The following is a 57,671-nucleotide window of genomic DNA, read 5'->3' on the forward strand; positions in this document are numbered from 1 at the left end:
ATTTTAGTGGTTGTCGCGCGGCAGACCCTTGGTCTGGGCAATGCGCTGATATTTCACCGCAGGCTCGAGCACGGCACCACTTTCCATCTGACCAACAATGGCACGCTGGATTTCCTGCCATGGAGTCTGGTGAGCCGGGTATTCGTAACCGCCATCCTTCTCCAGAGCTTCGTAACGTGCAGCCAATTCTTCACCGGAGATTAGAATGTCAGCCTTGCCGCGACCCACGTCAACGCGAACGCGGTCACCGGTTCTCAGGATCGCAAGACCACCGCCAGCGGCGGCTTCCGGCGAAGCATTGAGGATCGATGGGCTGCCAGACGTACCAGACTGACGGCCGTCACCAATGCAAGGCAGCGAGTTGACGCCCTGCTTCAGCAGGTAGTCAGGTGCACGCATGTTCACAACTTCAGCTGCGCCCGGATAACCGATCGGGCCTGCCCCACGCATGAACAGGATGGTGTTGGCATCGATAGCCAGCGACGGATCGTCGATCCGGTGGTGGTAATCTTCCGGACCATCGAACACGACCGCACGGCCTTCGAAGGCTTCCGGATCGTTCGGGTTGGACAGGTAACGGTTGCGGAACTCTTCCGAGATAACGCTGGTCTTCATGATGGCAGACGAGAACAGGTTGCCACGCAGTACGCGGAAACCGGCACGTTCTTTCAAAGGCTGTTCGTAAGGACGGATAACCTTTTCGTCTTCAATGATCGCACCGCGACAGTTGTCGCCAATGGTCTTGCCATTGACCGTCATGGCGTCTTCCTTGATCAGACCCTGCGTCATGAGCTGGTTGACCACGGCTGGGACGCCACCGGCATGGTAATAATCTTCGCCGAGATATTCACCGGCTGGCTGCAGGTTCACCAGCAGCGGAACGTCTTCACCGTAGGTCTGCCAGTCATCAACCGTCAGTTCAACACCGACGTGACGTGCAAGACCGTTGAGGTGGATCGGTGCGTTGGTAGAACCACCGATTGCCGAATTGACGCGGATTGCGTTGATGAAAGCATCCTTGGTCATGATATCGGAAGGCTTCAGGTCTTCCTTGACCATTTCAACAATACGCAGACCGGTGAGATAGGAAACTTCCTGACGGTCACGGTAAGGAGCCGGAATAGCGGCAGAACCTGGCAGCTGCATGCCGAGTGCTTCAGCCAGCGAGTTCATGGTCGTGGCCGTACCCATGGTGTTGCAGTAACCGGTTGAAGGTGCAGAGGAAGCAACCAGCTTCACGAAGCCCTGATAGTCGATTTCGCCTTTGGCGAGAAGTTCGCGTGCCTTCCAGACGATGGTACCAGAACCGGTACGCTCACCGCGGAACCAGCCGTTCAGCATCGGGCCGACGGACAGTGCAATTGCCGGAATGTTGACGGTGGCCGCCGCCATAAGACAGGCAGGCGTGGTCTTGTCACAACCGATGGTCAGAACAACGCCGTCAAGCGGGTAACCGTACAGCACTTCAACGAGGCCGAGGTAAGCAAGGTTACGGTCGAGACCAGCGGTCGGGCGCTTGCCGGTTTCCTGGATCGGGTGGACAGGAAATTCGATAGCGATGCCGCCAGCTTCACGGATACCTTCGCGCAGGCGATTGGCCAACTCAAGGTGGTGACGGTTGCAAGGCGAAAGATCAGAACCGGTCTGGGCAATACCAATAATCGGACGGTCTGACTGCAATTCCGCCTGGCTCAAGCCGAAATTCATGTAACGCTCGAGATAAAGCGCCGTCATATCCGCGTTGGCCGGGTTATCGAACCAGGCGCGAGAACGCAGTTTTCCGGAAGTGGACGGAAGATTATCGGAATTTCCCATGGTGATTGCCTCAAAACAAAAATAAGACGACAGCCGCGTCAATGCTCTGTCTGGGAAGGTATCCGCACGCAGCTATGCCACTACGGTCCACGCTTCCGTTATTTGTATTACTATTTATCGAGGGGAACGCTTGTCAAGAGTCGTTGGCACCAAACACGGCACTCTCGTATAAAAGAGCTAAACAGCATTATTTTTAATACGCTAATTTACTACAAAGACACATATGTTTTTCATTGCAAAGCAAACATGAGTACAATAATCATACTATATGCTGAATCTTCATCGCCCTGTTGTGTCAGGAGACGACCAAGCTATTTCTCGCAAATGGCTGAATTTTGACGTACAGTTTTAACGAAATGCAGAAATGGGCCAACGCCAAGGAGATTTCGTGGGGCTGCTTGAAACGACGATCACAGGACGTAAAAGACGCAGTAGCCACGCACATGTTGTTGCGGAACTAGGCAGCGGAATAGTCTCGGGCAGCATTGCCGAGGGATCGATCCTGCCGGGAGATGCCGATCTGTCGCTGAGGTTTGGTGTTTCGCGCACCGTTCTGCGGGAAGCGATGAAGACATTGGCCGCAAAACGGCTGGTCGAACCCAAGGCGAAAGTTGGCACGCGCGTTCTGGGCAGTGAAAGCTGGAACTTTTTTGACGCTGATGTTCTTGGCTGGCGCTGCGACGCTGGACTAGATCAGGAATTTGTAGAACATCTGGCAACAATCCGCATGACGCTGGAACCGGCAGCCGCAGCGGCCGCCGCCACTCAGGCATCAAGCGACGATATTGCGGCGCTTTATGCAATTGCTGCCCGGTTTGATGACCTTAGCCACACACCGGAAACCATCGCCAAGGTGGACCTTGATTTCCATCTCGCAATTGCCCGCATGTCCGGCAATCCATTCATGCGTTCGGCAAGCGGTCTGATCGAAGCAGCGCTGGCAATCTCCTTCAAGCTGTCGTCACCAGCCGCTTCGCCAGAAACCATCGAGGAAATCGCAACCAACCATTTGCGTATTGCCCACGCCATTGCCCTGCGTGATCCAGAAAAGGCAACGGTTGCGATGCGCCATGTCATTGAAGCCGGGAAAGACCGTATTGCCGTTCACCTGACAAAATAGACAGCAATTTTGAAAACTGGCTTCAGGACAGAATGAAGCCTTTACCATCCTCAAGTTTGAGAACAGTCAAACGGTTGCTGTTAACAGCACCGGTATCAATTCCGATGCGGTTTGGGCCTGTTTCCGGCCGCTCATAAACCGTATGACCGTGCACCACCAGAAACGGCAGTTCCGGCCCGCGTGACAGAAACGGTTCGCGGATCCACAACAGATCGCGGTCATCCTGCTCCTCCAGTGCCACGCCCGGCCGCAAGCCGGCATGGACAAACACGTAAGACCCGATCCGGACATAACCGACCATATTTTTCAGCAGCTCCACGTGCTGTGAAGGAATGGTGTCAGCCAGCGCCCGCTTCAGATCATCAATGCCCTTTTTGCCACGCGTCAGCATGTAATCGGCATCGATGCCGTAGGACAGCAATGTCTGGCGGCCGCCAAAGTCCAGCCAGTTCATATGGCGTGCCGGGTCATCCAGAAATTGCAGAAACGCATCGTCATGATTGCCACAGACGATATAGCGCTGCAGGCCGTAAGCAGACGGTGCACAGAGATAGTTCATTACATCCGCGGAGTTTTTGCCACGATCGATGTAGTCACCCAAAAGAATGACGAGACCTGCCTGTCCGTTTGCAATCAGATCGCCTGCCACAAGGCTTTCGGCATGCTGCAGCAGATCTATACGACCGTGAACATCCCCGATGGCGTAGATAGGATAATGCGGGATTTGCGGACCAAGATCGATTCTCTGCCTTCTGGGCTCGGTCGCTGCCTGTGGTGCAGCCTTGTTCCCGAACAGTCTTTGCAATGACGGTATCATTCTATCGAAAAACTTTCCTGCACAGCATTCCAATTCATTTGGGGCTGCCAGCCGCGGCCCGCTCCAAAGGCGTTACAGCATTCTTTTCCAACAACATATCAGAAACGCTGCGTCCATTTATACGGCAATCGACGAGCCATGTCCTGAGTGCGATGGAAGTTCTACGACATTCCACAAACTTTCTGGCCAGAATATTCCGCAAAACAACCGATGCCTTTGCGCCACATGCATTTCTTTGGCCGCTCTTATCAATGCAAATTTTGCGTGAGGGTATTCCGACGACATTTTCCAGAAGGAAAATACCTTCGTCCGTCGAGAAGGACGCACTGTCGTGGATTTTCATGTTGAATTGTGCACGGAACTTGTAGGGAAATTCATCGATCAGGGGAATATCCGGCTCGCGGCGCTGTACTTTTACAGGTTCCGTCGTCCAAACAGCCCGCTGATCCGGTGAATACAGCCCCTTTTCAAGCAAATGTGATGATGCATCACTTTCTGGTGGCGCGACAATTTGTGCAACCACCATCATAGCCAGCATGAAAAAACCAACAGCGCAAAACAGACGGAAAACAAGTCTTGTGACTTCTTGCATTAATCATACCGAAAATTATTGTTTCATAGAACTGTTCAATAGTTTATGGGCGTCAATTCTATAACACCCACGTTATGACCTTAAAAAATTTCAGAAAATGCATTTGCCGTGCATGAGGTGCTGTCTTGAGTACGCTTTCCCTGCCAGTGAGCCTCGTCATAAGTAAAGCACGGAGCATTTGTTCAGTAATTTACTGGTTGATTATCTTGCTGTCGGTCGTTGATTACGGTGGCTCGGGTACAAAAACTGTTCCAATCCTCTGTCTTGGCATTTTTGCACTGCTGCCGATGATGCTGGCAACAACAGGTCTGCCGAAATATTCCCGTTCAGTTATAATCGGAACGGCCATTGTTTTGATAGCTATTTTGGGTTTTATCACGTTCCAGACCAGCCCGCTGCCCGGCCATATGCTGTCGCACCCCGCCTGGCAGGAAGTGGTCAAACTCAACCCTGATACCGTGCCGGTGATATCGTTGACCCCGGCGGACGACATAGGCGGTTTTCTGAAAATCGCGCTGTGTGCAGGCATCTTCATGCTTGGCCTGATGCTGTACGATACGGATGAGCGCGCACTGTCCGCACTCAAGATCATCGGCATCGGTGGCGGGATCATTGCCATATGGTCCATCCTGCAGTTTCTGCTTCTGCCCGGCACTCTCGGCTTTGGGCAGAAGAAATTTTATCTCGACAGCCTCACCAGCTTCTTCATTAACAGAAACACCGCAGGAACGTTCCTCGGCCTGTTGCTGCTAGCATTGTTTACGCTGGCATGGCGCACACTTGAGCCCTTGGAAATTCGCCATATCTGGGGACGCATCACCTATGGCACAGGCCTGACCGACAACCAGAAAAAACAACTTCTGCATACCGGCTTTTATACTCTGTTGCTGTTTGGGGCTTTTGTTGCATTGATGCTGACCCGCTCGCGTGGCGCAACCGCTGCAACGTTCATTTCCCTGATGATGCTTGCAGTCATGTTGGTGTTTGGATCGAAAAAATCATCCGCCACGAGTTTCGCCCGACCAACGCTGTGGACGCGGATCCGCCCCTTTGCCCTGACGGGCGCTGCAATGTTTATGGTGATGATCATGTTCTCGGCCTTTGCCGGACGTGCGTCCCTGCGCATCGAAGCCGCCGGCGGTGAAGACGGCCGTTTCTGCGTCATGCCGTTTATCAAATCTGCGGTTGCAGATCATTTGCCTTGGGGCAGCGGCCTATCCAGCTTCCAATCCGTCTATGCCGGATATCATGAAGCCACCTGCGGTATAGCCCGCGTATGGACCCGCGCCCATAATGTTTACATGGAAGGCCTGCTGACACTCGGCGTCGTGTTTGCCATTCTGGTTGCGATTTTTGTGGTCGCCTTCGCAACCATCTTCATACGAGGCATTTTCAAAAGAAAGAACTACGGTTTCGCACCCAAGCTTGGCCTAGCGGCTATCGTTCTTGTCGCCATTCACTCGGCAATCGATTTTTCCGTGCAGATACCGGGCATGGCAACAAGTTTCGCAGCGCTGCTCGCGCCGCTCGTCACCATAAGCCTGCGCCCCTCCGCCGGGAGACGGAAAAGGCAGAGCCGTTCCTCATAACAATTTGCGGAGCGGGCTGATGTGGCGGGTGTAATACCAGCCGGGAGATTGTGCCGTAATAAGGTTCTCATACATGGCACGAGGAACAGCGATTGTCCTTTGGCGACCATCGTGAAATGTCACGGACAGCATGCGTTTATCCTCGTCATATGAGGCAGATGCAATAAGTTTCGATTTCAAAGTCGAACTGTCCGTTATGTGCTCAGCCATTGCCTGTTTCCATTCGCGACGGTGTAACTTTTCGTTAATCTTGTGCGGCGCACAACAGAATGTCAACTCACCAAATCTCTTCGGTCAATTGTGCGGTATACAGCCAGAATGGCCTTGCTCGAATTGTTACGTGATAAGTTTAAGCCATCAGTTTGACGGACGTTTAAAATAAGCCTGAACCTTATTTACAAAATAAAAATATCCATACGTGTTGTCTGTGTTGGTATAACTATCAATGCGGCCAAAGTACGAAGGGTAGTAATCATTTCGCGCCCGAAAAGTTCCGCACATCCATACGCAGAACAAGCCAAAAACTAAAAAATCTTTTTATTACAAATAGATAAGTCGGAAAATATTGCTCCCGCAATAGCCCGCGGCAACGTAACCCGAATTGGTATCTATCAAAACATTCCCTTATCAGACACAGTTTGACCGTTGCCACAGGGCAGCACGGAAGCGTCGCAGAAATGCATTTGTGTTTGGCACGTAAGCAGCCCTTCCTTCTTAAACGACAATCATATGAACGCATGACTTGCAGCCAGCAACAGCTGCCAGAACGGATTTGTACGCCTTTGTATTTTGTAACGTGCAATCCCAAAAACCCGGCGCAACCGGACAATAAGGCCTGATCAACAGGTCGGGATGAACCGCAGATGAATTGTATTGATCACATCTGCCCAACTGTAACCGCTACGGAGCATGCACAGACGAAAAATCCCGTTTAGATGAAAGGGATGTCGAAAGCTGCTCCAATTTCTTTTGGAGGAAATGAAATGGGTGCTTACGATCACAAATCGCCAAGCGGCAGCGACGACGACATCACGAAAATCGGCGCGCTTTCAGACGGCTTTGCCAACACAGCGACCAATGACACCAGCGTAGACGACAGCAATGTCGGCGCAGCCAATGGTAACAACCGCAACAACGACAATAGCGACAACAGCACCAACACGGACATTGATGCGAAAGTCGACGTTGCCGTTGGCAATGGCGACAACCGCGACAATGAATACGACTGGAGCTATGACAGCAAAACTGTAAGCCTGTCGGACAATGACACCAACACCAAGACGACGACCATCACCGACACAGACACCAAAGTTGACTATGACTGGAGCTATGACAGCAAAACAGTCAGCATGTCGGACAACGACACCAACATCAAGACAACCACCGTTACCGATACCGACACGGACATCAAGAACATATCAGATGACGACACAACCAACACGTCAGGAAGCTTCAATTCTTCCGAAAGCTTCTACAAGTCGGACACCGACTTTGCCGTTCTTGATGATGTGAAGGACTTTGGCAATCTGGGTATTGCCGGTGGCGACCTCACATTCAACCTCGGTGACGACTTCTCGTTCACACTGGATGTCGACAATGTACTGAACAGCTCCCTCAACGGTGGCAGCCATAATACAGGCTTCAGCCTTGTGCAGGCCAACCACCTTGCTGATCAAGACGTCGCTTATGACGTCAAGATGAACAACGGCGGCGCTGAAAACCACCTCAAGGCAGATGCAGGCACAGCCTACGGTGCTGAAGGTGTGGATATGGACGGCAAGGGTTGGGACCTCAAGGCAGGCGACGACGTCGCAGGCACGAGCACAGCCGATGCATCTGCGATCCTGGCAAATTCCGGCTTCCACATGGAACTGGTACAGGGTGCCAACATGCTCAGCAATGCCGTTGATGTCAGCATCATCGGTGGCAACTCTCACATCACCGATGTGGGCGAAGATACCTCCAGTCACTGATGCTCCCTCGACAATGAAAAGGCTGCACCGGCACCCGCCGGTGCAGTTTGGCGGTTGTGAAAACCGGCAAAGGGCATCCGGTGGCAGCAGAAATCGCACGCTCCCAGTCTCCCCTGAAGTGACCAGCCTGCGATTTCTGTTCGTGATGCCGCTCTAAAAGGAGGGGTTCACCATGTATGTGTATGACGACAAAATTTCGGAAATGATCGCGCACTTCATCGGGCTGTTCGAGACCGAAACAGAAGAAGCACGCATGCGCCAGAAATTTCTCGACGGCAGAAGCACCCCGGACAAAGATCCTGCCCTGCAGACAGAGGAAACACAGGATCGGGATTTCGATTCCCGGCTTGCCTTGCAGGACTATGCACCCGGCGTCAATTACCACGCTCCCTATTATGACTGGAATTACCTCGGCTACAGACCAGCCGGAGATTTCAACGACGCTCTCGACCGACTGCACGCCGGCCATGCTCTCGGGTTGAGCGCACCGCGCATCCACCATCCGGGGGTCGGGCCGTTTTCGCAAGAACAGGAACTCGTCATCCACGGCGGCCCTGGCTCCACCATCGCGCACGCCGCGCAGGTCAATCTGCTTCAGGACGATGACTATCTGAACATGACTGACGGTGTGAACATTCCACGCGACACGACCTTTGTCACGGCACGCATGATGGAGTTTTACGACAAGGCCGAGGGTTATATTCCGTTCTCGGGCTTCACCCGCACGGATGAATACGCAAAACTCCAAGACATTGCCAAGGATGTCCATGACTACGTCGACAATGCCCGCGAAAATGACATTACCTCCCTAAATACCGGTGCAGAAGTCGATTTCGTTTTGGCTGCCCATCAAATTAATGGTGTCTACATCAATGGCGCGCTGTCCGCAGAGGCACCCGATGTCAATGATTTCATGCCGGAGCGCGGAATCGCCAAACCTGCTGAAGAACCAGAAAAAAGTGAAGTTTCACTGGAAAGCGACGCAGCACATCCCAATAGTGTGGATGTTGCAGCGGGCGCCAATATCGTCGCCAATATTACAACTCTAACCAATACCGGCGTCATGGCTCCAGTCATGGCTGTGATGGGCGATTACCATCAGATCGATGCGATAACCCAAGCCTTTGTTTATAGCGACCGCGACGAAATAGACAGCGCACTCACAACTTCAGAAAACCATTCTGCAACTGCGGCATACAATATCGCGACATTCGAAAGAGGCGCGTACGAATACTCGACGAACCCTTCTGCCGTTGATGAGCATGGAGACTTGGTATTCCCAACCGCCTGGCGCGTCAGCGTTGTTGATGGCGATGTCTGCTTTGTGAACTGGCTGGAACAATATCAGTTCATTTCCGACAACGACACGATGACCATCACGACCACCGGCTCCGAGGTCAGTGTGCTGACAGGCGGTAATGCCGCCATCAACCTGTTTTCGTTCCTAGGTATGAGCACGCAGTTCGATCTCATCATCGTTGGCGGCAATGTGCTTGACATGAGCATCATCAGTCAGATCGCCGTACTCTACGATAATGACTGGGTGCGCGCCGCGGCCGATTTGGGCGGCACCAATGGTGCCGTTGTCCAATCCGGCAACAACCTCATCTGGAACCAGGCATCTATCCACAATATTGGCAGCAACGATCGTTTCGAGGCAATGCCGGACCACATTGGCAAAGCGGTTGACGCCATCAATGAGCGCGATCCAAACCTTCCTGATGGCTTTGCGACCGACCCAACCTTTGCGGGCTACGCGGGACTGAATGTCCTCTACATCACGGGCAACCTCTTCGACGTCAACATCATCAAACAGGTTAGCATTCTAGGAGATTCCGACGATGTGACCCAGGCCATATCCAAGGTTCTTGAGAGCAATCACGATGCGACCGTGACTGTCGACACCGGAAGCAATGCCATCGTTAACATCGCCCAGATTGTTGACTACGACAGTTTCGGTTCCACAACCTACCTGGCAGGTAACCTCTATTCAGATGCGATCCTCATTCAAGGCGGCATCATCGAACATGATACCTCTCAGCCAACGCCCGTTGGAAGCGGCCTCGCAAACGAGGTCATAGCATTTCTCCATGATGACAACCCTGCGGTGGACGATACCGACGGCGTTATCAACGCCGGTCACGACCTGTCCTGGTCGTCGGCACATCCAGTCGACGTCATGCAATCCGTCGTCGCGTAAATAGCATTCCGAAGGAGAAGCAGATGAACCAGTTTTCGCGTAATCTAACTGCCGACGGAAAGGCAAAAACCGAAGACGAGGTAACCGAGGCATGCATTTCGGCCATCAATGATGCCGTTGAAAAATTTCGCACACTGTCCCAACCCGTTGAAGAGGTAAGAAGCAATGAAAAGGTGGAACTTACCGCTCCACCACCGGTCGAACCGACCCGGCCAACAACAACAATTTCCGCTCCAGAAGTGCCAGTCGCACCAACGCCTCAACCCATACCGCAGGAAACTGCACGTATAGCCCCTGAAGAACAGGTTCCTCCGCAACGGCCGATCGACCGTGAAACAAGCGAGCCAGAACCACAGTTGAAATCAGCACCAGAGGTTCCAGCCTTCACCAAAACAATCGATAGCAATGTCGGCCCTGTACGTGACAATGAACGCCGCGTGGCGACCGGCGGTGGCGGCAATGGCAAGGACCCGGAATTTCGTGGCGGTGGCGGCGGTGGTGGCGGCGGCGACAATACCGGCTTCCACAAACGCAGCGAACCGGTGAATTTTGCGGTCAGCCTGGCGAAGGGCATTGCGGCAATCCGGCGCAACATGATCATCGTGATGTTGTTCACAATCGCCATCAATGTACTGCTGCTTGCCATTCCTCTTTATCTTTTTCAAATTTCCGACCGCGTTTTGACCAGCCGCTCAATGGATACGCTGATCATGCTGTCCGTCGCAGTCCTTGGCGCGGTTCTATTGCAGGCGTTCCTCGATTCCATTCGCCGCTTCATCCTGATGCGCACGGCGGTTGAACTTGAGGTACGTCTGGGCGCCCCAATTCTTAGCGCCGCCGCGCGCGCATCGATGCATGGTAATGGCAAGGACTACCAGATTTTGCAGGACCTGCAGCAACTGCGGTCCTTTATCACCTCGGGCACGCTGATTGCGTTTCTCGACGCGCCATTGATGCCGTTTTTTGTTGTGGTCGTATATCTGGTGCATCCGCATCTGGGCATCATCATCATGGTCTGTTGTGCGGTCCTGTTTCTGATCGCATGGCTGAACCAAAAGTTCACAGCCCGTCAGTTTGCCGAAGCAAATGTCTATCTCAGCCGCGCCAACTTCCATCTCGACTCTATGTCGCGCAATTCGCAGATCATCAACGCCTTGGCGATGATCCCGGAAGCTGTGAAAATGTGGGGGCGTGAGACAGCCGGTTCGCTGCAGTCACATGTTGCAGCACAGGATCGCAACATTATCTTTTCCGGCATATCCAAAGCCTGCCGAATGATCACCCAGATCACCTTGCTCGGCTGGGGGGCCCATCTGTCCCTGACCGATCAGTTGACAGGCGGCATGGTCATTGCTGCGTCGATCATTTCCGGCCGCGCGCTGGCACCAATTGAAGGTGCTATCGAAGGTTGGCACCAGTTCAACAAGTCGGCCACGGCCTACGGACGCATCAAGGCGCTGCTGTTGAATTCACCGCTTAATTTCCCACGCCTGCGCTTGCCCAATCCTGAAGGGCGACTGGATGTAGAACGCCTGCTGTTTGTGCCACCACCACAGAAGAAGGTTATTCTCAACGGCATTTCCTTTTCTCTGCAAAAGGGTGAATCCCTTGCCATCATCGGCAATTCCGGTTCCGGCAAAACAACCCTTGGCAAGATGCTGGTCGGCTCGATCATGCCAACCTCAGGCAATGTGCGCCTCGACCTCATGGATCTCCGCAACTGGGACCAGCGGCAGTTCGGAGAAAGCATTGGCTATCTGCCACAGGACGTGCAGCTCTTCCCCGGCACCATAAAGGCTAACATCTGCCGCATGCGTGACGATGTCGAGGATCGCCAGATTTTTGAGGCTGCGGTGCTGGCGGATGTGCACGAATTGATCGCCGGTTTCCCGCAAGGATATGAAACCGTCGTGGCGGCCGATGGCGCACCACTCTCCGGCGGCCAGAAACAACGTATTGCCCTTGCCCGCGCTTTCTTCGGAGATCCGAAATTCGTGGTGCTGGATGAGCCGAATTCAAACCTTGATACGCAAGGCGAGGCTGCCCTGGCAAAAGCCATTATACACGCAAAGAAGCAGGGCATCACAACGGTCACGATTACCCAGCGCCCTGCTCTTCTGCAATGCGTCGACAAGATCATGGTCCTGAAAGACGGCACCGTGGCGATGTTCGGCGAGCGGATGGACGTCCTTAAAGCGCTGTCACGCGGCAACAAAAGCGAACAAAATGGCCCTGCTCCACGCATTGAGGGAGAACGCAAATGACTTTCCAGAAAAAAGACAAAAAGCAGGATATAAAAGAACAAGGCCAGCTTGAATGGTATAGCGAGGTGCCACGCTCGATACGTTTGCACAGCGTTGTTGGTCTGGCCGTGCTTTTCACCGCATTTGGCGGCTTTGGCTACTGGGCGGGAACCGCACCGCTGGCATCTGCCATCATCGCGCAAGGCAGTTTCGTTGCCACCGGCAACAATAAGATCATTCAACACCTGGAAGGCGGCATTATCAAGGATGTCGGCGTGAGTGAAGGTGATGTGGTGCATGAGGGAGATGTACTCCTCACCCTCGACAAGACCGCTGCTCTTTCGAACGAACGCATGCTGAAGCTGCGCCAACTGCGACTTGAAACGATCGTCACCAGACTGCGTGCCGAGGCGCAAGGCGAGAAAACTTTCAAAGTGCCGGATATCGTTTTGAAAGAAGCTGCCGACCCGGATATCAATGCGATCATTCAAAGCCAGAACGTTGTGTTTCACAGCAAACAGATCAAGCTAGAAGAACAACTGAACCTTATAGAGAAGAATATCAAATCTCTCGAATTCCGTTATGAGGGGTACAAGGGCCAAAAGGATTCATTTGATCGTCAGCTATCTTTGCTGACGCAGGAACGAGATTCAAAGGTGCGCCTCGCTAAGGAGGGCGTCATCCGCAAAACCGATATGCTTGCGCTGGAACGGGCCATAGCGGACGCTATGGGCGATATTGCCCGGCTGAGTGGCGAGATGAACCAGAGCGAGGCAGAGATTGCCAAGTTCCGGCAAGAAGCAATCATCGCGATCAACTCCAACAAACAGGCAGCACTGGACGCATTGGAAACGGCCGAATCCGACCTCGACAGTATTCGCCAACAGCTGCACGAAGCGGCCGAAGTGCTTGATCGTACCATTATCCGCTCACCGGTGACCGGCACAGTCATACGTTCCTATTACCACACCGCAGGTGGCGTTATTACCACCGGCAAACCGATCATGGAAATCCTGCCAGCGGGTGTTCCGTTGATCCTTGAGGCACAGGTGCTACGCACCTCCATTGACCAGTTGCATGAAGGTCAGACGGCGGCGATCCGCTTGTCTTCCCTCAATCGCAGAACCACACCCGTGCTGCATGGCAAAGTGTTTTACGTATCAGCCGACAGTATCGAAGAAAGCAGCGGTCTTTCGACCAAGGATGTCTACATTGTGCGTGTCCGCATTCCTGATGAGGAAATTGCCCGCGTCAATGGCTTTCATCCGGTTCCCGGCATGCCGGCGGATGTGTTGATCCAGACATCTGAGCGTACCTTCTTCGAGTATCTGACGAAACCGATTTCGGACAGCATGTCACGCGCCTTCAAGGAACGTTGATGATCGTCAGACGGAAGCATATGATCGTGCTGTCATGCCAGATGGGAGGACCACAATGGCAGCCATGTCAGATGTTCTGTTACGTGTCGGACGTTTAAATTACGTCTGGACCAATACGGAAAGCCTGCTGATCTACATCATCGCTCATCTGCTTCGCGTTGAAAAAGAAGCAGCCATTGTGGTGTTTCTGACACTTAATACAACGCGCGCCCGCATCGATCTCATCGAGCGACTTGCCAAGCTTTCCGCAACGCCTGCGGCCGAGCGGAAGGCCATTCTCGGCATGATGTCACGGTTGAAGTCTGAATCCAAAATGCGCAACAAATACAATCACTGCATTTATTCGTTTGACGAAAACGGCGAGATTTCCAGCACTCAACTGATGCGTCTGTTCGACGATGACAAGGAAGTCCGCTACGGCAAGGTTGAGCAGATGGACCAGAAGGAGTTGGACTCCCTTGAAAAATCGATCGGCGCGATAGTCGAACTCAGCAAGACCATCTGGAATTTCATTCACGCCAGCCCTCACGTGTCAGGCGAGTTGTAAAGCCATCTCAAGCCTCCCACTCATATTGACAAGCGAAAAGCAGGCGCTCTTATACGGGGAAAATTCAAAGGATAATTTCCCCATGAGCCTGCCCATCATCGACATCGTTACCGAAAACCCGACCGAGCAGGATTGTGCAGCAATCATCGCACCGTTGCGCCAGTTTAACCGGGCAAACCGCGGTATGATTGAGGATAAGCCGGACTTTGCCGTGCTGGTACGTGACCCTGACACTCGTGAGGTACTGGGCGGCCTTTACGGCACCGACAGCTACGGTTGGGCTTTTGTGAAATACCTCGTCGTTCCCGAACAGTTCCGTGGCCAGAAACTCGGCTCACACCTGATTGAAGAAGCCGAAAAAATTGCTCGAGACCGTGGTTATATCGGCATATGGCTGGATACTTTCGAGTTTCAGGCCAAACCGTTTTACGAAAAGATGGGCTACACCGTGTTTGGTGAACTGGAAGGCGCACCAAATGCCATCGGCCGTTACTTCCTCAAAAAGAAATTCTGATCATTTGGCGACGTTTTTTCGATGACATGGGCGTGGGCCTAATCCCTATTGATGGCCGATTTTCACCCATAGGGAATATTTGATGCCGCATAATTCCCAATACAATGAGCACTCCCGACATAGGTAAATCGTAACGGGAGGGGACCATGCGCATCGATGTAATCGATACGGATCAGGCGTTTGACGATGTGCGTGAGAATTGGGATCGCGTTTTCATGAGCGACCCATACGCACAGCATTTCCTGTCTTGGGTGTGGTTGAAACGCTATCTTTTCCGCCGCAAGCGCTGGTTTATTCTGGCCCTGCGCGAAAAGGCAGAGGGTTCACCCTACGTCGCCTTTTTCCCCCTGCGAATCGTCACGATCCTCAATGAAAAGACCGGTCGTTTTTATGATGAAATGATCATGGCCGGGAATTTTGCCGCTGACTATACCGGGTTCCTGACCATGGCCGAATATGAGCAGCATGCCATTAAGGGCTTCTGTTCCTATATTCGCCAGCAGAACTGGACCAACCTGAAAATAGAATATTTTTACGGCCCTCCCGGCCGCCGTGAAGCGATGATACGGGCACTGCAGGGGCCGGATGTCATGTTCCGGGACAGTACGCCCAAGAGTCTGAACGACATCGACAATTGCGTGTGCCCGGGCGTACCGCTGCCGGACACTTTTGACGCCTATCTCGATAGTCGTATGAGCAGCCAGTCACGACAGAAATTACGGCGCTTCCTGCGCAAGGTGGAGAGCGACGCGGACTGGCAAATCACCTTTGCGACCCCGCAAACCATCAAACGAGACATTACAATCCTATTCGACCTGTGGCGCATAAAATGGGCGCCTTTCAAGGGCAAGGAGCGCACCGAAAGGTTGATCGCGGGATCACGCGAAATGCTGATGGATTGTTTTGTTGACGGCAATCTGGATGTGCCCGTTTTGTGGTATCAGGGCAAACCATTGGGTGCACTTGCCAATATTGTTGATCGGCAGAAAATGGCCGTCCTGTTTTATGTCACGGGCCGAGATGAAAACTGGAAAACCCCTTCACCGGGTTTTGTTCTGCACGGTTATTGCATACGACGTGCGATCGATAATGGCTTCCGCTATTATGACTTCCTGCGTGGCAACGAGCCCTACAAATATATGTTCGGGCCGGATGAACGCCAGATAAGCTGCACGTTGTTTCGCTCCCGCACCGGGGAAAATCTCGGCGGCACCTTACATCCTCGTAGCATTCGCTTCGTCTATGAAAAGGCGCTGCAATTGTACAAAGAGGGCAAGAAGGGCAATGCCGAGGTTGCCTTCAAACAAGTGGTAGACGCAGCGCCACAACATTACGGCGCACGCTTTGGACTGGCAAATCTGCTGTTTGAAAAAGGAAAACTCCCGCAGGCGGAAGTTGCCTTTTCCACTCTCGCCAGGCAGGTCGATAGCCCCCTTCCTGTGCTGATGCGGTTGGGTGAAACACAGCTTGCGCTGCATCACTACGAAGAAGCATCGGTAACCTTCCAGAAAGTCACCAAACTGTCGCCATTTAACCGCGAGGCGCTCTACAAACGTGGCGTTGCACTGACCGCGTCTGGAAAGACAGTCGAAGCACTGGAGATATTCTCGACGCTAAAGGGATATTATTCGGATAATCCTGTTCATCGGGAATACACTGAAAAAGCCAAGTTGGCCTTTGACCGATTGATGGGAAGTCTGGGAATTGGCCTGTCGAAATTGCCACCCGTTCCGGCGACGCCAAAACTGCTTCATTCCTGATCCAAGCGAGCACAGAAAGCGCCCTGGAAAGCCGTTATTTTCCAGGGGGTGTGGAACAAAAAGCGCGCACGCAGATTATCGTTCCAACAACCTTAAGCGCGAAGACAATTTTGAGCTACTTTCAACCTAAAATAAGGCAATTTTAGCAATGGATTTCCACAAATTTGATTTTTTGGTAGACAATTCAAGTTAATTGAATTATATGATGAGCACACTTCATCGCGGAAGCACCGTAATTCTCAATATTACTGCGTGCAACATGGCCGCTAAATTCGCGTGCGTGACTTCGTTATTGAACAAGTTGCACGATAAAAAATCCATAATGTTCGGGTGAAACCGGACAACCAATAATAACGCAAGAAAGACTACGTATAAGGATATTTATTCTTTGACGTTACAGTCTTCAACTCAAGGAGAATGCCTGCGCTATTGAGCGCGGCTCATATTGTATGGCTTTGACAACTGAAAATGAGACGTCTGTGCAGCAGCACTCGACCAAGATCAGTCTGAAAAACATCTACAAGGTTTTTGGAGACCATCCCGAGAAAGCCTTGAAAATGCTCCGGTCAGGGCAGAAAAAATCCGAAATTCACAAAGCGACTGGCTGTTCGATCGGTGTCAATGACGCCAGTTTCGACATCCGCTCTGGCGAAATCTTCGTCATCATGGGCCTGTCGGGCTCGGGAAAATCTACTCTCCTGCGCCTTCTCAACCGGTTGATCGAACCAACATCCGGTTCGATCGAAATCGATGGACGCGATATTACCAGCATGTCGCAGCGTGACCTGATTGACGTGCGCAGACGCGACATCAGCATGGTATTCCAGTCCTTTGCCCTGCTTCCCAATCGCACAGTGCTGAACAATGCCGCCTTCGGTCTTGAAGTGGCAGGCGTTGGTGAAACAGAGCGCAACGAAAAAGCCATGGCCGCCCTCGCTGCCGTTGGTCTTGCCGGTTATGAAAACAGCCGTCCCGATCAGCTTTCCGGTGGTATGAAACAGCGTGTCGGTCTGGCCCGCGCTCTCGCCAGTGAACCCACAATTCTATTGATGGACGAGGCGTTTTCGGCACTCGACCCGCTGATCCGCACAGAAATGCAGGACGAACTTGTCCGGCTTCAGTCCGAACACAGCCGCACGATTGTGTTCGTCAGCCACGACCTCGACGAAGCCATGCGCATCGGCGACCGTATCTGCATCATGGAAAACGGCAATGTCGTGCAGGTCGGCACGCCGGACGAAATCGTTCTCAATCCAGCCAATGATTATGTGCGTTCGTTCTTCCGCAACGTGGATGTCTCACACGTCTTCAAGGCTGGCGATATTGCCCGCAAAACGCAGGTCACCATCATCGAACGGCAGGGCGTTTCAGCAGCCGCAGCGCTGGAGCGCATGAAGAGCTTTGACCGCGAATACGCGATCATTCTCGGCCGTGACAAAACCTACCATGGCATGGTCAGTCAGACCTCCGTTGTGGAAAAGGTCAAGGCTGGCGCGAACGATCCTTACCGCAACGCCTTCCTGCCAGAAGCCGAGGCGATTGCCGCATCCGAACCCTTGTCCAATGTGATGAGCAAGGTTGCAGGCAGCCCATGGCCTGTGCCTGTCGTCGATGACAGAAACCGCTACCTGGGTTCGATCAGCAAGTCCACACTGCTGGAAACGCTTGACCGCACCAACTGATGACCATCGCAACCCCATGTCCTGACAAGCGGCGCTTTAAGGACATGCCGCCTTTTACCCCGGCGATTGCGGATGGAACAGTTCACGCCGTTCTTCGTCGTCGCCGCAACAATTGGACCCTCTCATGAATTTCGATATCGGAGACGGTATAGACATTGCCGTCAATTACATTCTGGATAACTTTTCCCCCGCACTGGATTTCATCGCCGCAGCAATCGGCTTCGTAACCAGCGGCATTCAGGACAGTTTGCTGGCCATTCCCATGCCACTTGGCATCGCCATTTTTGTCGCGCTGGCTCTCTGGCGCGTCGGCGCAGGTTTTGCGGTTTTCACAGCCCTGTCGCTTTATCTCGTCAACCATATGCAACTTTGGTCGGCAATGATGGAGACCCTGTCGCTGGTGCTGGCATCGACCATCATCGCCATGGTGCTTGGCCTGCCGATGGGTATTGCCATGGCGCGCAATGACAAGGTTGCCGCGGTTGCCCGTCCAACGCTGGACCTCATGCAGACGATGCCTGCCTTCGTTTATCTTATTCCCGCTGCCATGTTCTTCGGTCTTGGCGCGGTGCCGGGCACTATAGCCACCGTCATTTTCTCTATGCCACCGGTTGTTCGCCTGACCAATCTGGGTATTCGCCAGGTGCATGCAGAATTTATCGAAGCAGGTCTCGCCTTTGGCTGCACGCCTTCGCAGCTGTTGCTCAAGGTACAGTTGCCGAACGCCATGCCATCCATCATGGCCGGCATCAACCAGACGATCATGCTGTCGCTTTCCATGGTGGTCATCGCCTCGATGATTGGCGCAGGCGGCATCGGTAACACCGTGTTGACAGGCATTCAACGCCTTGATGTTGGCACTGGTTTTGAAGGTGGCATCGCCGTCGTCATTCTTGCTGTCATTCTGGACCGCATCACCCAGAGCCTTGGCAAGGAACGCCCTGCCTTCTGGCGTGTGCTGTTTCACAAGAACGCCCGCGAACCACAACTGGTCACTGCCACCAACTAACTTTCCCCATAAGCGGGCTCAAACCCGCCCCATGCGAACCTTCAAAAAAGGAGCACATATGTTCAAGACAATCGCTACCCTTGGCCTCGCAGCCATGATGTTTGGCAGCACGGCGACACTTTCCGTCGCGCAGGATGCCAAGCCAGTCAAAATCGGCTGGGCAGCTTGGTCGGATGCCGAGTTTGTTACCAAACTCGCCGCCAAGCTGATCACAGATAAGCTGGGCACCAAGGTTGAACTGGTGCAGACAGACGTTGCACCGCTCTATCAGGGTGTCAGCCGTGGTGACATTGACGCCATGATGATGGCGTGGCTGCCGCAGACCCACGCGGATTATTACGACAAGGTCAAAGACAAGGTTGAGACCCTTGGCACCGTTTACGAAGGTGCAAAGCTCGGATGGGTCGTTCCCGACTACATTCCGGAAGGTGCCATCGCCTCGATCGAAGATCTGGCAAAGGATGACGTGAAAAAACAGCTGGCTAACACCGTTCAGGGCATTGATCCTGGCGCGGGCCTGACACGTCTGTCCGAACAGGCACTGAAAGACTACGCCTTGAGCGACTACAAGCTGCAGATTTCCAGTGAAGCCGGCATGCTGACCACTGTCGACCGCGCCATGCGGTCTGAAAAATGGTTTGTCGCCACCTCGTGGAGCCCACACTGGATGTTTGGCAAATACAAGCTGCGCTACATCGCCGATCCTAAAAACTCGCTTGGCGAAGCAGAACATGTCGACATTCTGGCGCGTAAAGGCCTAAAGGAAGAAAACCCTAAGGTCGCTGAGTTCCTGTCACGCATGAAGCTGCCGATTGCCGATCTGGAAGCCGCGATGTTCAACGCTCAGGAAACATCCTACGACGAGGCCGTTGCCAAATACATTGAAGATCATCCCGATCAGATCGCCGCATGGGTCGGTGAAGAAAAAGGCTGATAATTTTACAGCCGGGCGGTCCAAATCGCCCGGCTGTTACCGTCATGACCGGCAGGTGATATCTTGTGACAATCCCTTTTTTCCCGACCTTCTCCGCCCATGACGACACGATCGGTGGCCGTCTCTCGCTGGCCCGTGATGCAGCACAGCTTTCAACCGAAATCGTCACTGCAAAGCTCGGAATTTCCGCACTTGTCTGGTCTTACTGGGAAAATGACCGCGATGAACCGCCGGAAAATTATCTCGATCCCATTGCCAGCATTCTTGGCGTCACCCGCAACTGGCTAACCACCGGGCGCGGCGATGGCCCGACGGATATTTATTTGCAATAAATGCGCGTGCTTTCAGTCGCTAAGTGACGCGAGCCCAAGCACCGCCGCACCCACCAGTCCCGGCTCAATGGCGCACTGCGCCTTGACCACAAGCGGTCGGGAAATTTTTCTCAGGACACGACTGCGCACAGCTTCATCAAGCGCCGACAGCAATTCCTGCGAATTCGAAAGACCGCCACCAACTGGCACGATACTAGCGCCCGTAACGTTGACCACCAGTGCAAGCGGCGACGCAAGCAGATCGACCTCGACATCGATGGTACGAGTGGCTTTTTCGTCGCCCGCACACCAGAGATCAATGATCTGCTGGCTGGACTTCTCCTCCTGATGCAGAAGCTCGTGCAATTTCTCCAGACCGCGCGCGCTACAGGTTGCGTCGATGCAGCCGTGAAGACCGCAACCGCAGCGGAACGGCGGAATATGAGCCGGTGGATTGCCCGCTTGTGTCGCAGCGACCGGAGCATGCCCCCATTCGCCGGCAAACCCGCCATTGGCATTGATCAGCTTGCCGTCAATCACCAGTCCACCGCCAACACCTGTGCCGAGGATAACACCAAAAACCACCCGGTGGCCTTTGCCGGCACCAATGCCGGCTTCCGCCATCACAAAACAGTCGGCATCATTGGCAACGATAACCGGCAGGCCAAGCTCAACCTCGAGATCAGCTTTCAGATCACGCCCGTGAATGCAGGGAATATTGGCAACAGTTGCCCAACCATTGTCTTCATCGACAACACCGGCAATCGAAATCGACACACATTCAGGCTTCGTTTCGCAGTCTTCAACCGCCTGACGGAGCACGCCGACGAACGCTGTGAAATCATCTTTCGGCGTTGTGACGCGCGGCAAAAGGCGAATGTCTTCAGCCGAGTACGCCAAGGCACCCTTGATCGTGGTGCCGCCAATATCAAAACACAAAATCATGGACATGCTCTCATTGCGCGTAGGGGTCAGCGGACCAGAATGGCGCGAAAATCATTGACGTTGGTACCGGTTGGACCGGTGTGAAATATATCGCCAATAGCAGAAAAGCCGCTGAAGCTGTCATTGCCATCCAGCAAGATCCGTGGATCAAGTCCAGCAGCCCGCAGCCGTTGTACGGTTCTACCATCAACAAAGGCACCGGCATTATCTTCGGAACCATCGATCCCATCGGTATCTGCGGCAAGTGCGCTGATATCATGGCCGTTGATGCCAATGGCAAAGGCAAGCGCAAACTCACCATTGCGGCCGCCTCGCCCACCTTTTTGCCGAAAGGTGACGGTGGTTTCTCCACCGGACAGCAGAACCACAGGTTTGCGAAACGGCCGGTTGCGGACAGCCACTTCGCGCGCCAATGCGGCATGCACCGACGCCACCTCGCGCGCTTCACCCTCAATCGAGTCAGACAGGATATGAGCCTCCAGCCCGTGCGACCGGGCAACATCTGCGGCGGCCTCCAGTGAAACGCTGGCGGAGGCAATGATGTGTTGGCTGTTGCGTGCAAAAACGACATCACCGGGATGTGGCGCATCCGCTGCTGGCGAATTCAGATGCCGCAATGCGGCCGCCGGCAGGGCAAGTTTGTACTGCCTGACGATCTCAAGCGCATCCTGCCGCGTCGTGTCATCCGGAATGGTTGGGCCCGATGCCACAAATGCTGGATTGTTGCCGGGAATATCCGATACGATCAGGCTGACGACCCGGGCTTTTGTCGCCGCGGCAAGACGACCACCCTTGATGGTGGAAAGATGTTTGCGCACGATATTCATCGCAGAGATTGGCGCGCCCGACGCCAGTAGCAACTCATTGAGGGCGATCTCGTCCTGAAGCGTCAAACCTTCTGGCGGCGCAGGTAACAAAGCCGAACCACCACCGCAGATCAGTGCGATCACCAGATCATTTTCTGAAAGCCCCGAAATGGTCTCGAAAAGCCGCTTGGCCCCAGCAAGCCCATTTTCATCCGGCACGGGGTGGGCGGCCTCAATAACCTCGATTGATTGCGTCTTACAGCCATATCCGTAGCGGGTCACCACCACACCGCTCAACGGTTCAGGCCACAGGCCTTCAAGAGCAGCGGCCATTTGTGCAGCGCCTTTTCCAGCACCGATCACCACCGTGCGGCCATTCTTCGGCGGTGACGGCAGATGTTTTTTAATGCCGATCAACGGGTCAGCAGCCTCAACCGCCGCTTTGAACAGAGCCTCCAGCAAGGCGCGATCCCTGGCTGTATCAAAAGTATTATCCAGTCCCAAAGCTCGCCGTCCACTTCGTGATTTCGATACGGCAGGATTGGTGATGAATGCCGCAGAAGCGATTCTTAGGAACAATCGCGCGGCTTGCCAACATTCTTTTGATAGACCGCTGCGCTTGTCCATTTCGGACATGAACAAGCACGCTACAGCAGCCTGCTCAGTAGACATCCCTAAGGTAACGTTTTTCGGATGAAAGCCGCTTCACATATGCCTCGGCGGCATCACGATCCATGTTGCCATGCCTGGCAACAATATCCCTAAGAGCGGTATCCACATCCCGCGCCATATGGCTTGCGTCACCACATATGTAGAAATGCGCTCCCTCCTCCAACCAGGAAAACAGCGCGGCACCCTGCTCTTGCATACGGTGCTGGACGTAGATTTTTGCGTCCTGATCGCGGGAAAAGGCCAGATCAAGACGGTTGAGATGGCCGTTTTTTTGCCACTGCTCCAACTCCTCACGATAATAAAAATCAGTCGCCTGCCGCTGCTCACCGAAGAACAGCCAGTTTTTTCCTTTCGCGCCCGTGGCTTGCCGCTCCTGAAGAAAGCCCCGGAACGGCGCAATGCCGGTCCCCGGCCCCACCATGATCGCAGGAGTATCAGCATTGCGCGGTGGACGAAAATGCGCGGTAGGCTGCACAAAGATCGGCACCGGGCTGTCCGCGGCACGATCTGCCAGAAAAGCTGAGGCTGTACCTGAACGGCTCATCCTTTCATTGAGATAGCGAACGATAGAGACGGTCAGATGAACTTCGTGAGGATGTAATTTCGGGCTGGACGCAATCGAATAAAGCCGCGGCTGAAGCCGTTTGAGATTGCCAACCAGATCCTCTGCACCAAGGGAACAAGGCGCAAAAGCCACCACATCGGCAATCTGCCTGCCCCAAAGCCAGTTCGCCACCTGCGCCTTCCCACCAGCCAGAATGTCGGTCAGGGCTTTGTTACCGGACAGTGCCGCCCACGACTTTGCAAAATCAGCACTTGCCTTGCCGATCTCGAGATGGCGTTGAAGCGCCTCGAAAACCGGCATTTCGCCCAGACCATCAAGCGTCACAGGGCTATCGGCCTTCAGGTGAAGTGAGGTCAGAATTTCCTGCGCCAGCATCGGGCAGTTGCTAGGCCACACGCCCAGCGCATCCCCGGCCTCGTAAACCATACCGCTTTCGCCGAGATCAAATACAAACTGGCGAACATCCTTTGCCCCGCCCTCTTTCGTCAGGCATCGATTGACCAGAAGCCGAGAAGTGTAGGGAGCTTTGCGCGTAAAAGCCGGTTTGACATCCGACTTCGTAGTTTCACCGACAACGGCCGACGATGAAGCTGAGGCAGCTGTCACCTCTTTTGCTGGTTGCAGCTGTTCGTGGACACGTGTTTCCCACTCGACAATGACGTCCTGATAATCCGGCTCGCAATCCATCCGTTCCGCGAGGCGCTGCGCCCCAAGTGTCGCCAACCGCTGGTCCAGTTTACGGCCAAAACCGCAGAACTGGTCATAATTGCTGTCGCCAAATGCACAGACAGAATAGTGAAGCCTCTCAAGCCGCGGGGCGTTCTCCGCATTCAACATCTTCCAGAACACCTCCCCACCGTCGGGCGGATCACCATCACCAAAGGTGCTGACGAAAAACAGGCAGATGCCGCTACTCGCCATATCCTCAATTGACAGGTCTTCCAAGGCAACAAGCCGGTGATGTTTGCCCTGTGCGGCCAGTTGTTTGGCAAAGGCAATCGCTGCGGTTTCCGCATTGCCGGTCTGCGATGCCCAGGCAATAACAATGCTTTGACCTGCGCCTTCCACACCGTCAGTCGGCACACGAAACCGCGCCAGCGGCACCGTGTCAGTCTGTCTAAGGCGACTGCGTGAAAAAAGCCCCGCCAGCATGCCATCAATCAACAGCCGACGTTCCTGCACAAAGGGTGCATTGTCAGGCAGAACCGGCGTTTCAAGAGTACCCAAAGTCGCTGCCGCATTTAGGCCAGTTATAAAGCCTTGCAGATAGGTTTGCTCGGGAGTGGTCAATACCGGCGCGGGGGCCAGACTGACACCGGTCATCATGCTGAAAGCGGCAATTTCCGACACGGGAGAAAGAGAAAAGGCGGTGGCTGGATCTGCAATGGCGTTCACGGGGAAGGTCTCCTTTGCGGATGCGGGCTTGTTGGCTTTTTCGCTGAGGCGAATTGAAACGGCAGTAAATTTGAATTCGGGTTGAAGGGAGATAGGATCAACCGCATCACTGGTCACGGCATTGATGGCGAGATCATCGCCAAACACATCGTTCCAGTGAAATGGCGCGAAACAAGTGCCGGGCAAAACGCGGTCGGTGACCACAGCCGGTAGAATAGCCCGTCCGCGTGCGCTTCTGATTTCCACCCTGTCCTTGTCTTCAATGCCAAATTCGGCAGCATCCTCAGGATGGATCTCGACAAACGGACCGGGGTTGAGCTTGTTCAGCGTAGCGATCTTGCCGGTCTTGGTCATCGTGTGCCACTGGTGCTGCAAGCGGCCGGTATTCAGGACAAAGGGTCGCTCCGCCCCCGGCATTTCAGCAGGATCCATATGCGGCCGTGGGAAAAAAGCAGCCTTACCGCTGGCCGTGGCAAACACCAGCCGTGGAGCTCCAGACTCGTCCATATTGAGGGGTTGGCTCTGGCCGTCACAAAGGTAGCGGATCGGGTTACGGGACGGGCTTTCTGTCGATGCCACCGGCCACTGCAATGGGCTACGGCTTAACCGTTCATGGCTTGCCCCACGAATATCGTATCCGGTTTTCGGGTTCCAGGCCTGTTTGATCTCTTCAAAAACCTCCGCTGAAGAGGTGTAGCCGAATGCCTCGGCATATCCCATTTCTTGCGCAACACGGGTAATCAGCAACCAGTCGGGCATCGCATCGCCCGGTGGCTCAACCGCTTTTGGTGTCAGCGTGATGTTGCGCTCCGAATTGATCAAGACGCTGTCGCCTTCGGCCCATAACGCGCCGGGCAGGAGAATATCGGCGTAGATATTGGTTTCCGTGTCGAGAAACGCGTCTTGCACCACCACAAGCTCGGCTGCCTTCAAACCCTTCAGGACATTGTCGCGGTTAGCAACGCTGGCAACCGGGTTGGTGCAGATGATCCAGCAGGCCTTGATCAGCCCGTCCGCCATCTCCTGAAACATCGAAACCGTCCCACCACCCGCTTCCGCCCGCAAGCTGCCATGCGGAATGTTCCATAGATCTTCGACGAAGGTTCGGTCTGCTTCAACAAGTGCGGAACGCTGGCCCGGCAAACCCGGACCCATGTAGCCCATTTCACGCCCACCCATGGCATTGGGCTGGCCGGTCAGCGAGAAAGGTCCGCTCCCGGGCCGACAGATCTTGCCCATGGCGAGGTGCAGATTGCAGATCGCATTGGTGTTCCAGGTGCCATGCGTGCTTTGATTCAGCCCCATGGTCCAGCAGCTCATCAACTCCCGCGCCGCACCCATCATGTCAGCAGCCTGCAGAATATCTGTGACTGCAAGCCCGGTAATGTCAGAGACTTTTTCAGGCGTGTAATCGGCCAGAAAAGCAGGCATTTGCTGCCAGCCTTCAGTGAACTCGGCGATAAAGCCGCTGTCTGTATGGCCGTTTTTGACAATCAGATGCAGAAGACCGTTGAGCAGCGCCAGATCAGTTCCCGGCCGGATTTGCAGAAACAGGTTCGCCTTATCCGCCGTGCCATTACGGCGCGGATCAACCACGACAAGACGGGCACCCTGTTTGACGCGGTCCATCATCCGCAAGAACAGGATCGGATGACAATCAGCCATATTGGCGCCGATCACAAAAAACAGGTCGGCCTTGTCGAAATCCTCGTAAGAACCGGGCGGTCCATCAGAGCCAAGTGACAGTTTGTAGCCACTGCCAGCACTTGCCATGCAAAGGCGCGAGTTGGATTCGATATGTTTGGTGCGGATAAATCCCTTGGCCAGCTTGTTGGAAAGATATTGCGCCTCCAGCGACATCTGCCCGGACACGTAGAGTGAAAGCGCATCCGGCCCGTGCCGTTCAATAATCGCCTTCAGCCTCTGTGCAGTTTCCTTGATCGCCCTTTCAACGGCAACCGGAACCTGGTCCTGGTCGCGTCCATGGCGCATATGAGCCTTATCCATCCGGCCTGGATCCGCGATAACCTGCGCACAGCTATTGCCCTTCGTGCAAAGCCGGCCAAAATTTGCCGGGTGGGTCTTATCGCCGGAAACCTTGACCACGCGATTGTCCCTGACCTCCATCACGATACCGCAGCCGACACCACAATAGGGACAGGAACCTTTGACCGTTCTGGTATCTGTCATGGCAAAACCTGCATACACATCACCCGGTTCGAACAAGACCTTCCGGTCTTTTGAAAATCCCAAAAACAAAAAAAGCTGCAGATCGAAAATTGCCGCTCCTTGAGGAACGTCAGTTTCAGATCAGCAGCTTTGCTATAAGCGCCCGCCGTTGGACGCCTTCAAAACGAAGCAACAAGCGTGCCAGATAAAAACGGGATTGTAATTGCAGGGAAAAATGCCCACACACAGGTCCACGCTTGGGATTGATTTTAGGTTCAAGGCACAAAAATCGGCAGCATCAATTTGCCATGCCTACACAACGGGCAGTGAATTCAGGGGAGAACACAGAGGTGTAACACACTCAGATCAGCCGCAAGCCCCCTGCTCATCGACACCCGGTCGCAGCATGAATGGCATGAAGCCATGCAACCACACGCCAAAACTCAGCGCCCACAAGGCAGCACTCAGACCATGATGATAGGGCGCTATGGCGGATAGTGCATCAAACTCGGGAAGCACCCGAACCAGTGCGGCAAGGATCATCAGACCAGCAGAAACATGCGCCTGCCATGGCAAACGGTCGAGGTTGCGCCCCGTATGACGAAGGCCGGCGATGATAAACACCGCCATGACAGCGCAGCCGAGAGCGCCCAGCGACAACATGTGCAGACCGGCAGCGGGCGATAGGTTAAAACCAAGACGGGTTGCCCCAATCGCCAGAAAACCGATGCCCGCAAACGCATTGCCAAAAGCCAGCAGTAGAACCTCGGTTTTGAACGCAGCGCGGCCGACAAACCATTCAGCCAGCCGGTCGAAAAATGCAGCGCCGGCAGCAAGAGCAAGCCATGCGGACACGTCACTGTCTGGGAAGGCGAGTTTTGCCACCAGATAGAGCGTGACCATGGCACCCGCCATGTGTCTGCGTCCGGGATGCGGCCGGTAAGGCGAGGTTTCGCCCGTGGGATCAAGCGCTAGATTGATGACGACGACATTGATGCGCGAGGCCGACAAGGAAAACAACACGATGAAAATGCAAAGGGCGGCTTCCAGCATACGAGATGCCAGTTCAACATCGCCAACCTGCCAGGCATAACGAACACCGGCCTCAGCCCCGGCAAACAAAAGCAGCCAAGCCAGAAATGCCAGATGTTTTGTCGTGCGCCTCTCCAGCATCGCCCTGCCAATGATAGCGGCGATGCCAACCAGAAATGCAAGATCAAACACACCTGCGAGCAGGCTTAAAGCATCAGCTCCCAAAGCACCGATAATCCGGGCGGGCAACCAAAGTGCGGCAAGACAGAGCAGCGTATTGCCGGTGCTGGTTTTGGTATCGGTCCATTCTGGCACGGCGGCCACCAGAAATCCGGCCAAGGCCACGCCATAGGTGCCAAAAATCATCTCATGCGCATGCCATTGCGACGGGGTTATATCGTGAGCAAATGGCAGGTCATAACCGCCCACCAGCACCCATAAGAAGGGCCAGAGGGCGCCATGCAGGGCTGCAAGCGGAAAGAACAACCGCAACGCTTCGGACAGGATCGGATGCCGTTTCATCGGCGCCGCTCCCGTGCCGAAAACAACTCACCGAATGCCGGATCACGCGACAGTCGGTCTGCCTCTTCAAAGATCATCCGTTCCTGACGCTGCCCCGGCTGCCCGTCAGGCAGATAATTGGCAAGCACCCGACCATCAAACCCGGAAAGCACAATCAGCCGGTTCGCGACCCGCAGCGCCTCATAAAGATCATGCGTCACCAGCAGGGTGGCGAAACCGCGTCTGGTCGCTGCCGCAATCAACAAATCCTGCAAATGGCGTCGCAAGCCGACATCCACGGCACTGAACGGCTCATCGAGAAACAGCATATCCGGATCTACGGAAAGCGCCCGTGCCACTCCGGCGCGTTGACGCATGCCGCCGGAAAGCTCAACCGGGTATTTTGTAAAATCGGTTTCTTCCAACCCGACTTCCAGCGCAAAGGCACTGGCAATCTGCCGGCGTTCGCGTTTCGACATGCCCTCGGCCGCAAGACCATAGGCAATATTGTCGATCAATGTCATCCACGGCAAAAGCCGCGGTTCCTGAAACACCAACCCCTGCCGGTGATAGCCTCTCTGCAGACGGCCCTTCACCGGTTCGATAATGCCAGCGGCAATTTGCAGGATGGTCGTCTTACCGCTACCGGAAGGACCGAGCAGAGCAACGGTTTCACCCTTGGTGACATCCAGATCGAAATCTTCAAACAGGGTCCGTCCGAGAAAGGCGTGACCGACACGCTCAAAATGCAGGGCAACAGTGTCATTCATCGTTTCACACCCCATGGCAGCCCGGCGGCCCGCCACCGCTCCAACGCTTCGCGCAGCAGATGCAGCAATCCGTAATCGGTCAGCAGTGCCAGCGTTACGGTGATCGCCAGCCACGCCGTTACCTGCGGAATGTCGAACAGGGCCCGCGCCGTTGCCAGTTCACCGCCAATACCACCCGAATTGGAAAGAAGCTCTGCCATGACGGTGACCTTCCATGCGCTGCCGGCCGTCGTGGTCCAAGCGGGAAACAGGTAGGACAACACATGGGGAAGCGTGACCGTGCGCAGGCGATAAAACCACGACGCCCCAAAAGCCTGCGCCATGACCTCAAACTGCCGGTCACGTTTGGCTACCCCTTCCAGTGCACCGGCAAAGGACACCGGAGCGGAGGCAATTACCACGGTCATGACAGCCGTGCCGCCGGATGACCCAAACCAGATCAGCGCAAGCACGATCCAGCCGATCGGCGGCACGCCCAGCATCACCGTCACCACCGGCTTCATCAATCGCATGGCCGCAAAGGAATAACCTGCCAGCAGTCCAGCTGTCGTGCCGATGCCAGCCGCGATCACAAAACCGGCAAGCGCACGCACCGCGCTTTGCGACAGAATGTCGAAGAAATCTGGCCGAGCTGCCAGTTGCGCAATCGCGGAAAACGTCTCTCCCGGCGACGGCAGAATGAACGAGCCGTAGATTTCATGCCCGGCCTGCCAGGCAGCGAGAAAACAGAATATTCCCGAAAGTCCGGCCCACCCCGCCCAGAGATAGCGTCCAGTCCAGCCGAAACCTGCGAGAACACGGTTCATGTCATTCACACCAGATAGAAGCTGTCATCCGGCTTTTTACCGCCGATAATGGCGGGGTTGGCCTTGGCAAGCTCATCATAGAAGGATTCAAGATCAGCCCGCGCCGCACTGGCTTTCAAAGCCGACAGGTGGCTGGTCGGGAAGGAAGCAGCGATAATGTCAGCCGGGAAGCCCAGCGCATCGGCAGCGGCCTCTGAGGCGGTCTGCGGATTGGCAATGGCACTTGCCAACGCTGTCTCGATACCCGTCTGCAATGCAGCGATGCCAGCCTTGCAGAGCTTCTGCTGAAACTCCGATGTCAGCGCCAAACCAGCCTGTGGAATTTCAGCTTTGCCGGACACCCTGGCCCATTCCTTCTGAACATCGATGGTGCGATGCACGGTCATGAAGAAGGATTTGGCCTTGATCAACACGGCGGTTGCCGCGGGTTCGCTGAGCAGCGCGGCATCAACCCTGCCCGTCAACAACAACTGCACGGCCTCCGGTGGGGAAGCGGCATATTCAAGCGCGATTTCCCCTGGCTTGATGCCCTGTTCTGCGATCAGTCGGGCCAGCACAAAGTCGGGCATGTCGTTCTTGAATGGCAGGGCAACTGTCTTGCCTTTCAGGCTTTCCAGTGTCGTCAGCGTTTCGTCTTTCGACACGATGTAGAGAAGCCCGGAGGTCAGAACGTTCAGGAAGCCGATGCCCAGCCCACGATTGTGAAGATTGGCCGCGCCGTAACTTGGCATGACGACCGCCCCCATTGAACCGGAAGCAACGGCCGCCCGCATTTCATCCGGTGTTTTCCACGCCTTGAAGATCGCACCTGGCGCAGCCTCGTTCAGGAAGCCACCCTTAACCGCATGGGCAAGCACGGCCGATGGTGCCGCCGGCGGGCCATAAAAGGTCAGCGGTGCCTCAGCCCTCAGCAACGAAGGTGCGGCGAGACCGGCGACCGTAAAGGCTGACAGTGCCGAAAGGCTTTGGCGGCGTGTAAGCAAAGTCATGATCCAGTCCTTTCGTTAGAAACGTGCCTTGATGCCGGCATAAAACTCACGTCCATCACCCGGCAGGTAAACCGCCTGACCGGCGCTTGCCTGATCAAGAATGAGCGTGGAGGAGGCATAGGTCTTGTCGAAGACGTTCGTGACTGAGCCATAGACCGACAGCGTGTCGTTGATGCGATATTCGCTCTTCACATCGACAACGGAGTAAGGTTCGGCAAACACCGTATTCATGTTATCGACCGGGGTTTTGGAGGGCACCCACTGCAAGGCTGCACCAATGTCCCACTGCTCAGTCAGCGCATATTGAAGGGCCAGATTGACGACATGGCGCGGTGCGCCGGCCAGTCGGTTGTTGCCACGCACCGGATCATCATGGAACCGAAAGTCCTGCAGCACATAGCCCACGCGCGCCGTCAACCCGTCGATGATTTCGCCGGACACACCAAGTTCAAGACCGGCATGGGTCGTGTTGTCGGCATTGAAGGCTGCCAGTAGGGAACCGCTGCTATCGCGCAGGCTCAACAGCTCATTGTCGACCCAGGAATAATAGGCTGTGGCATCGAAGGTCCACAGGTCACGTTCACCGCGCCAGCCCATCTCCACCGTTGTTGCAGTTTGCGCGTCGAGATCAGGTATCGAAAAGCCTGTCGGCGAGGCGTTTGGTGTGCCGCCGGTGGTGCCGAGAAGATCATCATGGGTCGGTGGTTCAAAGCTGCGGCTCAACGCGGCAAACAGCATGTTGTTTTCATCTGGCCGCCAGCTGGCAGCAATGGCCGGTGACCAGCCGCTGTAGCTGCGCTCATAGCTGGTATCGACAGCTGCTACACTCGACAGGACGCCACCACCAGCACCATAGGCCAGACGTGGCCGGGTCGCTGCCGTCCAAAGATCTTCACTGTCACGCGCTGCATAGGTGTAGGACAAGGAAGGCGACAGCGTCACCGTATCGGACAGTGGAATGTTCAGTCCTGCATTCAACGATAACGTCGAAGCATCAAGATCATTGATGGAGAAAGCCGGGCCATCACCACCGACACGATTGATATTGTAGGTGCGGTCCGACGAGCCGACCGTGTACTGCACGGATGTTTCAAACAGCGGCAACAGGGCAGAAGCATCCGGCTGATAGGCGTAACGCAACAGGCCGGTCACATCGCCACCTTCGGTGCGTCTTACGCCACTCGAAACCGGAAAGCGGAACATGTCCTTGGTGTAGGTGTAACCGAGACCAATATCGAACAGATGGTCTTCCAGCTCGATTGATGTACGAGAGCCGATCAGGAACTGGCTGGCTTCACGACGCGGTTTGTCGCGGATGACATTGGGTCCCTGACTGGTGGGTGGACCTGGTGAAACCTGTTGCGGATTGGCCTCCATCGCGGTCTTGTTCAGCGGTCCAGCCACGTCAAAACCAAGATCTGTATAGTTGGCAAAGATACGGGTTTTCACGATGTCGGAAAGCTCGGCTTCCACCACGCCGCCGACATTAACCCGACGGGAGTCGTTGTAATCGCGGAAACCGTCACGGCGGCTGACATCGACATAAAATCCGGCTCCGAAACGTTCGCCGTCAAAACCGGTTCTTGCGGAAACATCGGCCTGCCCAAAGCTGCCACCGCCCGCGGAGATCGTCGTGCCCTTTTCGACCGGCGAAGCGAAATTGATCGCCCCACCCAGCACACTCGCACCCAGGCGATTTGCTGTGTAACCACGGTAGACTTCAATAAGACTGGCCTGCGCCGGATTGGCCAAGCCGACAATATAAGAGCCATCGGCGCGGTTGATTGGCAGGCCATCTTTCAGCACCAGAATTCCGCGTTCAACCGGGTTTTGCTGCAAACCGGAGCCACGGATCTGGATACGCGGCTGGTCATTGCCGCCGAAGAATCGTTGAACAACAACGCCGGGAGCGGAAGACAGCGCTTGAGCCAAAGTCGGCACGGCTGGACCGGCATCCGCCTGCGGCTGAATGGCGGACACCCCGCCCGGAATGGCCTTTAGACGTCTGCGCGCCTGCTCCACGCCCGACAATGTTTTGCCTTCAACCGTTATGGTGTCCAAAACTGTCGTAGAGCCTGGCGCCGCCGATTGTGCCAACGCAACACTCGAAACCCCGGCGGCGAGCAATGCCGTTACCGTAAATAACCCAGTCCCCAACAAGCGCATACGCCATTCATCCCTTGATAGACTTTACTGTCCCGGAGATGACATTTTGCAAGTACCCGCTCTTTGCTCTGGAACAAAGAACAGAGAAAACATGACAATCAAATGCATGTTTCTGGAGAGGTTATTTCCTTGAGAATTCGGGAGCCCTCCTGCGCGGCAGCAGCAATGTCTGCAAACAGCAGGCTGGCCGCTTCGATAATGCCGCTGTCCATCTCGTCATCCTCGGCAAAATCCCCCAGCATATCCAGGAGGATACCGATCTTGCGGCGCTCCTCACGCGCCATCGCCAATAGTTTCGCCTGATTGCGCTGCTGTTCAAACGCCTCGAGCTGCTGCAGGGCCGCATCCACCTTGTCGCGACACTCACAGTCCAGTGCACTTTTCATGATCACACTGCGCACCAGATGAATGGCGTCGGGAATGTCGCTCACGCTTAGAGTTCTCGGCTGCATTTTTTCAACCGGGTTTTGCGTATTGATCATCAGAGGTTTGCTCCATGCGCCGTGTTGCGAGCGCGGGCAACCCATGCAGCGCCCTCACGTCCGTGATGGAAGCCGTTGGAAAGCGGCACGCCGGGATAGATGCGCTGCATCTGCGCGATGCCATCATCGGCATCGCACCGGCCAGTCAGCACATCATCATAAATCCTGGCAACCGCCACCATGTCACAGTCCTGCGGCGAGAGACGGAAACGGGAAACACCCGCCTGCGCCAAATCATGCAATTCCCCCAGCAACGACTGGCAAGTATGTGACACCGTCTGCACACCGTTCAGCGCCAGAAACGACTGCTGATCAAGCGTCTTGACCGCCAGACCATCCGGATCATCCTTGCAGACGAACTGGCAATTATCCTTGATGTTGCCCTTGGAGCGGGCATGGGCACAGCGCGCCGAAATGGCCAGCGGCATGCGGCCGAATGCAAATACCTCAAACTCAACATCAGGCGTGTCAGCAACAATGCGATTGACCGATTCCACCGGCAACTCCGGCGGCAGACAGATCGCGGTGGCGCCACGCGAGGCCAGCAGCCGCGCCGTTGCAGCATTATACACATTGACCATTGGACCAATGACATGCGGCGTGCCGCGCAACATGCCCAAGGCCGAAAGGTCGTTTGCTTCCACAGGGTAAGGGCTGTCGGCAATCAGACCACGAACATGGCGGCTTTCGCGCTCCAGCGTCACCAAGGCAAGGGTCGACAGCACAATCTGTTTGCCGGCATTTTCCAGCCGTTCGATAACCTCGGCCAGATGCGGTTCGGTAAAGTGGAACCGTTTGGAACACACGGTTTCACCCAGAAAGACCTGGGTAACCGGTGCCTCATCAGCGATGCGAAAATAAAAATCACGCCACTTTTCCCCTTCCCACAAATAGAGAACGGGCCCAAGCGTCATCGTTGGTATTTGTGACATGCCATTATCTCCAGCGTTTTTCGTATGCGCCTGACGTGGTGCGCTGGCCTTCACTCAAAAGCCTGAGCCGCGACAGAAGTTTGCCGCGTTCATCGGCGCTGGCATCCAGTGCCTTGCGAAGGGTGGACACAACCTCGGCCACATAGGCTTTGCCGCGTTGTCTGCCTTCGATTTTCAGCGCGCTCACGCCGGCATCGCGCAGGGCGTCAATCTGATCCATTACATCAAGTGAGACCGGGTCTTCAAAGGCATACCCCTTGTCATCGGCCACATCGAAACGGCCCTTGCACAGGGTCGGGTAACCCGCCGCCTCACCATCCGGAAAACGGTTGATGGTGTAGTCGCCAAGCTCCGACACCAGGTCCTTGCCGTCCTGCCGGTAACGCACGTGGCTGGCCGGAGAACAAACGCCATTCATGTTCGGTGACTTTCCCGTGGCATAGGACGAGAGCGAACAGCGTCCTTCCGCCATGACGCACAGACCGCCAAATACAAAGATCTCAATTTCGCAGCGGATCTGCCGTGCCAAACGGGCAATATCCGGAATGGTCAAGGTTCGTGGCAGCACAACTCGTTTTGCCCCAAATGCATCGACGAGGAAGTTCACGGCATCCGCATTGGAAGCGGAGGCTTGTACCGACACATGGATACGTTGCTCGGGGAAGGTTTCCGCCACGTGGGCCATCAAACCGAAATCGGCAAGAATTAGCGCATCGGCGCCGGCCCTTACGGCATCGGCCGCGGCGCGGTACCAGATCTCCTCGCTGCCTGCTCGCATGAAGGTGTTGAGCGCCACGAAGGTCTGTGTGCCATGTTTGCGGGCATAGACAATCGCGTCCGCCAGTTCTTCACGCGAAAAATTCAGACCCGGAAAATTGCGGGCATTGGTCTCGTCACGGAAACCGCAATACACGGCATCAGCCCCCGCATCGACGGCCTCACGAAAGGCGGCGGGTGTTCCTGCAGGACAGATCAGTTCCATGCCGCACCCCCGCCTTCAGACAGGATGCGCCCACGCAGGTTGCTTGCAGCCTTGGTCACCCATGGACCAAGCGGCCCGGCAATGCTGCCCAGATCGTTTGGCAGATCTACACCGCTGTCATCCAGCGCGTTTCTGAGCGCCAGCATGGCCTCCATGTCTCCGGTGACCGTCAGATCACGCGAGAAGAACAGTGCGTCCGCGTCTTGCCGTCCCTCCATCAGAGCAAGCAGCATGAACAGCGGTCCCGTGACCGAAGCGTCCGCTTTCAAGGAACGGCTTTTACGGCTGACGATGATTGACGAACGTGCCGGATGAACCACAAAAGCAAATGGCAGATCGTTTGGCAGAAACGCATAATGTTTGTTGCGATGTTCCGCGAGGCGGCCAAACAGATCGGCATGTTGCTTCATGATTTGCGTCAGCATCAGCGCGGTCATGCGCTGCACAATCGGCAGCGGCAGGTAACGCATCGGTTTCGCAAGAGTGGCGGGGAAAGTCATCATGGGCGTCTCTAACTCTATGGACCAGTGTGCGGCAAACTAACCGCACCGGACGCAAATCCGTTTGACCGAGCGCAAAGACAGAATGATTTGCAGCCGCCAGACAGAACCCATGATGGATAAAAAAACCACGCCGACCCGCGCCGGTGATCTGCGCGACTTCCTTGCCATGCTAGAACAACGTGGTGAGTTGAAGCGCATTGAACAGCCCGTGTCGCTGGTGCACGAGGTGACAGAAATTCACCGCCGGGTGTTGCAAAACGGTGGGCCTGCCCTGCTGTTTGAAAAGCCGGTGGCCGCAGACGGCAAGGTGCATGACATACCGCTTCTGGCCAATCTGTTCGGTACGCAGCAACGGATAGAATGGGGCCTGGGGGTTGAGACCGGCGGCCTGAAAGCCCTGGCGGAGCGGTTTGCCGAACTGCGCGAGCCACGCCCTCCACACTCCATCAAGGATGCATGGAACAAATTGCCGATGTTGCAGGCGGCGTTTTCCATGCGCCTGAAACAGGTATCGCGCGCACCGGTGCAGGACATTGTTCTGCAGGGTGATGAGGTCGACCTCGGAAAATTACCCGTGCAATGGTGCTGGCCGGGAGAACCTGCGCCACTGATAACCTGGCCGCTTGTCATAACAAGATCACCGGAGGATCCAAGCGATATCAATGTGGGGATTTACCGCATGCAGGTGCTCGGACCCAACAGGCTGATCATGCGCTGGCTTGCCCATCGTGGTGGTGCACGACATCACCGCATGTGGCAAAATCGCGGAGAGGATATGCCGGTTACCGTTGCGATCGGCGCCGATCCCGCCCTTATTCTGGCGGCCGTCATGCCACTGCCGGAACATATGAGCGAGCTTGGTTTTTCTGGCCTGCTGCGCGGCATGCGAAGCCGCATCGCGCAGGCAGTGACGGTACCGATGCCGGTCCCCGCCAATGCGGAAATCATTCTGGAGGGAACCGTCTCGGCGAATGAGACGGCAGCAGAAGGTCCCTATGGCGACCACACCGGTTATTACAATTCGGTTGAGCCGTTCCACGTCATGACCCTGTCGGCCATCACCATGCGGCAAAAACCGGTCTACCTCTCCACCTATACCGGCCGGCCGCCGGATGAACCCTCGGTTCTGGGTGAGGCGATGCTGGAAATCTTCCTGCCACTGGTCAAACGACAGTTTGCCGAGATCGTAGATCTGTGGATGCCGCCGGAAGCCTGTTCCTACCGCGTCATGGTCGTTTCCATAGACAAACGATATCCCGGTCAGGCCAAGCGCATCATGATGGGCCTATGGTCCATGCTGCCGCAGTTCAATTACGTCAAACTGATCGTCGCTGTGGACCCGGATATCAATGTTCGCAAATGGGAGGATGTCATCTGGGCACTTTCCACGCGTTTTGACGCCTCACGCGATGTGACGATCATCGACAACACACCGATTGATTATCTCGATTTCGCCTCTCCCAAGGCCGGTCTTGGCGGCAAGATGGGACTGGATGCCACCCGCAAACTGCCCGGTGAAACAGAGCGGGAATGGGGCCGCGTGCTGTCGATGACGCCAGATGTGATTGCCAAAGTCGACGTCATGTGGAGTGAGCTCGGATTGGGAGAAAAACCATGACCATATCCCGGCTCGTTGTTGGCATTACCGGTGCATCCGGCGCCGCCATTGCCGTGCGCATCATTGAGCGTCTTGCAGACATGCGGGACGTAGAAACCCATCTGGTCATCTCGCCCTCTGCCCGCCAGACCTTGCTGCATGAAGTCGGTGCGGCCGCCGTAGAGCGAATTTCGGCGTTGGCGCATTTCAACCATCCGGTCACCGATATTGGCGCTGCTATCGCCAGCGGTTCCTTCCACACGGCAGGCATGATTGTTGCCCCCTGCTCCATGCGGACACTGGCGGCAATCGCCCATGGCTTTTCCGACAATTTGATTGTCAGGACAGCAGATGTGCATTTGAAAGAGCGCCGCAAACTGATTTTGATGGCACGGGAAACACCGCTGCACCTAGGCCATTTGCGCAACATGTGTGCGGCCACCGAAATGGGCGCTATGATCATGCCGCCCGTGCCTGCATTTTACCATCTTCCGGAAAGTGTGGCTGATATTGTCGATCAACTTGCCGCCCGCGCAATCGACCAGCTTGGCCTATCGGCGTCGCCACAGGCAAAAGCATGGGAGCCGCATGTGATTGCGGCCTCCTGACGTCTTGCGATTACATGTAAAGCATCGGGTCGGCACCGAAGAGTGCGGCGTGACCGCCAGCCAGCAACCACCAAGTGATAAGTCCCGTCAAAGCGGCAGCAACCAGCAATGGTGCATCAAAGGCTGGCCGCACCTTGCCGGATAGCACGGCGGCAAAGGGAATGGATGAGGTACGGGCTGTCGCCTCACCCCAGCCAGATCCCAATCGCTTGCGGGCGCGTTTTTCAATCATCGGAATTCCGCCGAGCGAAAACAGGGCAAAACCGCCAAACAGGATCAGCGACCGCAGGTCACCATTGGGAACGAGATGCCCTGCTGACCAGAACAGAAAACCCCATAAAACCGGATGCCGGGTAATGGTGACGATCGCCCCGGCCTTCTCTCCCTGCCGCACCGAGATGGACAGCGGGTTGACGCTGCACAGGCCGGCAAGAACAAAAAACACCCCAAGTGGCGCAGCAAGAAATGTCACATGCGCTTGCCAGGGCGCGGTGTCCCACAGAGGAATATAGTCCACCATCAGGGCCGCATGGAAAACCCAGCCAAGGGCGGCCAGCGACACCAGAGAATAGACACCGAAATATGCGGGCCTGCCCATGGCCGCAACCAGCTTGCCGCGCACCGATGGCACGGCAGGGATAGAATGCAGGGCAACGAACAATGCCAGTGCGGCTAAAAGTTCTATCACGGCAGGATCCTCGCTTGTTCTCTTACTGCCCCAGAAACAGCACGGTTGCTATGGCAGCAGAGGCCAGCACGGCCGAAATGGTGCCCGGTCCCTGTAACACCCCCATTCGGTAAAGAAGGATAGAAAAGCCGATAATAATAGGCGTTGTGACAATGAGTCCGACCTGAGCGTCGTTCATGCTTCTGCTCCATCAAATGGTAATTGCGCTTTGTCATGACCATAAGCGTTTACTGACGGCGTTCTTTGATCGGCAGCAAAGAAGCACATGGTGCACCCGCCTATGCCTGATTTGCTATTCGGCAAATATGGATGAGGTCATGGCGGCAAAAGACGAGGAAAACGGCAATCTGCTGATGTGGATTCTGGTATGGAGTGAGTTGATTGTGTTCGGGGCATTGCTGGCGGCATTTCTGATCGCCTTTGCTCCGAACGAAGAAGGATTTATCGCAGCAAGGGGCCATTTGCAGCCGCAAATTGCCGGCTTCAATACACTGGTACTGTTGGGTAGCGGTTGGCAGGCGGCGATTGCCGCCCGTCGCAATAGCTCGGTGCAACTAAGAAGGCGGGCGCTGATTTTGGCGGCCCTGCTGGGTTTCGTCTTCACCGCATTGAAGCTCTACGAATACAGCACCGAAATCGCCTTTGCATCAGATGCGGCCTACGGCGCTTTTTACGAGCTGTATTTCATGCTCACCGGCTTTCATCTTTTCCACGTCATCTTTGTTGCAGGGCTGCTGCTGATCGTTGCCGTGAAACCGAAAGATGAAAACGTCACGCTCGTCACGACTATCTGGCACATCATCGATCTTGTCTGGATCGTCATTTTCCCCGTTATCTATCTGGTGTAGACCCATGCTTGATCGTACATCTTCACAACTGCGCAAAACCTTTGTCATTCTTAGCATTCTGGTGCTGGCCGGCATGGCCGTGGTGACGGCAAGACAGGCCGGTTACATGCCTGCACTTGCTGCGGCGTGCCTGGTTCTGCTGTTTGCGCTGTTAAAATCCCGACGCATTATCGATGAGTTTCTGGGCCTTGGCGGCGAGCCGGGTCTTTTGCGTAATGCCCTGCTGGCATGGCCTGTACTTTTTGCTGGAGCAGCACTGCTGCGCGCTGTTCTGCAGGGCGTCTACCATCTTTGAACGCAACCTGGGCCGATAGCGTGCCTGTTGTTTGCCAAATGGCAAAGACGGTTCTGCCCCAGCCTCTAGAAAGGTCCCAGCCCTACCGCAGTGCGCCGCCCAACAGCCAAACACCCCGGAAAAGGGTTCGATCAAGCCGGTCCGCGCTGGCGGTTCCCCGGAATGGAAAGGACCATGGCATGGCAGAACGCCTGACCAAGACAGGAGCGCGCAACGTCTTTTATGGCGGCTCCATATTCTTCTTTGCGATTTTCGTCGGGCTTACCGCCCACAGCCATTATTACATGCGCACCGTTTCTACGGATGAAAGCACGCTGACGGCAAGTGTCGCCCGCGGCAAACATGTCTGGGAGAAAAACTCCTGCATCAACTGTCACACTCTGCTCGGCGAAGGTGCCTATTTCGCACCAGAGCTTGGCAATGTCTGGAAGCGTTACGGCGGCGTTGAGGACAAGGAGTCCGCACGCGATTCCATCAAGGGATGGATGGCCGCACAGCCGACCGGCATCGAAGGCAGACGTCAGATGCCCCAATTCAACCTGACCGATCAGGAACTTGATGACCTTGTCGACTTCCTTGAGTGGGCAAGTCGCATCAAGACCCAGAACTGGCCACCGAATGATGCCGGGTGAGATGTGAGGCAAGGAGAGAAGACATGAAATACCAGACGCAAAAAGTCGCCATGCTTTACTTCTATGGCGCCATTGGCCTGTTCATTGCGCAGGTCATATTCGGTGTGTTTGCAGCGACAATCTACGTGCTGCCCAACACGCTGTCCGAGCTTTTACCCTTTAACATCGTCCGCATGATCCACACCAACGCCCTTGTTGTCTGGCTGTTGATGGGTTTCATGGGATCGACTTATTACCTGCTGCCGGAAGAGACGGAAACCGAGCTTTACAGCCCGAAACTGGCGATCATCCAGTTCTGGCTGTTCCTCGTCGCCGCCGCTGTTGCCGTGGTCGGTTACCTGTTCCGCATCCATGAAGGGCGCGAGTTCCTGGAACAGCCCTTTGCCATCAAGGTCGGCATTGTCATCGTCGTGCTGATGTTCCTGTTCAACATCACCATGACAGCTTTGAAAGGCCGCAAGACCACCGTCATCAACATCCTGCTATTTGGCCTTTGGGGTTTGGCGATCTTCTTCCTGTTTGCCTTCTACAACCCCGTCAACCTGGCACTCGACAAGATGTACTGGTGGTACGTCATCCATCTCTGGGTCGAAGGTGTGTGGGAACTGATCATGGCCTCGATCCTGGCCTTCCTGATGATCAAGCTTAACGGCATTGACCGTGAAGTGGTTGAGAAGTGGCTCTATGTCATCGTCGGCCTGGCACTGTTCTCAGGCATTCTCGGCACCGGCCACCACTTCTACTGGATCGGCGCTCCCGGATACTGGCAGTGGATCGGTTCACTGTTCTCGACGCTGGAAGTCGCACCGTTCTTCACCATGGTTATCTTTACTTTCGTGATGACCTGGAAGGCCGGACGCAAGCACGACAACCGCGCCGCCCTGTTGTGGTCGATCGGTTGCTCGGTCATGGCATTTTTCGGGGCTGGCGTCTGGGGTTTCCTCAACACGCTGTCATGGGTCAACTACTACACCCACGGCACGCAGATCACCGCCGCGCACGGTCACCTCGCCTTCTTTGGTGCCTATGTGATGCTGAACCTCGCCATGATGGCCTATGCCATGCCGGAAATGCGCAAGCGCGCACCGTATAACCAGATGCTGTCAATGGCCAGCTGCTGGATCATGTGCACCGCCATGTTCCTGATGACCTTTGCCCTGACCTTTGCTGGTGTTGTCCAGGTGCACCTGCAGCGCGTGCTCGGCGACAATTACATGGACGTGCAGGAACAGCTGTCGCTGTTCTACTGGATACGCCTGGCGACGGGCGCTGGAGTTCTCATTTCGGCTCTCATGTTCACCTGGGCAGTCCTGGTGCCCGGCAAGGAACGACGGAGTGACGTCACCCGTGCAGTGCAGCCTGCCGAATGAGAAACGCGCCGGCCCTTAAACCCCAAGGGCCGGCGCTTCCCTTTTTCAGAATCTCATGGAGAGAAAAACATGAACACGATCTTCAGGGACGGACCAAAGACCACCACGGAAATTCCTTTCTACAGCCCGTCCGGCAATGAGTGCCAGCTGTTTGAAAGAGCATGGACCCGGCAACTGCCGCTGCTTCTGAAAGGTCCAACCGGTTGCGGCAAAACCCGCTTTGTCAGCCATATGGCCGCCAAGCTCGGGCTGCCGCTCTCCACCGTCTCATGCCATGACGATCTGGCTGCCGCCGATCTAACCGGCCGTTATCTGCTGAAAGGTGGCGATACGGTCTGGACGGATGGCCCACTAACCAGAGCGGTTCGTCAAGGCGGCGTCTGCTACCTCGACGAAATTGTTGAGGCCCGCAAGGATGTCGCCGTCGTGCTGCACCCTCTGACGGATGACCGGCGTATTCTGCCGCTGGAACGCACCGGCGAAGTGCTGGACGCACCTCCCGGCTTCATGCTGGTAGTGTCCTATAACCCCGGCTACCAGAACCTGCTGAAAAGTCTGAAGCCCAGCACCCGGCAGCGGTTTGTCGCCATTGAATTCGACTTCCTGCCGAAGGACCAGGAAATAGCAGTTGTTTCGAAGGAAAGTGGTCTTGATGAATCTGACATCGAACCGCTGGTCAATCTGGCGCAGCGTCTGCGCACGCTGAAAGGCCATGACCTTGAAGAAGGTGTCTCGACCCGCCTCGTCGTCTATTGCGCAAGCCTGATCGATGCCGGCATGAGCAATCGTGACGCCGTCCGCGCAGCCATGATTGAACCGCTGACCGACGAGCAGGATGTCAAGGCGGCTCTGTTCGAGATCGCGGACGCAATGATCCGCTAAGGCACTTTGCGTCTTCAACGGCGCAAAAAGCCCCCCGACACACTAAAGCTACGTATCGTCATTGCGAAATTCGAAACCGGATTTCGCACCGATGCGGCAAGGATAGTTCGATGCTGGATTTTCTGGAACTGGAAGAAACCGTTGGCCGTGCATGGCATCGCCTGATTGGCGGAACGGCAACATCGCTGCGTTTTCCTGAACATGCCGTCAAACTGGACGATGTGCAAACGGTGCTGGCTGTGTGCTTTCGCGGCTTCGGTGGTGAACGGGCGGTGCAGATCGCGCCGGCCCGTGCCCGCACGTACACCCACCGCTTGCGCTTGCGCCAACGCATGGGACTTGGTGAGGAAAAGTTGGCCCAGCCGGGCCGTGACCACGCCACGTTGATGTTGCCTCCAGTCATCGACCTGTTCCCGGACGAAGGACTTAACCGTGACCTCTATGTCTGGCTTGCAGCGGCGATGGCTTGCCTCCCGCTCGACCAGTTGCCATCAGATGATTTGCTGCTGAACGATCTCACCCGGCTTGATCAGGCATCAAAGTTGGCCGACCATGTCATGGAAGCCTTTCCCGGCATGAAAAATCGCTATCGTCGCCTGTGTGCTGCCATCCTTGCCGTGCGCCAGAAAAGATCACTTCCCAAGGTCGAGCAGCAGGTTGAAAACCGTATTCTGGCGATGCTGGCAAATGGTGCCGAACACCATGCGCCGGTCGCGCCGTTCCAGTTCCCATACAAGGCACCGCCTGGTTATCTGCCGATGCTGCCGGTTCCCCTTTGGCCCGAGGCACTGCTGCGCGAAGCCTCCGAACCGCGCGACAATGAAGACCAGCCCGCCAGCGGTGCTCAGCCCCAAGGTGCACCCACCGCCCGGCAGATTGCGATCAGAGAAAAGGCGGAAAATCGCCAGACCGAACGCAGCCCGTTCATTCTCAACCGGTTCGAAAAGATCCTGGCCATGGCTGAAATGGTCAATGTCGATCGCCCCGGCGACGATAGTGACGATAATGACGCCAGCGCTGCCGATGAGCTCGACGAGATGACGCTTGGCGAACGCAAGGGCAGACCATCCGCCCGCTTCCGTTTCGATCTTGACCTTCCACCGGAAGCACTGGATCGCACCCCGTTGACGGCAGATCTGACCTATCCGGAATGGGATTATCGCAGCGGCACCTATCTACCCAACCATTGCCGCGTGCTTGCCTCGGCGGCCGCCGGTTCGGAAATGCCGCCAGAAGCCGATGAACAAACCAAGAGCTTGATCCGCCGTGTCAAACGACAATTCGAGGTTCTGCGTCCCCGCCATGAAATGCTCAAAGCCCAGATCGACGGAAACGATCTTGATTTGGATGCCGTAGTCCGTGTGCGAAGCGACATGGCTGCCGGCGGTCAAGGCAGTGATCGCATTCACATGATGAGCAGACCGCAGGCTCATGATCTTGCAGTCACCCTTCTTGTCGATGTGTCGTTATCCACTGATGCGTGGTTTGATAACCGCCGCGTCCTGGATGTCGAGAAAGAAGCCCTGCTGGTGTTGGCAAACGGACTGTCCGCCTGCGGCGACAGCCACTCCATTCTGACATTCACCTCCCGTCGTCGCTCATGGGTGCGGGTGGAAACGGTAAAAGATTTTGACGAGCCAATGGGCGACAAGGTGGAGCGACGCATTTCCGCACTGAAACCTGGCTATTACACCCGTATTGGCCCTGCGGTTCGCCATGCGGCTGCGGAGTTGCGCAAGCGCCCTGACAGACGCAAGTTGCTGTTGCTGCTGACCGACGGCAAACCCAACGACGTTGACCACTATGAAGGCCGGTTTGCCATCGAAGATAGCCGCCGGGCCATCACCGAGGCAAGGCGCTCCGGCGTCAACGTGTTTGGTGTGACGGTGGACAGGCAAGCCCAGTCCTACATTCCGGCGATCTTTGGCAAGAATGGCTACGCCGTCGTCAACAGGATTTCCAAACTGCCCTCGGCCTTGCCCGCCATCTATCGCAGCTTGGCCGGTTAACCGCAGCAAATACCACCAAAATAACAGCCCCGCCAAATAGCGGGGCTGTTTTGTTTCAGTCTTCATTACCTTGCAGAATGTCCTCCCGAAGATCTTACAAGCCTTCGCGAGATATGGATCAGGCCGCTTTGCTATGTGTGCGGCCCGATGAATGCAGATAGGCATCGAAACAGGCCGCAACGGCACGAATAATGAAGCGTTGATCCGGTTTGACGCTGACGATGCCATCTCTGATGTCAACGACGCCATCACCTTCCAGCATGGAGAGCTGGCGATTGTCCTCCAGCAACATGGCCGCATCAAAACCATGACCCGCAGCAATCCCCGCCACATCGGCGCGAAAATCGCACATCAACCGTTCAATCAGATCGGCGCGCATCCGGTCTTCGGTGGTCAACCGATATCCCTTGACGGTCGCCAGCTGCCCGCTGGAAATCTGCCGCGCATAAATGCCGGGTGGCACTTCGTTCTGCACATACCCACCAGGCATGCGTCCAATGGCGGAAGCGCCCAGACCGATCAAAGTCTGGCAGGCATCCGTCGTGTAGCCCTGGAAATTGCGATGCAAACGTCCTGACTTTTGTGCAATCACCATGTCGTCACCGGGCAAAGCGTAGTGATCGAGACCGATGCGGGTATAACCTGCCCGCTCGAGAGTGGCGGCAATAGCATCTGCCTGCTCTGCCCGCGCCATGGCATCTGGCAAGACCTTTTCATCAATCAGTTTCTGATGCTGTTTGAAGCTCGGGATATGCGCATAGCCAAACACCGAAAATCGGTCGGGCCGCATTTTGATCGCAGCCTTGGCAGTGGCAATACAGGACGCCACGGTTTGATGTGGCAAGCCGTAGATCAGGTCAAAATTGATACGGGGAACCCGGGCAGCTCTTAGCCTCGTGACGGCGGTCTGCGTTTGTTCTTCGCTTTGGATGCGGTTGATGGCCTTTTGCACGATAGGGTCAAAGCTTTGCACTCCTAGGCTTGCACGCCTGACACCGCCCTCACCCAGCGCAACCGCCATGTCGGGCGTCAAGGTTCTGGGATCGATCTCGACAGCCATCTCGGTTGTCTTGTCAAAAACGAAATTTCTGCCAAGCAATGCAATCAACCGCAGGAACTCCTCCGGCTGCATGATGGTGGGTGTACCACCGCCAAAATGCACATGGCCAACCTTCAGGCGACCAGATGTACGCGCCCGTACCAGATCAATCTCCGCATGAAGGACGTCGAGGTAATCAAGGATTGGTTGATCGCGGCTGGTGATCGTGGTGTGACAGCCGCAATACCAACACATCGATCGGCAGAACGGAATATGCAGATAAAGCGAGACTTTTTCCTCACGTGGAATTTCGGTAATCCAGTCCGAATAGGTTCCGGCCCCTATCGAGGCCGAAAAGGCCGGTGCAGTCGGATAACTGGTGTAACGCGGCAGTCGCGCTTCACCATATTTCTCGATAAGCGGCTGATGCATGGGGGCACTCCTTTACGGTTACAAATGTGCCCGCATCCTGCCCGTGAAGAATGCGCCCTTCTTTGCGGAAAAGCGCATACATGACAATTTTCAGATTTATTTGAGCCGCGTCAACGTTGCCCGCTGTGACAATAGGTAGCTTCCGGGCTGCTCAAGCGGCTGCCGCACGCACGAGCAGTCCTTGTTTTGCGGCGATGGAAAGAGATTATGTCCGAAGCTCAACCCGTTACCAATATTGATGTCAGGGTCATTCCGCCACGTGAACGCCATCCGCAGATTTTTGGTGCTCTTGGCGCATTAACAGCCGGCCAGTCGCTGCAGATCACCAGTGATCATGACCCGCGCCCGCTGCTGTACCAACTGGCCACCAATTTCCCTGGCGAGTTTGGCTGGGAATATCTCGAGCAGGGTCCGGAAGTCTGGCGCCTTGACATCAACCGTATGGAAGGTGAGAGCGAAGGCAGTGACGAAGAACATTCCGGCTGCGATTGTTGCTGTGGATCAAACCATTAAGAGCAATCCGCCTCCATGCTAGACGTCTGCAAAAATCGGCAAAAGCTGTTTCAAAGATAAAAGGTGAACCATGAATGGCAGCATGAAAGAACTGGATCTGCGTCCACTTTTGCGCAGTGGCATCGAACCATTCCCCGCCATCATGGAGACTGTGGCATCGCTGGCTCCGGGTGAAGGTTTGACGATCATGACAACCTTTCGCCCGGTGCCATTGTTCAATGTCATGGCGCGCCGCGGGTTCGATCATCTGGAAAAAGAGCTTGGCAATGGTGAGTGGGAGGTCCAGTTCATTCCGCATAAAAAAAGCGAAGAACTCTCCGTGTCACCAACGCTGGTCCATGATGCCGCAGAACCGGAAGCATGGCCGGATCCCAGCGAATATCTTGATCTCGTCGAACTCGCTCCACCACTGCAAATCAAGCGGCTGACGGAAGCCACAAAGAGCCACCCTCCGGGTTCGGTCATTTTTGCCGTTATGCAGCAGGAACCGGTTTTTCTCTATGCTGACCTGATGTCGAATGGCCATCAATGGGCAGGAAACTTCGACGAAGGCCGCACAGCATTCCGTATGTTCATCAGGATTGGCATGCCGCCGAACTGACAGCGTAATCTCGGCAACAAAGCATACCTCCATCAAAATGCCCCGCCTGTGACAACAAGCGGGGCATTTTCTTTGGTTCATTCTGAAAGATAAAACCGCTGCGAACCGTCAGGCCCGCAGCGGTTTGCGCTCCTGTGTCAGGATCGGCCCGAATTCTATGCAGAACAACAGAAAGCCAATGATCCACAGGGCGCCCGAGCAGGCGTAAAGGTGCATCATGGCATCCGGGAAGGCCTCTGCGGCTGGTCTCAGTACTGCGCTGACAATCAACGCCAGATAGGCGGCAATCGTCATCTTCGTTGCATGGAGTTTGCGACCGGTATGACCAAGGCTGGCGCGGGTCATCACCGCCAGCATCATGCAGGCAACAACGCCGACGGTGAAGATATGCAGCACCGAGCGGGCATCCATCACCTCATAGACACCCAGCGCAATGGCCGTGAAGCCGAGTGGTATGAAGGCATAAGCCACATGCAGAACCACCAGCAATTGCTCTGGCCATGTAGCCCAACCGCGCCACCGCACAAGCCTGACCGCATGCATGAACCCAGCGATGACAGCGACAATGGCCGTTAATTTGCTCTCCGGTGCAAAGGTCCAGCCACCAAGGGCGCCAACCCCCGTTAAAATCGCCGCCGTATCGAAGTTATTATAAGGAACAGGAAAATCGGTGCGGCCAGACTTGTTGATCCAGTTGCGGGTAAAACTAGGAACGATACGTCCACCGACGATCATCACCAGAACCGTATAGGCCGAAACCGCAAGCCGTGTGGCAACGTGGCTGTGATCACCGCTGATCGCCGCATAATGAAAGACGATATTGGCGGCTGAAAGCGCCAGCAGCCCCGCCAGTACCTTCAGGTCTTTCCATTTGCGCCCGGCAATGACCTCTCTTGCGCAAATTGCAAGCAGGGCCGGAAGAAACAGACCATCGATCACCGCAGCTGATGTCATGCCAAACATGCCAGGCACGAGGAACATCAACCGTCCCAAACACCATAACCCGAACAGCAGCACCAGTGGCAACCCGGACACCGGTAAACGGCCTGTCCAGTTCGGCACGGCTGTCAGCAAGAATCCGGCAAGCACCGCCGAGGCAAAACCAAACAGCATTTCATGCGCGTGCCAGTTATGCGCGCCATAATCGCCGCCGATCTGGATGAACCCGCTCAATGCGGAAATCCACAAGACCATGGTGACGATTGCCCAAATGGCCGCCGCCAGAAAGAACGGGCGAAAACCATAGGAAAAAATGACCGGTCCGGTGCGTGACAAACCTCTTGGAACTCCGCCCTTTGGACGGGCATGTCCTTCTTGCCGGATTGTTTCTGTACCACTCATGATATTGCTCCTGGGATTAGCCTTCGTGGTGAATTCTTGACATCTGTCTAACCACCCATGGCCACCCCGTCTTTGCGAACAGGCAAAGACCGCGACACCCCCAGCCAAAATGTCGCAGCCGTCAAAACGGGCTCTTTGTTCCATCTCAAATTGTAATTCGCGAGTTGAGCTAAAAACGATCCCGACAGGGCCAAGCAAGGCTTGTCCTATCTGAGAAGGAGAAACCCGATGACTGACAACTTCAACATCACACGCCGGAACATACTGGCTAGTGCGGCTTTTGCTGGTGCGATGGCACCTGTCATCGGCGCAGCAACCGCGCATGCAGCAGGCGAAACAAAGGCAGCTGAGAAGGCTTTGACACCCGCCGAGATTGCAGCACTACCTCGCGTTAAAGTGGAATTGTCGAAACCACCTTTCGTGCATGAACACACCCAGAAAGCTGTCGGCGGACCAAAAATTGTCGAGTTCACACTGACCATCGAAGAAAAGAAGATGGTGCTGGACGACAAGGGCACTGAAGTTCACGCCATGACGTTCAATGGCTCGGTTCCCGGCCCGCTGATGGTCGTTCACCAGAATGACTATGTTGAATTGACGCTCATTAACCCTGACACCAACGAACTTCAGCACAACATCGACTTCCACTCGGCGACAGGCGCCCTGGGTGGCGGCGGCCTGACAATCGTCAACCCCGGTGAGAAGGCAATCCTGCGCTTCAAGGCCACCAAGGCTGGCGTATTTGTCTACCACTGCGCACCTCCCGGCATGGTGCCTTGGCACGTTACCTCGGGCATGAATGGCGCCATCATGGTTCTACCACGCGACGGCCTGACGGATGGTCACGGTAGGGAACTGGCCTATGACCGCGTCTACTATGTCGGTGAGCAGGACTTCTACGTGCCCCGCGATGAGAAGGGTGCCTTCAAGAAGTATGACAGTGCTGGCGATGCCATGGTCGACACGCTGGAAGTCATGCGCACGCTGACCCCAAGCCATATCGTCTTCAACGGCGCAGTCGGTGCTCTGACAGGCGACAACGCGCTAAAGGCAGCAGTTGGCGAAAAAGTGCTGATTGTCCACTCGCAGGCCAACCGTGATACCCGTCCACACTTGATCGGTGGCCACGGCGATTATGTCTGGGCAACCGGCAAATTCCGCAACATTCCAGATGTCGATCAGGAAACCTGGTTCATTCCAGGCGGCACGGCAGGTGCAGCATTCTATACCTTCGAGCAGCCAGGCATTTACGCCTATGTGAACCACAACCTCATCGAAGCCTTCGAACTGGGCGCGGCCGCTCACTTCAAGGTCACTGGTGACTGGAACGACGACCTGATGACTGCGGTTCTCGCACCATCGAACATCTAACATGACCAACAGCCAAGGGACCGGAAACAGCCCGGCCCCTTGGCCCACCTCGTGCGTGTACGGAATACAAGCTGAACATATTCACGACTGATGGCGCAAGGAGATTGCTATGACCGCGCTTCGTCTAAAACCTGTCTCGCCAACACTCTCGATAGCGCTGCCGCTGTCAATTATCGCAGCGCTGACCGCGACAGCAGCTTTCCAAGCGGGTATCATCGGTTCAGACAGTACACCTGTTGCAAGCGTTGACGCACCACAGACCATTGTCATTCCAACGGGCACATTCAGCTATCGTGAAGACGGAGAATATTTCAAAAACGGTTATGCCGTTGACGCGCCAATGCGAACAATGACCATGAACCGTGCACTGACAATTATGAAATATCAGGTCTCGGGCAGCGATTATAACCGTTGCGTAACGGATGGTGCCTGTGCTGCACCAGAGCCTGGTTTTACCGTCGCACTTGATGTGAGAACACCGGCAACTGGCATCAGCCACGACGATGCAAAAGCCTATGCCGCATGGCTGAGCGCTCGCACCGGCGAGGTCTGGACCTTGCCAAGTGATGCGCAACTGGCTTTCGCCGCCGGCTCGATCTTTCCTGATGAAAAACTGGATGTCGATACGGATTCGACCAACCCTGCCGCACGCTGGCTGGCAGACTACGAGCGACAGACCAGCCGTAAAGCCTCTCGCAATCCGGTTCCGCAATCATACGGCACGTTCGGCGAGAATGAGCATGGCCTGTCGGATTTTGGTGGCAACATATGGGAATGGACGGCGACCTGCAGTCGCCGTGTCAATCTGGATCCCAACGGCAATGTAACGAGCGCCGTCTCTTCATGTGGGATACCTGTTGCTTCGGGTAAACACCGTGCAGCGCTTAGCGGTTTTGTACGCAATCCGAAGGGCGGCGGCTGTGCAGTGGGCGTACCTCCGGATAATCTCGGCTTTCGGCTGGTCAAGGACACACGTTGGTATGCACCACTTGCAGCAAGGCTGCGCAACCATGGTTGGTCGGTTTAAGAACCCCGACAACCTTTCCACGACCCTCGACACGTGCTAAAGACAGCGACGAAACAACACGGAAATTTTTAACGAGACTAATCCTGCCGTCACCGCTCGATCAGAAGCGTCGACTACCGCAGACAAGCGGAAACAGGGTGTCTGGAGAGGACATCTGGTGAAGATTGACCGCAGCGTCATCCGGGCTTTGCCTTTGTTCAGTAAAATGTTGGACGAGGACCTCGACAAGCTTCTGTCCCATGCCAATTCCCGGCTTGTGCCACCCGGCGAAGCGATCTTTGAGCAGGGACAGGCCGCATCCCATTTTTTCTTGCTGATTCATGGCCGGTTGAAGGTCACCCAGGTCACGCAGGATGGCCAGCAGATCATTGTGCGCGTTGTGCATCCAGGCGATCTCTTCGGTTTTGCCAAGGCTCTTCAAAGAACCGATTACCCCGGCACGGCGACCACCGCTGCTGAAAGCGTTATTCTGTCCTGGCAGACAGACCTCTGGCCACAATTTGTTGAGCAAAACCCTTATCTGGCAGTGTCTGCCATGCAGACCATCGGCCAGCGGCTGGAAGAAGCCCATACTCGTATTCGCGAAATGTCCACGCAGGAAGTGGAGCGCCGCGTTGCCCACGCCGTGCTTCGTCTGTCACAACAGGCCGGGCGCAAGGAAAGCGAAGGCATTCGGATCGATTTCCCGATATCCCGACAGGATATTGCCGAGATGACCGGAACGACACTGCATACGGTGTCGCGCATTCTTAGCAGCTGGGAATCCAAGGGTCTCGTGCAGGGAGGCCGTCAGAAACTTCTGGTCTGCAACATGCCGGGTCTGATGCAGCTTGCCGATGGCGCGCGCGAGTAACACCATCGACAAATGTAAAGAGGCATTTGGGGAGGAGCGCAGGCTCCTCCTGTTGTTTTCACACAGCAGCATCCCAGACCGGTGCGAGGCCATCCGGGGACACGATACGGCCGTCTGCTTTGGAAAGCGCGTGAATGGCCGCCATTTCCTCTGAAGACAGGGCAAAGTCAAAAATCGCCGCGTTCTCGGCGAGACGAGCTTCAGTCACCGTCTTGGAAAGCGCAATGACGCCGTCCTGTTGGACGAGCCAACGCAATACGACCTGCGCAACCGACTTGCCGTGGCTGGCAGCAATATCTTTCAGAACTGGGTCTGCAAGCACCTTGCCATCCGCCATGGCAAAATAGCTGGTAATCGACATGCCGGACTTTTTGGCTTCGGCGATCACGACATCCTGATTGAGATACGGATGATACTCGATCTGGTTGGTCACGATCGGCGCCTTTGAAAGTGAAACGGACTGCGCCATCAAAGCCGTGTTGAAGTTGGAAACGCCGATATGACGCACCTTGCCGGCTTCCTTGACCTCATTCAACGCACCGATCTGCTCAGCCAATGGAACCGCGTCGTTTGGCCAATGGAGAAGTAACAAGTCGACATAGTCGGTTTTCAGCTTTTTCAGGCTTTCATCGACAGAAGCGATAAAGGCGTCGTGTTTGTATTTGTCGACCCAGACTTTTGTGGTCAGGAAGATGTCGCCACGCGCAATGTCGGAACCGGCGACGGCCTCGCCAACTTCCGCTTCATTGCCATAAATCTGCGCAGTGTCGATATGGCGGAATCCGGTCTTCAGCGCCTTCGGCACAATCCTGAGGACATCACTGCCGGGGACACGAAACGTACCAAAGCCGAGCGCGGGAATGGTCGCCCCATTTGCGGTAACAGTGTGCATTGGCTTACTCCTTGATAAATCCGCAGCGATTTTCGCCGGGAATGATTGGACTTGAGAACCGACCAGACATCAAGTGTCGGTTCGGCAAGCCCGGCCGCAAATCGGCCGGGCTGATAACGGTCAGGCAATGTTCAACGCCGATGACGCGGCACGACGGTCGAGCGCACCACTCCAAATTGTCAGAAGCAGGGCAACGGCAACAAGAATGGCACCAACCCAAGGCGTAGCGACAAGACCGAGCGGCGATTCCACAACTAAACCGCCCAGCCACGCGCCGATGGCGATGCCGAGGTTAAAGGCAGCAATATTGAGTGCAGAGGCGACATCAACGGCTCCCGGCCGATGCTCTTTGGCCAACTGCACGACATAGAGCTGCAAACCTGGCACGTTTGCAAAGGACAGGAAACCGAGTGCAGCCAACGTCACCAATGTCAGAACAGGTGACACAGCGGTAAAGGAAAACACCAGCAGCACGATTGCCTGCGCCAGGAACAGACCGACAAGCGCTCTGACCGGATTGTGATTGGCGATCCTGCCGCCACCAATATTACCAGCAGCAATAGCGATACCGTAGAGTACGAGGATAAGACTGACGCTGGATGCGGAGAAGCCGGTCACTTGCTGCAGGATTGGCGCGAGAAAGGTGAAGGCGACAAACGTGCCGCCATATCCGAAAGTGGTCATGGCAAATACGATCAGCAGGCGACCTGAACCGAGAACGCGGACCTGATCAACCAGACGTGCAGGCGCTGCCTTTTTGAGCGTATTTGGCAGAAGTGTTGCAATTGCCAGAAAAGCAATGACACCGAGCATCGAGACCGCCCAGAAGGTAGCGCGCCAGCCGAAAACCTGACCAATATATGTACCAAGTGGAACACCGGTGACGATGGCAACCGTCAGGCCCATGAACATCATGGCAATTGCTGAAGCACGACGGTTCTCCGGCACGAGATCTGCAGCGATGGTCGCACCGACCGAGAAGAAAACGCCATGCGCAAAAGCGGCCAGTACACGTGCCACAAGAAGGAACTCATAACCGGATGACAATGCCGCCAGCCCGTTACCAACAATAAACAGCGCCATAAGGCCAAGCAGCAGCGGCTTTCTTTCTATCCTGCCAGTCAACGCCGTCAGGACCGGCGCACCAAAGGTCACGCCAAGCGCATAAACGCTGACGATAAGACCAGCGAGCGGCAATGAGATGTTGAGATCCGTCGCAACAGTCGGCAACAATCCGACAATTACGAACTCGGTGGTACCGATCGCATAGGCGGCGATCGTCAAAGCAAATATAGCCAAAGGCATGGTGACTTCCTCTTTACCCTCGAAATCTATCGGGGCGCTGACGACAACTCTGCTGGTCGTCTGACTGATTGATGCACCCTATATGGGGGAAGACGACTTGCCTGATAATCTGCAATAATGGATAAATACCTTTGAATTGAATTCACAAGGTAGCACGTATGGACAATCGTACCGGCGAAATGGAGGTCTTCGTTGCGGCCGCTGAACTGGGAAGTTTTTCTGCCGCCGGACGCAAACTAAAGCTCTCACCTTCTGCCGTCAGCAAACTCGTAACCCGTATTGAGGACCGTCTGGGGACACGTCTGCTGTTACGCTCAACTCGCCTCGTCACCATGACCCCAGAAGGCGAAATTTATCTGACCAGAGCAAAACGCATTTTGGCTGACATCCAAGAGACCGAACAGATCATCACCAGCGGCGGCAAAGTGGTTCCCCGCGGACTTCTGCGTGTGAATGCGACACTCGCTTTCGGTGAACGTTATCTGCTGCCACTCGCACCAAAATTCCTTGACCTATACCCAGAAGTTCAACTCGATATTTCACTGACAGACGGCATTATCGGCCTTATTGAGGAACGAACGGATATCGCGATCCGCTCGGGCGCCCTGCAGGATTCCTCCCTGAGGGCCCGCAAACTGCTTGAAGTGCCACGGGTCATCGTCGCGTCGCCGACCTATATCGACAAACATGGTATGCCTAAAACGCCGCAAGACCTCGCACACCACAACTGCTTCAGTTTCAATTTCAGCCGAAGTCTGAACGAATGGCCGTTCAGAAATCCTGGATCTGACGACGTCTACCGTCTTGCCGTCTCCGGCAATGCGGCTGTCAACAGCGGGTTGGCGATGCGGCGATTGTGCCTTGAGGGTTTAGGCTTGGGGCGTGTTGGCGGTTTTCATGTGGAGGAAGATATTGAAGCGGGCAGACTTGTGTCTGTTCTGGACGATTATAACCCAGGCGATGTCGAGGTTATCTGGTGTGTCTATGGTGGTTCGGGACCATTGTCTGGCCGGGTACGCGCCTATTTGGATTTTCTGAGCGAGCATGTTGTGCGAGCGTGGCCTTGATTTTCTGGTGGGACGTCTACCATTGGTTATTGAGCGTTTTGTCGCCGGCGGTTTTTCGTGGCTTTGACTTTCGCATTGGGCAGCTTTGGTGTGCCTTGGTCGTTGTGCTTTGAGCAGGGTTATTTTCGCGGGCGCGTAGGTGCCGGCAATGGTCTGCGGTTTCTTTTAGCTTTGAGATTTTGATTTTTTGGGGGATGTTTTGGTGATTTGGTTGCGGGGCAGGATTTAGGATTTTTCTGTCCCGTTGCGTCGGCTGTGCCTCCTTGCGGGCCCCTGAGGAGGCGTTAACTCCTCGACGCGTTAGCAACAAAAAAGCCCGCTTGCTGCGGGCTTGTTTTATTGGTTGCGGGGGCAGGATTTGAACCTGCGGCCTTCAGGTTATGAGCCTGACGAGCTACCGGGCTGCTCCACCCCGCGTTACCAGGTTTTTGCCAAAGGCAAAATACCCCTCGGCAAACTGTAAAACAGTTTGTCCGTACTCGGTAAACTGCATGGCAGTTTGTCCGAACCAGCGCAAATCCAGAGGATTTGTCGCGACGACGTCGATCGCTCTAGCGATTGACGGATCTGTGCCGAGCAAATTGCGTTGCAATTTGTCTCGCGTTTCCTGAACTTGCCAGTTTTCCCGATCTATCAGCCCTCAAAGAGTTAGCTTTTCGGAATGCGGGACGGCATGAGTCCAAGAATTGGCCTTAAACGCAAAAGGCCGCTTTGATAGCGGCCTCGTGTTGGGCATCGAGGCCCTTTTTGTGATGAGAAGATGTTTTGTAAGCTTTGAGTTGCGTTTAGCAGACCTGGCAGCGACCTACTCTCCCGCGTCTTAAGACGAAGTACCATTGGCGCTGGGGCGTTTCACGGCCGTGTTCGGAATGGGAACGGGTGCAGCCGCCCCGCAATAACCACCAGGTCGGCAAAACGCAACAACTTACGTTGTTTTCGAGAAGCTGGAGAGCTTGAAGCTCACTTTAATTTAACACGTCTTGATGGACATGAACAATGAGAACGAAGAAGTCGATCGAGCTATTAGTAACGGTAAGCTTCATACATTACTGTACTTCCACACCCGTCCTATCAACGTGGTCGTCTTCCACGGCTCTGATAGGGAATACTCGTTTTCAGGTTGGTTTCCCGCTTAGATGCCTTCAGCGGTTATCCATTCCGTATATAGCTACTCTGCTATGCCCTTGGCAGGACAACAGATCCACCAGAGATACGTCCATCCCGGTCCTCTCGTACTAGGGACAGATCCTGTCAATATTCCTACACCCACGGCAGATAGGGACCGAACTGTCTCACGACGTTCTGAACCCAACTCACGTACCGCTTTAAATGGCGAACAGCCATACCCTTGGGACCTGCTCCAGCCCCAGGATGCGATGAGTCGACATCGAGGTGCCAAACAACCCCGTCGATATGGACTCTTGGGGGTCATCAGCCTGTTATCCCCGGCGTACCTTTTATCCGTTGAGCGATGGCCCTTCCACACGGGACCACCGGATCACTATGACCGACTTTCGTCTCTGCTCGACTTGTCAGTCTCGCAGTCAGGCTAGCTTATGCCATTGCACTCGACGACCGATTTCCGACCGGTCTGAGCTAACCATCGCGCGCCTCCGTTACTCTTTCGGAGGCGACCGCCCCAGTCAAACTACCCACCATACACTGTCCCGGATCCGGATAACGGACCGCGGTTAGACATCCACGAAGATAAGGGTGGTATTTCAAGGATGGCTCCACAAGAACTGGCGTCCCTGCTTCAAAGCCTACCACCTATCCTACACATGCCTTGGCGAATGCCAGTGTAAAGCTATAGTAAAGGTGCACGGGGTCTTTCCGTCTGACCGCAGGAACCCCGCATCTTCACGGGGAATTCAATTTCACTGAGTCTATGTTGGAGACAGCGGGGAAGTCGTTACGCCATTCGTGCAGGTCGGAACTTACCCGACAAGGAATTTCGCTACCTTAGGACCGTTATAGTTACGGCCGCCGTTTACTGGGGCTTCAGTTCAGAGCTTGCACCCCTCCCTTTAACCTTCCAGCACCGGGCAGGCGTCAGACCCTATACGTCGTATTGCTACTTCGCAGAGCCCTGTGTTTTTGA

General features: G+C 55.2%; 49 protein-coding genes, 1 tRNA gene and 2 rRNA genes (1 of these 52 cut by a window edge). 27 read left to right on the plus strand and 25 right to left on the minus strand.

Annotated elements, in window-relative coordinates:
- Nucleotides 1-3: 3 nt before the first annotated feature.
- A complete protein-coding gene (locus tag ACZ5FM_RS13745) occupies nt 4-1,815 on the minus strand; it encodes an IlvD/Edd family dehydratase (protein ID WP_192487952.1) in 1,812 nt (603 codons plus the stop codon).
- Nucleotides 1,816-2,203: 388 nt separating this feature from the next.
- On the opposite strand from ACZ5FM_RS13745, the gene ACZ5FM_RS13750 reads away from it, so the two are divergent.
- The gene (locus tag ACZ5FM_RS13750; protein WP_250982333.1) at nt 2,204-2,935 is read left to right on the plus strand and encodes a FadR/GntR family transcriptional regulator; all 732 of its coding nucleotides are present in this window, start codon (nt 2,204-2,206) and stop codon (nt 2,933-2,935) included.
- A 22-nt stretch (nt 2,936-2,957) separates the two neighbouring features.
- Here ACZ5FM_RS13750 and ACZ5FM_RS13755 read toward each other — a convergent pair whose 3' ends face one another.
- Nucleotides 2,958-3,740: a metallophosphoesterase gene (locus ACZ5FM_RS13755; protein WP_275641995.1), complete on the minus strand. Its 783-nt coding sequence runs from the start codon at nt 3,738-3,740 to the stop codon at nt 2,958-2,960.
- 46 nt (nt 3,741-3,786) lie between these two features.
- Complete coding sequence (locus ACZ5FM_RS13760; RefSeq protein ID WP_259142130.1) at nt 3,787-4,344, minus strand: hypothetical protein; 558 nt, start codon at nt 4,342-4,344, stop codon at nt 3,787-3,789.
- 206 nt (nt 4,345-4,550) lie between these two features.
- Here ACZ5FM_RS13760 and ACZ5FM_RS13765 point away from each other — a divergent pair, with 206 nt between their 5' ends.
- Nucleotides 4,551-5,933 (plus strand): O-antigen ligase family protein, encoded by a 1,383-nt coding sequence (locus tag ACZ5FM_RS13765; protein WP_464038962.1) that lies wholly within the window; start codon nt 4,551-4,553, stop codon nt 5,931-5,933.
- On the opposite strand, the gene ACZ5FM_RS13770 is transcribed toward ACZ5FM_RS13765, so the two are convergent.
- On the minus strand, nt 5,928-6,143 hold the full coding sequence (locus ACZ5FM_RS13770; RefSeq protein WP_352230542.1) for a KTSC domain-containing protein: 216 nt from the start codon (nt 6,141-6,143) through the stop codon (nt 5,928-5,930). The two genes, ACZ5FM_RS13765 and ACZ5FM_RS13770, sit on opposite strands and share 6 nt — an antisense overlap.
- Nucleotides 6,144-6,916: 773 nt before the next feature.
- Between ACZ5FM_RS13770 and ACZ5FM_RS13775 the strand changes: the two genes are divergently transcribed.
- The 11 genes from ACZ5FM_RS13775 to ACZ5FM_RS13825 all read left to right on the plus strand — a co-directional run bounded on the left by ACZ5FM_RS13775 (nt 6,917) and on the right by ACZ5FM_RS13825 (nt 20,506).
- Entirely contained in the window at nt 6,917-7,906 is a 990-nt protein-coding gene (locus ACZ5FM_RS13775; protein ID WP_464038963.1) for a fibrinogen-binding protein, read from the plus strand.
- A 178-nt stretch (nt 7,907-8,084) separates the two neighbouring features.
- On the plus strand, nt 8,085-10,106 hold the full coding sequence (locus tag ACZ5FM_RS13780) for a hypothetical protein (RefSeq protein WP_464040468.1): 2,022 nt from the start codon (nt 8,085-8,087) through the stop codon (nt 10,104-10,106).
- A 23-nt stretch (nt 10,107-10,129) separates the two neighbouring features.
- Complete coding sequence (locus ACZ5FM_RS13785) at nt 10,130-12,370, plus strand: type I secretion system permease/ATPase (RefSeq protein WP_259142118.1); 2,241 nt, start codon at nt 10,130-10,132, stop codon at nt 12,368-12,370.
- Entirely contained in the window at nt 12,367-13,728 is a 1,362-nt protein-coding gene (locus ACZ5FM_RS13790; protein ID WP_464038964.1) for an HlyD family type I secretion periplasmic adaptor subunit, read from the plus strand. Before ACZ5FM_RS13785 ends, ACZ5FM_RS13790 begins: the two co-directional genes overlap by 4 nt.
- Nucleotides 13,729-13,783: 55 nt before the next feature.
- A complete protein-coding gene (locus ACZ5FM_RS13795) occupies nt 13,784-14,275 on the plus strand; it encodes a hypothetical protein (RefSeq protein ID WP_192487943.1) in 492 nt (163 codons plus the stop codon).
- A gap of 82 nt (nt 14,276-14,357) precedes the next feature.
- Nucleotides 14,358-14,789, plus strand: a complete 432-nt coding sequence (locus ACZ5FM_RS13800; RefSeq protein ID WP_464038965.1) for a GNAT family N-acetyltransferase — start codon at nt 14,358-14,360, stop codon at nt 14,787-14,789.
- Between the two features lie 146 nt (nt 14,790-14,935).
- On the plus strand, nt 14,936-16,549 hold the full coding sequence (locus ACZ5FM_RS13805; protein ID WP_464038966.1) for a GNAT family N-acetyltransferase: 1,614 nt from the start codon (nt 14,936-14,938) through the stop codon (nt 16,547-16,549).
- Between the two features lie 449 nt (nt 16,550-16,998).
- A complete protein-coding gene (gene proV / locus ACZ5FM_RS13810; protein WP_464038967.1) occupies nt 16,999-18,231 on the plus strand; it encodes a glycine betaine/L-proline ABC transporter ATP-binding protein ProV in 1,233 nt (410 codons plus the stop codon).
- Nucleotides 18,232-18,355: 124 nt separating this feature from the next.
- Nucleotides 18,356-19,240, plus strand: a complete 885-nt coding sequence (locus ACZ5FM_RS13815; RefSeq protein WP_371815259.1) for an ABC transporter permease — start codon at nt 18,356-18,358, stop codon at nt 19,238-19,240.
- A 58-nt stretch (nt 19,241-19,298) separates the two neighbouring features.
- Nucleotides 19,299-20,174, plus strand: a complete 876-nt coding sequence (locus tag ACZ5FM_RS13820; protein ID WP_464038968.1) for a glycine betaine ABC transporter substrate-binding protein — start codon at nt 19,299-19,301, stop codon at nt 20,172-20,174.
- Nucleotides 20,175-20,239: 65 nt separating this feature from the next.
- Complete coding sequence (locus ACZ5FM_RS13825) at nt 20,240-20,506, plus strand: helix-turn-helix domain-containing protein (protein ID WP_192487937.1); 267 nt, start codon at nt 20,240-20,242, stop codon at nt 20,504-20,506.
- Between the two features lie 12 nt (nt 20,507-20,518).
- Here the strand turns inward: ACZ5FM_RS13825 and ACZ5FM_RS13830 are convergent, their stop codons facing one another.
- From ACZ5FM_RS13830 to ubiT, 12 genes are all read right to left on the minus strand, one after another.
- A complete protein-coding gene (locus ACZ5FM_RS13830) occupies nt 20,519-21,430 on the minus strand; it encodes an ROK family protein (protein WP_464038969.1) in 912 nt (303 codons plus the stop codon).
- A 26-nt stretch (nt 21,431-21,456) separates the two neighbouring features.
- Nucleotides 21,457-22,863 (minus strand): glycerate kinase type-2 family protein, encoded by a 1,407-nt coding sequence (locus ACZ5FM_RS13835; protein ID WP_464040469.1) that lies wholly within the window; start codon nt 22,861-22,863, stop codon nt 21,457-21,459.
- Nucleotides 22,864-22,897: 34 nt separating this feature from the next.
- A complete protein-coding gene (locus ACZ5FM_RS13840) occupies nt 22,898-27,058 on the minus strand; it encodes a molybdopterin-dependent oxidoreductase (RefSeq protein ID WP_464038970.1) in 4,161 nt (1,386 codons plus the stop codon).
- A gap of 345 nt (nt 27,059-27,403) precedes the next feature.
- Nucleotides 27,404-28,591, minus strand: coding sequence for an NnrS family protein (locus ACZ5FM_RS13845; protein ID WP_464038971.1), 1,188 nt, complete (start codon nt 28,589-28,591; stop codon nt 27,404-27,406).
- A complete protein-coding gene (locus ACZ5FM_RS13850; protein WP_464038972.1) occupies nt 28,588-29,340 on the minus strand; it encodes an ABC transporter ATP-binding protein in 753 nt (250 codons plus the stop codon). The genes ACZ5FM_RS13845 and ACZ5FM_RS13850 overlap by 4 nt, the downstream gene beginning before the upstream one ends.
- Nucleotides 29,337-30,146: an ABC transporter permease gene (locus tag ACZ5FM_RS13855; RefSeq protein WP_464038973.1), complete on the minus strand. Its 810-nt coding sequence runs from the start codon at nt 30,144-30,146 to the stop codon at nt 29,337-29,339. The genes ACZ5FM_RS13850 and ACZ5FM_RS13855 overlap by 4 nt, the downstream gene beginning before the upstream one ends.
- Before the next feature lie 5 nt (nt 30,147-30,151).
- Nucleotides 30,152-31,135 (minus strand): ABC transporter substrate-binding protein, encoded by a 984-nt coding sequence (locus ACZ5FM_RS13860; protein WP_464038974.1) that lies wholly within the window; start codon nt 31,133-31,135, stop codon nt 30,152-30,154.
- A gap of 15 nt (nt 31,136-31,150) precedes the next feature.
- Complete coding sequence (locus tag ACZ5FM_RS13865) at nt 31,151-33,232, minus strand: TonB-dependent receptor family protein (RefSeq protein ID WP_464038975.1); 2,082 nt, start codon at nt 33,230-33,232, stop codon at nt 31,151-31,153.
- Nucleotides 33,233-33,399: 167 nt separating this feature from the next.
- Complete coding sequence (locus ACZ5FM_RS13870) at nt 33,400-33,783, minus strand: hypothetical protein (RefSeq protein WP_464038976.1); 384 nt, start codon at nt 33,781-33,783, stop codon at nt 33,400-33,402.
- Nucleotides 33,783-34,715, minus strand: a complete 933-nt coding sequence (gene ubiV / locus ACZ5FM_RS13875; protein ID WP_464038977.1) for a ubiquinone anaerobic biosynthesis protein UbiV — start codon at nt 34,713-34,715, stop codon at nt 33,783-33,785. The genes ACZ5FM_RS13870 and ubiV overlap by 1 nt, the downstream gene beginning before the upstream one ends.
- 4 nt (nt 34,716-34,719) lie before the next feature.
- On the minus strand, nt 34,720-35,697 hold the full coding sequence (ubiU, locus tag ACZ5FM_RS13880; RefSeq protein WP_312945874.1) for a ubiquinone anaerobic biosynthesis protein UbiU: 978 nt from the start codon (nt 35,695-35,697) through the stop codon (nt 34,720-34,722).
- On the minus strand, nt 35,688-36,200 hold the full coding sequence (ubiT, locus tag ACZ5FM_RS13885) for a ubiquinone anaerobic biosynthesis accessory factor UbiT (protein ID WP_259142025.1): 513 nt from the start codon (nt 36,198-36,200) through the stop codon (nt 35,688-35,690). Before ubiT ends, ubiU begins: the two co-directional genes overlap by 10 nt.
- 109 nt (nt 36,201-36,309) lie before the next feature.
- Here ubiT and ACZ5FM_RS13890 point away from each other — a divergent pair, with 109 nt between their 5' ends.
- Nucleotides 36,310-37,818 carry a UbiD family decarboxylase gene (locus tag ACZ5FM_RS13890; protein ID WP_464038978.1) on the plus strand — a complete coding sequence of 503 codons (1,509 nt, stop codon included), beginning with the start codon at nt 36,310-36,312 and terminating at the stop codon, nt 37,816-37,818.
- Nucleotides 37,819-37,820: 2 nt separating this feature from the next.
- Nucleotides 37,821-38,405 (plus strand): UbiX family flavin prenyltransferase, encoded by a 585-nt coding sequence (locus ACZ5FM_RS13895; protein ID WP_368077689.1) that lies wholly within the window; start codon nt 37,821-37,823, stop codon nt 38,403-38,405.
- 10 nt (nt 38,406-38,415) lie between these two features.
- Here ACZ5FM_RS13895 and ACZ5FM_RS13900 read toward each other — a convergent pair whose 3' ends face one another.
- Together ACZ5FM_RS13900 and ACZ5FM_RS13905 are read right to left on the minus strand one after the other, a co-directional pair.
- Nucleotides 38,416-39,093: an NnrU family protein gene (locus ACZ5FM_RS13900; RefSeq protein WP_464038979.1), complete on the minus strand. Its 678-nt coding sequence runs from the start codon at nt 39,091-39,093 to the stop codon at nt 38,416-38,418.
- A gap of 22 nt (nt 39,094-39,115) precedes the next feature.
- On the minus strand, nt 39,116-39,271 hold the full coding sequence (locus tag ACZ5FM_RS13905) for a hypothetical protein (protein WP_464038981.1): 156 nt from the start codon (nt 39,269-39,271) through the stop codon (nt 39,116-39,118).
- 139 nt (nt 39,272-39,410) lie between these two features.
- Between ACZ5FM_RS13905 and ACZ5FM_RS13910 the strand changes: the two genes are divergently transcribed.
- The 6 genes from ACZ5FM_RS13910 (at nt 39,411) to ACZ5FM_RS13935 (ending at nt 45,129) form a co-directional block, all read left to right on the plus strand.
- Entirely contained in the window at nt 39,411-39,941 is a 531-nt protein-coding gene (locus ACZ5FM_RS13910) for a cytochrome c oxidase subunit 3 (protein WP_464040470.1), read from the plus strand.
- Nucleotides 39,942-39,945: 4 nt separating this feature from the next.
- On the plus strand, nt 39,946-40,236 hold the full coding sequence (locus ACZ5FM_RS13915; protein ID WP_464038982.1) for a cytochrome C oxidase subunit IV family protein: 291 nt from the start codon (nt 39,946-39,948) through the stop codon (nt 40,234-40,236).
- Between the two features lie 179 nt (nt 40,237-40,415).
- Nucleotides 40,416-40,868, plus strand: a complete 453-nt coding sequence (locus tag ACZ5FM_RS13920) for a c-type cytochrome (protein ID WP_192487921.1) — start codon at nt 40,416-40,418, stop codon at nt 40,866-40,868.
- Between the two features lie 23 nt (nt 40,869-40,891).
- A complete protein-coding gene (locus ACZ5FM_RS13925) occupies nt 40,892-42,238 on the plus strand; it encodes a cbb3-type cytochrome c oxidase subunit I (RefSeq protein ID WP_259141992.1) in 1,347 nt (448 codons plus the stop codon).
- Between the two features lie 69 nt (nt 42,239-42,307).
- Nucleotides 42,308-43,120, plus strand: coding sequence for a CbbQ/NirQ/NorQ/GpvN family protein (locus ACZ5FM_RS13930; RefSeq protein WP_250982359.1), 813 nt, complete (start codon nt 42,308-42,310; stop codon nt 43,118-43,120).
- Nucleotides 43,121-43,230: 110 nt separating this feature from the next.
- Nucleotides 43,231-45,129: a nitric oxide reductase activation protein NorD gene (locus tag ACZ5FM_RS13935; RefSeq protein WP_464038983.1), complete on the plus strand. Its 1,899-nt coding sequence runs from the start codon at nt 43,231-43,233 to the stop codon at nt 45,127-45,129.
- Nucleotides 45,130-45,247: 118 nt separating this feature from the next.
- Here the strand turns inward: ACZ5FM_RS13935 and hemN are convergent, their stop codons facing one another.
- Nucleotides 45,248-46,600, minus strand: a complete 1,353-nt coding sequence (hemN, locus tag ACZ5FM_RS13940) for an oxygen-independent coproporphyrinogen III oxidase (protein ID WP_464038984.1) — start codon at nt 46,598-46,600, stop codon at nt 45,248-45,250.
- 207 nt (nt 46,601-46,807) lie between these two features.
- Here hemN and ACZ5FM_RS13945 point away from each other — a divergent pair, with 207 nt between their 5' ends.
- Both ACZ5FM_RS13945 and ACZ5FM_RS13950 read left to right on the plus strand, forming a co-directional pair.
- Nucleotides 46,808-47,113 (plus strand): DUF2249 domain-containing protein, encoded by a 306-nt coding sequence (locus tag ACZ5FM_RS13945; RefSeq protein WP_312945883.1) that lies wholly within the window; start codon nt 46,808-46,810, stop codon nt 47,111-47,113.
- A gap of 70 nt (nt 47,114-47,183) precedes the next feature.
- Nucleotides 47,184-47,714, plus strand: coding sequence for a DUF2249 domain-containing protein (locus tag ACZ5FM_RS13950; protein ID WP_259141965.1), 531 nt, complete (start codon nt 47,184-47,186; stop codon nt 47,712-47,714).
- A gap of 108 nt (nt 47,715-47,822) precedes the next feature.
- Here ACZ5FM_RS13950 and ACZ5FM_RS13955 read toward each other — a convergent pair whose 3' ends face one another.
- Entirely contained in the window at nt 47,823-49,055 is a 1,233-nt protein-coding gene (locus ACZ5FM_RS13955) for an NnrS family protein (protein ID WP_464038985.1), read from the minus strand.
- A gap of 228 nt (nt 49,056-49,283) precedes the next feature.
- On the opposite strand from ACZ5FM_RS13955, the gene nirK reads away from it, so the two are divergent.
- From nirK to ACZ5FM_RS13970, 3 genes are all read left to right on the plus strand, one after another.
- Nucleotides 49,284-50,426 (plus strand): copper-containing nitrite reductase, encoded by a 1,143-nt coding sequence (gene nirK, locus ACZ5FM_RS13960; protein ID WP_464038986.1) that lies wholly within the window; start codon nt 49,284-49,286, stop codon nt 50,424-50,426.
- Between the two features lie 109 nt (nt 50,427-50,535).
- A complete protein-coding gene (locus tag ACZ5FM_RS13965) occupies nt 50,536-51,453 on the plus strand; it encodes an SUMF1/EgtB/PvdO family nonheme iron enzyme (protein ID WP_464038987.1) in 918 nt (305 codons plus the stop codon).
- 157 nt (nt 51,454-51,610) lie between these two features.
- Nucleotides 51,611-52,306 carry a Crp/Fnr family transcriptional regulator gene (locus ACZ5FM_RS13970; protein ID WP_192487911.1) on the plus strand — a complete coding sequence of 232 codons (696 nt, stop codon included), beginning with the start codon at nt 51,611-51,613 and terminating at the stop codon, nt 52,304-52,306.
- 58 nt (nt 52,307-52,364) lie between these two features.
- Here ACZ5FM_RS13970 and ACZ5FM_RS13975 read toward each other — a convergent pair whose 3' ends face one another.
- Nucleotides 52,365-53,198 (minus strand): aldo/keto reductase, encoded by an 834-nt coding sequence (locus tag ACZ5FM_RS13975; RefSeq protein ID WP_464038988.1) that lies wholly within the window; start codon nt 53,196-53,198, stop codon nt 52,365-52,367.
- 120 nt (nt 53,199-53,318) lie between these two features.
- A complete protein-coding gene (locus tag ACZ5FM_RS13980; RefSeq protein ID WP_464038989.1) occupies nt 53,319-54,503 on the minus strand; it encodes an MFS transporter in 1,185 nt (394 codons plus the stop codon).
- A gap of 158 nt (nt 54,504-54,661) precedes the next feature.
- Here ACZ5FM_RS13980 and ACZ5FM_RS13985 point away from each other — a divergent pair, with 158 nt between their 5' ends.
- Nucleotides 54,662-55,570 carry a LysR family transcriptional regulator gene (locus ACZ5FM_RS13985; RefSeq protein WP_464038990.1) on the plus strand — a complete coding sequence of 303 codons (909 nt, stop codon included), beginning with the start codon at nt 54,662-54,664 and terminating at the stop codon, nt 55,568-55,570.
- A 340-nt stretch (nt 55,571-55,910) separates the two neighbouring features.
- Here the strand turns inward: ACZ5FM_RS13985 and ACZ5FM_RS13990 are convergent.
- The 3 genes from ACZ5FM_RS13990 to ACZ5FM_RS14000 form a co-directional block, all read right to left on the minus strand.
- Nucleotides 55,911-55,987 (minus strand) — tRNA-Met (locus ACZ5FM_RS13990).
- 375 nt (nt 55,988-56,362) lie between these two features.
- Nucleotides 56,363-56,477 (minus strand): 5S ribosomal RNA (gene rrf, locus ACZ5FM_RS13995).
- A 95-nt stretch (nt 56,478-56,572) separates the two neighbouring features.
- Nucleotides 56,573-57,671, minus strand: a 23S ribosomal RNA gene (locus ACZ5FM_RS14000) (it continues 1,702 nt past the right edge of the window).

Source organism: Agrobacterium sp. 5Ca50, assembly GCF_055381905.1.

Excerpts from the sequence above, each read along its gene's own strand:
- ACZ5FM_RS13745 (WP_192487952.1), bottom strand. The coding sequence starts at position 1,815 with ATGGGAAATTCCGATAATCTTCCGTCCACTTCCGGAAAACTGCGTTCT.
- ACZ5FM_RS13915 (WP_464038982.1), top strand. The coding sequence starts at position 39,946 with ATGCTTGATCGTACATCTTCACAACTGCGCAAAACCTTTGTCATTCTT.
- ACZ5FM_RS13760 (WP_259142130.1), bottom strand. The coding sequence starts at position 4,344 with ATGCAAGAAGTCACAAGACTTGTTTTCCGTCTGTTTTGCGCTGTTGGT.
- ACZ5FM_RS13910 (WP_464040470.1), top strand. The coding sequence starts at position 39,411 with ATGGCGGCAAAAGACGAGGAAAACGGCAATCTGCTGATGTGGATTCTG.
- ACZ5FM_RS13905 (WP_464038981.1), bottom strand. The coding sequence starts at position 39,271 with ATGAACGACGCTCAGGTCGGACTCATTGTCACAACGCCTATTATTATC.
- ACZ5FM_RS13965 (WP_464038987.1), top strand. The coding sequence starts at position 50,536 with ATGACCGCGCTTCGTCTAAAACCTGTCTCGCCAACACTCTCGATAGCG.
- ACZ5FM_RS13845 (WP_464038971.1), bottom strand. The coding sequence starts at position 28,591 with ATGAAACGGCATCCGATCCTGTCCGAAGCGTTGCGGTTGTTCTTTCCG.
- ACZ5FM_RS13890 (WP_464038978.1), top strand. The coding sequence starts at position 36,310 with ATGATGGATAAAAAAACCACGCCGACCCGCGCCGGTGATCTGCGCGAC.
- ACZ5FM_RS13775 (WP_464038963.1), top strand. The coding sequence starts at position 6,917 with ATGGGTGCTTACGATCACAAATCGCCAAGCGGCAGCGACGACGACATC.
- ubiV (WP_464038977.1), bottom strand. The coding sequence starts at position 34,715 with ATGTCACAAATACCAACGATGACGCTTGGGCCCGTTCTCTATTTGTGG.
- ACZ5FM_RS13920 (WP_192487921.1), top strand. The coding sequence starts at position 40,416 with ATGGCAGAACGCCTGACCAAGACAGGAGCGCGCAACGTCTTTTATGGC.
- ACZ5FM_RS13975 (WP_464038988.1), bottom strand. The coding sequence starts at position 53,198 with ATGCACACTGTTACCGCAAATGGGGCGACCATTCCCGCGCTCGGCTTT.
- ACZ5FM_RS13785 (WP_259142118.1), top strand. The coding sequence starts at position 10,130 with ATGAACCAGTTTTCGCGTAATCTAACTGCCGACGGAAAGGCAAAAACC.
- proV (WP_464038967.1), top strand. The coding sequence starts at position 16,999 with ATGGCTTTGACAACTGAAAATGAGACGTCTGTGCAGCAGCACTCGACC.
- ACZ5FM_RS13850 (WP_464038972.1), bottom strand. The coding sequence starts at position 29,340 with ATGAATGACACTGTTGCCCTGCATTTTGAGCGTGTCGGTCACGCCTTT.
- ACZ5FM_RS13930 (WP_250982359.1), top strand. The coding sequence starts at position 42,308 with ATGAACACGATCTTCAGGGACGGACCAAAGACCACCACGGAAATTCCT.
- nirK (WP_464038986.1), top strand. The coding sequence starts at position 49,284 with ATGACTGACAACTTCAACATCACACGCCGGAACATACTGGCTAGTGCG.
- ubiT (WP_259142025.1), bottom strand. The coding sequence starts at position 36,200 with ATGATGACTTTCCCCGCCACTCTTGCGAAACCGATGCGTTACCTGCCG.
- ACZ5FM_RS13955 (WP_464038985.1), bottom strand. The coding sequence starts at position 49,055 with ATGAGTGGTACAGAAACAATCCGGCAAGAAGGACATGCCCGTCCAAAG.
- ACZ5FM_RS13770 (WP_352230542.1), bottom strand. The coding sequence starts at position 6,143 with ATGGCTGAGCACATAACGGACAGTTCGACTTTGAAATCGAAACTTATT.
- ACZ5FM_RS13805 (WP_464038966.1), top strand. The coding sequence starts at position 14,936 with ATGCGCATCGATGTAATCGATACGGATCAGGCGTTTGACGATGTGCGT.
- ACZ5FM_RS13840 (WP_464038970.1), bottom strand. The coding sequence starts at position 27,058 with ATGACAGATACCAGAACGGTCAAAGGTTCCTGTCCCTATTGTGGTGTC.
- ACZ5FM_RS13820 (WP_464038968.1), top strand. The coding sequence starts at position 19,299 with ATGTTCAAGACAATCGCTACCCTTGGCCTCGCAGCCATGATGTTTGGC.
- ACZ5FM_RS13980 (WP_464038989.1), bottom strand. The coding sequence starts at position 54,503 with ATGCCTTTGGCTATATTTGCTTTGACGATCGCCGCCTATGCGATCGGT.
- ACZ5FM_RS13835 (WP_464040469.1), bottom strand. The coding sequence starts at position 22,863 with ATGGACAAGCGCAGCGGTCTATCAAAAGAATGTTGGCAAGCCGCGCGA.
- ACZ5FM_RS13855 (WP_464038973.1), bottom strand. The coding sequence starts at position 30,146 with ATGAACCGTGTTCTCGCAGGTTTCGGCTGGACTGGACGCTATCTCTGG.
- ACZ5FM_RS13860 (WP_464038974.1), bottom strand. The coding sequence starts at position 31,135 with ATGACTTTGCTTACACGCCGCCAAAGCCTTTCGGCACTGTCAGCCTTT.
- ACZ5FM_RS13925 (WP_259141992.1), top strand. The coding sequence starts at position 40,892 with ATGAAATACCAGACGCAAAAAGTCGCCATGCTTTACTTCTATGGCGCC.
- hemN (WP_464038984.1), bottom strand. The coding sequence starts at position 46,600 with ATGCATCAGCCGCTTATCGAGAAATATGGTGAAGCGCGACTGCCGCGT.
- ACZ5FM_RS13950 (WP_259141965.1), top strand. The coding sequence starts at position 47,184 with ATGAATGGCAGCATGAAAGAACTGGATCTGCGTCCACTTTTGCGCAGT.
- ACZ5FM_RS13800 (WP_464038965.1), top strand. The coding sequence starts at position 14,358 with ATGAGCCTGCCCATCATCGACATCGTTACCGAAAACCCGACCGAGCAG.
- ACZ5FM_RS13795 (WP_192487943.1), top strand. The coding sequence starts at position 13,784 with ATGGCAGCCATGTCAGATGTTCTGTTACGTGTCGGACGTTTAAATTAC.
- ACZ5FM_RS13830 (WP_464038969.1), bottom strand. The coding sequence starts at position 21,430 with ATGATTTTGTGTTTTGATATTGGCGGCACCACGATCAAGGGTGCCTTG.
- ubiU (WP_312945874.1), bottom strand. The coding sequence starts at position 35,697 with ATGGAACTGATCTGTCCTGCAGGAACACCCGCCGCCTTTCGTGAGGCC.
- ACZ5FM_RS13870 (WP_464038976.1), bottom strand. The coding sequence starts at position 33,783 with ATGATCAATACGCAAAACCCGGTTGAAAAAATGCAGCCGAGAACTCTA.
- ACZ5FM_RS13935 (WP_464038983.1), top strand. The coding sequence starts at position 43,231 with ATGCTGGATTTTCTGGAACTGGAAGAAACCGTTGGCCGTGCATGGCAT.
- ACZ5FM_RS13790 (WP_464038964.1), top strand. The coding sequence starts at position 12,367 with ATGACTTTCCAGAAAAAAGACAAAAAGCAGGATATAAAAGAACAAGGC.
- ACZ5FM_RS13815 (WP_371815259.1), top strand. The coding sequence starts at position 18,356 with ATGAATTTCGATATCGGAGACGGTATAGACATTGCCGTCAATTACATT.
- ACZ5FM_RS13985 (WP_464038990.1), top strand. The coding sequence starts at position 54,662 with ATGGACAATCGTACCGGCGAAATGGAGGTCTTCGTTGCGGCCGCTGAA.
- ACZ5FM_RS13945 (WP_312945883.1), top strand. The coding sequence starts at position 46,808 with ATGTCCGAAGCTCAACCCGTTACCAATATTGATGTCAGGGTCATTCCG.